The organism is Sporosarcina jeotgali (assembly GCF_033304595.1).
In the GTDB taxonomy this organism is placed as follows: domain Bacteria; phylum Bacillota; class Bacilli; order Bacillales_A; family Planococcaceae; genus Sporosarcina; species Sporosarcina jeotgali.
On record NZ_CP116341.1, the window covers coordinates 162672 to 220342 of the forward strand.

Here is a 57671-nt window from a genome sequence, read left to right on the forward strand (position 1 = left end):
ACGCTCGCAATTCAAGCGATGACCCGCGACAGCCCGTTTGCGAAAGAAATTTGTCAGTTGTGTGCTTACATTTGTGATCATTGCGCTGAAGAGTGCGGCAAACATGACCACGAGCACTGTCAGCGTTGTGCAGAAGCGTGTAAGAAATGTGCGGAAGCTTGCCGTAAGATGCTTGTTTGATTTTTGGTAACGGTTTGACGATTCGTAGAGGTTATTAGATTTGAAAGTATATCGTAGGTTCAATCCTTTGAAATTTAAAAACACAATCCTTCGTCCATATTCAGGGCGAGGGATTGTGTTTATTTTATTAGCGATTTGCGTCCTTCTGATCCATTCCTTGCCCTGCTGCTTTCTTCTTTTTCTTCGCTGCATCATTCTGTCCAATGACATCAAAATCATCTGGACTCAAATCCATGCCGTATCCGAATTCTTCACGGCCCAGCTGCTTAGCTTTCTGCTTTCGTTTTTCCTCTTTATTCAATGAAATCACCTCCATTGAAAAGTATGTGCATCCTCAAAAGAATCATTCCCCCGCACATCTTAAGAATTTCTTCATACTTTCCCTTCTCAAATGTTAAGAAGTCCCTGTTACAATAAAACTATCGAGCAAGAAAGAGGTGCGGTTATGGCAGCGATGACGATTTTGGTCGCGGATGATGACAAAGAAATCCGTGATGGCATAGAGATCTATTTGAAAAACGAAGGATACCGTGTGTTAAAAGCGGCAGATGGCCGGGAAGCGCTGGATCTGCTTAGCAAAGAAGAAGTTCACTTGCTGATCCTCGACATCATGATGCCGAACATGGACGGCATCACCGCGACATTCAAAATTCGCGAAGCGCAAAATGTTCCCATTATTATGCTGAGTGCGAAAGTAGAAGAATCGGATAAAATTCATGGTCTTTCCGTCGGTGCAGATGATTATGTATCGAAGCCGTTCCAGCCGATGGAATTGATGGCGCGTGTGAAATCACAATTGCGGCGCTACGTCCAGCTCGGTACGTTTGACGGCGGAACGACGCTTGAAATCGATGGATTGGTGCTGGACGAAGAAGCGAAAACGGTTACTCTTGACGGCACACCGGTTAAATTGACGCCAACTGAATTCAAAATAACAGAGTTGCTTATGAAACATCCTGGACGCGTGTTTTCCATCAATGAAATCTATGAGCGTGTATGGAACGAAGAGGCTTACAATGCGGAAAACATTGTGGCGGTTCATATCCGTAAAATTCGTGAAAAAATTGAAGCTGATCCGAAAAATCCGCGATATGTAAAGGTGGTGTGGGGTGTTGGGTACAAAATCGAGAAATAATACTGCACTTTTCTGGTCTATTACTTCCATCGTCATTGCGCTCGGAAGTATCGTTTATTGCTTCCCGCATATTACGGATCTTGCGAGTAACGGCATCGCCCGAACCACTCGAACGGTAACGTACTTCATCCAAATTATAAAAGGAGGCACAGTGTGATGAAACGTTACACACCGATAATGATATGGGCAGTCCTAGTGACGATTGCGATTAGCGGGCTCGTGACAGTCACGAGCCGCGGACCAGAATTAGTATTAAAAAGCTTTCCACAATCCGAACAATTTCAAAATTACCTGGAAGATATCTATAAAGACCTTGGACGGACAGTCTTAAACCCGATTGACTTGGAGGAGGCAGAGAAAAAACTGACTGTTTCACCCTCTGAAATCCAAGTGTACCGCACGTATTACGGCAGTTTGGCAGAGCAGATAGACGATGTTCAAATGCAGTATGAAGACCAAATTCGGGAAGCCGAAGCCAAGCCCGACGTTAAACAGGCTTTAGTTGATGAACGGGACGGGAAAATTGAGGACATCCGGAAGAACTTTGAAGACGATACTTATGTTGAAAACAAAATCTTGAACGGAAAGAAACATCAATTGGCACAACTGATAAAAGACTACAAATCTAGAAGTATGGGTTCCGCTATACCTGTTGCGTATGATTTGGCTCAGGTCGCGGGAGGAGAAACTCACAAGAAATGGGAAGTTAGCGGACCTTTTGGATACGAGCATAAGTTCAATGGAAACACCGGTTATTTGAAGGTAGAAGGCCTGGACACAGACTTTTACGACAGTGCCAGCGGGATCTCTACGTACACAGATGAGTTGCATAACGCGGTTGGCATCAACTTATCGACCGAAGACATGAATGCAATTTCTCCAGCGTCTGTTCTTTATAAGGGCAAGGTTGCTGTTCCTTCCTCAGTATTCCAAAAAGGCGGTGTGCTCTACGGGGAAGCAAAGCAATACCAATCCATCAAGATTATGCTTATCCTGTCAGGGATTGCAGGAATCGCTGCACTGATTGCACTCTTTACGGTGTGGAAATTCAAATGGGCATGGTTTAAAGATCTTCCATTAACGAAAAGGTATGATGAGCTTCGTATTGATGTGAAAGCAGGAGTATTTCTAATCCTTTTGTTAATTGTGATGAACTTTGTACAGAATGCATCTTTTAGAATGAATAACATGGTACTCGAAGGCTATTCATTTAGCATTCCCAGGGTCGTATGTATGTTCGTGATAAATGCCATTTGTATTGCGTTTCTGACATTCCAAGCTGGAAATGCAATGACGCGTTATCAACAGCCTGGGGTCTTCGAAAAGGATGTGAAGAATAGCTACATGTGGCAACTTGCAAATAGCATGAAAGATGTATTCTTGAATCGTTCGATTGCTATCCAGACATTTATCTTACTGATTGGGTTTTTCCTTGCAGGAGTAGGTTTTGTCGGCTCGGCAGTTGCCGGAGGATTGTTTGTGATTTATATGTTTTGCGTATTATTCATCGGGTTGCCAATCTTGTTCATCTACATGCGCCGCATGGGTTACTTAAATAGAATTTTCAAAGCGACAGAAGATATGGCAGCTGGAAGATTGAACAGTGATATCAAGGTGATTGGACGGTCGCCGTTCGCTAAACATGCGGTCAATTTGAACAATCTGCGTGAAGGCGTGGAGCAATCAGTTAGCAGCCAGGCGAAAAGTGAGCGATTGAAAACGGAATTGATCACAAATGTAAGCCATGATTTACGGACGCCCCTCACGTCAATCATCACATATACGGATTTGTTGAAAAACCAAAATTTATCTAATGAAGAGCGGGCAGAATATGTAGACGTGCTGGACCGGAAATCGCAGCGTTTGAAGACGCTGATTGAAGACTTGTTCGAAGTCTCTAAAATGTCGAGCGGGACGATGGAGTTGTACAAACAGCGAGTCGATCTCACCCAGCTGGTTCAACAAGCCATTGGGGAACATACAGATAAGATGGCGGAAATCCCGCTTGATTTTAGGGTGTCGGTTCCCGAAGAACCTATGCCTGCAGTGCTGGATGGACAACGATGGTGGCGGATGCTTGATAATTTAATTGGCAATGCATTGAAGTATTCACTTCCAGGCACACGGGTATTTGTAACACTGCGTGAAACCGGCGGTATGGCGGAGTTCATCATCAAAAATATTACTGCGTATGAGTTGAATGAAAACGTGGATGAGCTGTATGAGAGGTTCAAACGAGGAGATGCCTCACGTCATACGGATGGATCTGGTCTTGGCCTTGCGATTGCACAATCAATTGTTGACATGCATGGGGGCACGATGGCAATTGACGTAGATGGCGATTTGTTTAAAGTGACAGTTCGTGTACCGCTGGATTAACTTCAAATGAAGGCTGTATTTTAAGCACTGCTTTTAGCAGTGCTTTTTTTGCGTAGAATTTTTACGCGTCCGCTACAAAAATGATACATAAACGAATATGAAGAAGCATAATATGGATTCGGCAGTAACTATGAACATCTTTCTATCATGGAAATTTTGAACAGGACCTATTTACATTATAGAACCAGCAGTTCTATATGTTTCGTGTCGTTCATATAAGTAGTGTTTATCTAATCCCGCAGGTTTTAGCTGGTTAGAGACTTCCAATTGTCGGCAGGAATAAGGAAGTGCAACTAACGTTCGATTAAAGGTTCATTAGTTGCTATTTTTAATGACGGGAAAGAGGCGAAGGCGATGAAAGTGCTGGTGACAGGCGGGGCAGGATTTATCGGATCGTACGTTACTGAGGAGTTAATTGCACAAAATCATGAGGTTGCAGTAATAGATAACCTTTCAACAGGGAAAATGAGTCAAGTTCCTAAATCAGCTGTTTTCTATAAAGGAGATATACGAAAAAAAGAAATAGAAAAGTTTTTTGCTGACTTTCAACCGGACTGTGTCATTCATTTAGCTGCCCAAGTGTCTGTAGCAAAATCTTTACAAGCACCATTAAACGATAGTGAAGTAAATATTATTGGCACGATTAATGTACTGGAGGCATGTGTGAAATATCATGTGAAAAAAATAGTTTTTGCTTCAACGGCTGCATTATACGGAAATCCGGGGTATTTGCCGCTTGATGAGGACCATCAAATGAAGCCTATTTCATTTTATGGATTGTCTAAAAAGCATGCGGAAGCATATATAAGAATGTTTTCCAGACTGCACGGGATCACTTACACCATTTTGCGTTATGCCAATGTATATGGAATGAGACAAGACTCGAATGGAGAGGCAGGAGTCGTGTCGATTTTCATTGATAACTTTTTGAACAATCAACCTCTTACTATTCTGGGAGATGGGAATCAAACGAGAGATTTTATTTTTGTGAAAGATGTAGCCAGAGCCAATGTGATTGCGTTAACGAATGGAGACAATGAAATCATTAACATTGGTACACAAAAGGAAACTTCAGTGCAAAACATCTTAAACGAATTGAATGAGATAACCGGAAGGGACATAGTGCCTGTTTTTCTTGAGGAGCGCCCTGATGATATTAAGAACAGTTGCTTAGCGAACGAAAAAGCGAAAACTGTACTTGGATGGGAACCATCGTATTCATTTGCTGATGGGCTGAATATGACGATTAGATACTGTGAGCAAGAAATGTTAATACAGAGCTGATGGAAGGAGGCGCTGTTATGCAAAGAGAGATGACTCTAAAAGATTTCTTTTTTTTAATTAAGAAAAGAATTCTTCTGATCAGTGTGACAGCGGCTGTCTTAGTTGCCATTACCGCACTGGCTGCATTCTATATTTTTAAACCGGTATATGAAGCCAGTGAATATATCCTGGTAGGTAATTTACAAAACAAAAACCAAGAAAATTCCTATGAAGAAACTCAAAAGATTCCACGTATGATGGCGTCTTCTGTAGATTTTATTAAAAGTCCCATTGTATTAAATGCAGTGAAAGAAGAATTAGGGTTAAAAGGACACTCATTTGATGGGAAATTAGTAATTAGAAACAACAAAGACTCTCAGCTCATTATCATTACTGTAAAGGATCAAGACGAAAAACTGGCCAGAGATATCGCCAATACGACAGCAGTTATCGCCATCGATAAAATGAATGGCCTCCTTCAATTTGATCAAGTGAAACTTCTTGGGAAAAATGATGATGTTATTAAAACCAATAATGAACTAGCTGCACTAGCTATCGCTTTAATCGCAGGACTATTAGCTGGTATTGGACTAGCAGTCGTCCGCGAGCAGTTAGATAGCTCGTTTAAAAGAGAAGGGATTGTAGAAGAGTTGCTCGGTGTACCGCTTTTAGGAAGTTTTAGCGAGAAAATAGAACTTCAAAAGATTGGCAGGGGAGCATACCCCTATAGTGGCCCAGACGATGAAAGGAGGTCATTGGTTGTTCAGGAAAAGAAAAGACAAGTGGATAAAGCAACTGAAGTCTCCTAGAAGATGGGCAGGAACAGAGCAAATCCGGATGATCAGAATGAATACACAACATATATTGAAGAACGAAAGGTGTATTTTAATGGTAACCTCCCCGGAAGATAATTCCGGTCAATCACTGATCTCTTTGAAACTGGCAAGTTCATTTGCTGAAGCAGGAAAAAGAGTGCTGCTAGTAGATATGAATTTCAGAGGACCTATTATTCATCGTCTGTTTGATATGCCAAATACTAAAGGATTAAGCAATATATTAAGAGGAGAACAAGGTGAAATTTCTAAAGTATCCGTTGATAATCTGCATTTTCTTCCCGCAGGTTCCTTGCCGATTTACCTAGAGAGCTTAAGTAAAATTGAACAGCTTCTAGTTGCATGGCATCGAATCTACGATGTCATCCTATTGGATACTCCAGCATTTTTGACAGCTGCAGACTCACAACTGGTTTCTTCAGTTTGCAGTGGTGTCATCCTGGTGATTCAGGAAGACCAGACAAAAGAAAAGGATGCTTTGCAGGTGAAAAAAGTTTTGAATAGAGCTAACACCCAGCTATTAGGAGCAGTATACCAAACAAGTTGAAGATGTGTGGGTGAGCATTCGTGAAACGTGAGAAAAAGAACTCCATTGGTAAAAATGCAGTTTATTTATTTTACAGCACAATCTTTTCTAGTGGACTTAACGCGGTAACACTTATAATTTTGGCAAAGTATTTGGACTCTCAAAGTTATGGAATGTTTAGTATTGCCTTAGCGTACGCCTTGATTATGGGCTACTGCACGGATGCCGGAATAAGTGTCGCGGTACTCCGTGAAGGTTCTAAGAACGAAGTGAGTCTGCCTGAATTAATCTCATCCTTTGTCAAAGTCAGGCTTGTGTTATTAGGGGTCACATTTATAGCGGGGTATTTCTTAATCCAATTACTTTATCAGAATCAGCCAGAGCTGATGAAAACTATGTATTATTTAATGCTGCCTATGGTGACAGGATTGGCATTGCAGAGTATTAGTATTACTTACTTTCAACTAATAGAAGAAATGCAGTACTTAGGCCTGATTCGTATTTGTTCAGCTGTGCTGCTTGTCGTTTCTGTTTTAGGCGGGATGATGCTGGCATTGCATCCGTTCTTGATTTGCCTGTTATATGGAACTTCGTATTTACTTGCAGGAATCGTGGGGATTCACTTGGTAGGAAAGAGGACCACCATCCACTTTAAGCATGCGTTCCATAGAGGATTGCTAAAGAATGTGACGTCTTTCATTATTAGTGGTTTGCTGGTCGTCCTGCTTCCGCAGCTGGGACCTATTGTGCTGGAAAGGACATTAACTCTGAAACAGGTTGGTTTTTTTGCTGTTGCCTATCGTATTCCTTCTGCGCTATATCAAATCCCGGGAGTACTCGCAGGTGCATTCTACCCGGCACTGTTTAAGAGCTATCACAGCAAAGGTGAGGCGGCGCATTTACAGCTAAATCTGCTTCAAGTAAAAATGATGGCATTAACAGGCATGGCGATGACAGTATCCTTCTTTTATATACCCGAACTCTTAATTAGAACGTTGTTTGGAGAACAGTGGGTATCCGCTTCTAAAGCTTTGCAAATTTTGTCTTTCATGCTAGTACTGCAAAGTATTAATGTAGCGCTGGCTGATGGGCTGACAACAAAAGCTCTGCATTATCGGAGAACAGCGATTCAGGCAGCAGCCCTCATATTTGGAATTGGTTTCTATGTTGGGTTTAGTCATCAGTTTGGTATCGAAGGTGCGGCGTGTGCCGCAGTGGGAATCGAGCTGATTTCTTTAGCGGGATATTGGGTATTAAACCCGGCTAAGAAAGCGCTGGCAGTGAACATGTTAATTCCTTATCTATCCTTCTTTAGTGTTCTATTTGTAATCATGAATTATTTCCTCTCCGAATCTCCTGTGCTCGCTGCATGTCTTCACTTATTGTCTTTAACAGTGATTCTGGCAGCTGATCGAGGATTGCTGCATAAACTGAGGGCGTTAATAGTTAAGGATAAAAGAGCGGAAGCAGAGACGATAGAGCGGGGGATAGGGGATGGACTTTCTTAAATCTGTCACTCAAAAAGAGCGGCATACCGGCCTGTTTTTGATACTTTTTACCTTCATGCTAAGTAATTATAACGTGTATATTGGTTTTTATTTAAAACCGTATATGATCCTTCTAGTTATTTTCTTACTCTTTCATCTCTCTTCATTTTCGTTTCAAAAGATGTACTCATTTGAAATAATGCTTCTTTTATTTTATTTGTTTTACGTTTTGACGGGCGCTTTTTCTGCATATCCATTTGCAAGCATCCGCATGATGGCGGGGATAGCTCTGCTGATTGGCTTTTATTTCATATTAAAGTTTGTCTTGAGAACGTATTCGGATTTCGCAATTCAAGAGGCGATTGCGAAATCTGGATTACTTTTTAATGGCGCCAGTCTTCTGATGTATATAGCTGGCATCAAAAAAATGGGGCTGCAGGCGGCTGAGGAAATGTCGGTCAGTTATGGCGTTCTCTTCGACAGGGATTATCCAAGGCTAGTCGGTTTGCTGCTAGATCCCAATTTGTTCGTGTTCTATAACTCTATATTCTTTGCATACTTCCTAACGAATATGACCAGTTTGAGAAATAAAATCGGATTTGCACTATGCACGCTCACAACGGTCCTGACTTTTTCAAGAGGCGGTATTCTGGCAATGTTCCTCATAATTTTAATCTATATCGTTATCAGCAATTCTTCTAAAAGATGGAAAACACTGTCGGCGATGGGGATGATCTTCATACCAGCTGCATATTTTGCAGTATTCATTATGAAAATTAATGTAGGTGCACTTCTTGGGGGAAGGATTGAGGACTTTTCGAGCGATGGAGGAAGCGGGCGTTTTGAGCTATGGGGACGGGCATGGGAATACTTTTTAGCACATCCAGTTATAGGAATTGGAGCAGATAACTTTATCGAATACAACAATATTCAATATGGTGAAAATCTGTACACACATAATACACTGTTACAAATTTTAACGGAGTCTGGCTTGTTAGGATTTACTTTATATGTCTTATTCCTGCTCCTGGTTTTTGTTCAGCTGCTGAAAAGACGCTTAATGAAAGAGCACATGTATTTACTTTTAATTTTTATAGCATTTCTATTGCAAATCATGTCGCTTTCTTTAATTATTCATGAAGTATTTATTCTTTACCTCGCTATTCTTTCTGTAACTCTTCAAAGGGTGGAGAAGGTATATGGTGAAAATGATCATAAGACCTCGAACGTTCAACTGACTCTTTAGGAGGATACTGGAAATGAACGTGTTAATAATGACAGATAAACTCATAACAGGCGGAGCTGAAAACTACTTTTGTAAATTGGAAAATCAGCTAAAGCATCCTGAGTATGTTTTTTACACAGCAGCCGGACCAGGAGAGCTTTTCGAGCAAATTCACAATAAAGTACACTTCAGTCTCTTGTCGCGCAGTAATCATCTTGCGAACTTGCTGACAATTAAAAAGAGGATAGTGGAGTCAGAGATTGGTCTAATTCATGCAAATAGTTTAAGAATGGTCTTGTATGCTGTAGTCCTGAAAAAACTCCTCCCTAATAAGCCATCGATTATCTATACAAAACATAATGTCACGATGATGGAAAACCGTTTTCGTAACATCTTTGTTTCGTTAGTAAATCGACATCTTACTAGAGTTATAACCGTCAGTGACGATGAACGATTAAACCTCTTGCAACTGGGCGTTCAGACAGAAAAGGCAGCAACCATCTATAACGGAGTGGACTTGCGAAAGTTCAGGTATTATCCAAAAAAGCAAACAGACACCTTTAAGGTGGGAATCCTCGCAAGACTCTCGTCAGAAAAAAACCATGAATTATTTCTGGAAATTGCTAAAAGACTCAAAAGTGACCGTCATATTCAGTTTTATATAGGCGGAGAAGGACCGGAATACACAAAAATCCATCAAATGATTGAAAATGCCGAGCTGACACAACACGTGCATATGATGGGGGATATAAGGAATCCAGAGAAATTCATTGGTGAGATGGATGTGCTTCTTTTAACTTCTCATCGTGAAGTATTTCCAATGGTGATTCTTGAAGCGATGGCTGTTGGCACCCCAATCATTTCCGCGAATACAGGCGGCATTAAAGAAGCAATTAATAGCGACAACGTAGGGTTTCTTGTATCAGACTACTCGATTGATGACTTTTGTAAGTACATTAATGTGATGAAAAACAATCCATCGCTGAGACTGAAAATGGCGGAAGATGCTAATCTGCGGGTCCAGAAAAACTTTTCTTTAGAAAAAATGATTAACGCAACGATGGAGCAGTATTTGCAGAAAAGATAAGGAACAAATGCTGTAATTATAATCTTATAAAGAAGAAGCTGTTCAAATGGAGGAGGGGTTGCAATGTTAAGGAATAGCGAAAGGCGCACTGGAAAAATGTTACTTGTATTAGTCGATATTGCGTTAATTCATTTAGGTTACATTACTGCTTCCTTACTTTTGGATAGTGCTGCCTCTCCTTTAGGTAATGCTCAATCAGTAACGTATATAGCAGCGTTAACATGCAGTGTTTTGTATCTCTTCGGCTTTTATTCGGGTTTGAAGCGAAAAGGGTTTACCCATTTAATCTATATCATCCTTTTTTCTATAACCATTACTGCATTTTTATCGATTTTGGGCGGCAGTTATTATCTTATGCACGATCTTTCACTCGAAATCGTTTTAACCGCGAGCTTGATTCATATCCCTCTTTTAATAGCAAGCCGCTTAGTTTTTTGGCAAACGATAAAGGGACTTCATGGGAAGAAAAAAGTGCTGATTATCGCGAATGATGAAACCGGCGGAATTGCGCTAGCTGACAAGCTTCGTTCGCATTATAAAGGCTGGTATATCGCCAATGGCTTGTTTCTGGCAAGCGGGGAAAATCGGCTGGGAGATTATTTGAATGATATCGATGTTGTACTGATCAGTCCTTTGATCGATGAAAAACAAAGAACGCGACTTGTTAGTCTGTGTGTGAAGTATGAAAAGGAAATACTGATTGTCCCTCAATTCTTTGACCTGTTTCTACAAGGATCAGTTCAACAGCAAGTGGATGACATGCTTGTTCTTTCAATCCCAGCGGTAAAGTCTACGATCGTCAATCGATGGGTCAAACGTGCTTTTGACTTAGTTGGTTCCTTTATATTGGTGCTGGCCGCTAGTCCGGTAATGATTCTTTTATGGGTGTTAATACGATTAACGTCTAAAGGTCCGGCATTGTTCAAGCAAGAGCGTCTTGGAATAAATGGAAAGCCTTATTTAATTTATAAATTCAGAAGCATGGTTCAAGATGCGGAAAAAGAGACAGGACCTGTATTGGCGACAGAGCGCGATTCAAGGATAACAACTATTGGCAGATGGATGCGGGCTGCACGGCTTGACGAATTGCCGCAATTGTACAATGTCGTGAAAGGGGAGATGAGCCTTGTTGGACCGCGGCCGGAGAGAAAGTTTTTTTGCGATCAATTCCAGCGGGAGATGGAGGAATATTCTTACAGGATGACTGTGAAACCTGGACTGACAGGACTTGCACAAGTAATGGCAAAATATACAACTACAGCTGAAGATAAGCTGAGATTTGACTTGATCTATATTCGCCATTACTCACTTGGAAGTGATATTAAAATTGTCCTGCAGACAATTCGGATACTTTTTCAGCGCGGGCAGGCAGCAGGGACGGGAGAAATCAATAATCAGAAGGAAACGGAAGTTATTCCAGTTACCCGAATATAATTGCGCTTCAATTTGAATAGAGGGGATAGCACATGAATATCTTATTTATTACTCATCGAAAGCCGGAAATTCCCGGTAAAGGGGATCAAGTGAGAGCGTATCAGCAAATAAGAAGTTTAGTGAATAAAGGACATACCGTTCACTGCCTGTATCAAGAAAATGAGGAAGCATCCTGGTGCTGCGGTTCTTCTTTATTGAACGGTGTGAATGATGAAAAGTACAAAATGAATGCAAAAAACAATCGTTTTTCAATTTTAAGGAGCTTTCTTTTTAAAGGATATCCATTAAGTGTATCGCTCGCTTCATTTCCTATTTTAAACGTGCTTCTTGAACGGATTTTAAGTGAAACGCAATATGACGTTATACACGTGCAATCAAAAATGCTCCATAATTTCCAGTCATTAAATACCTCAGGTTCAAAAGTGATTGTGGACTATATTGATGCAATCAGCCTGAACCTGGAAAGAAGATACCAGTGGTCAAATAATCCATTCGAAAAGCTGATCGTCCGGGGAGAATTGGGGAGGATGAAAAGGTATGAACTGTTCATAAAAACACAAAGTTCCAAAGCCATTATTACCTCTCCGGCGGATAAGGAATTTCTTCATTCCAGACGGGTCAAAGAAGTAGATATAGTTCCTAATTATATTGACTTGTCCTACTTTCACCGGAATCTTTCGGAAAACAGAATGAAGGCATTAGTATTCACTGGAACCATGGACTATGCCCCTAATGTAGACGCAGCCAAAAGGCTTGTGAAAGAGATTTACCTTCCGCTTAAAGCAAAAAACCCTGATTTGGAATGCTGGCTGGTAGGAGCAAATCCTGCAGCTGACATAAAAAAATTGAACAATATCCCTGGCGTTGTTGTAACGGGATTTGTAGAAGATATTAGGCCGTGGCAATGGAAGGCGGCTGTCTATGTTTGCCCTTTGCGTTTTGGTGCCGGTCAGCAAAACAAAATATTGGAAGCAGCGGGTCTTGGTTGTCCGATAGTCATGAGTACGATAACCAATTCAGGAATTGGTTTTACCCATCAGGAAGAAGCGTTTGTTTGCGAACATAATGAAGAATTTATTAAGGAGATTGAACGACTTTTGAACGACCATGAATTAGCAGGAATGGTAACTGCGAAGGCAAGCGATTTTGTGTCGGAACATTTCTCGCAGAAAAAAGTAGGTGACCAATTAGTTTCAGCATACACAGCATCATAAACGCCCAAAAGAAAAGTGAATAGGAGAATCAGAATTGGAATTAATTTTACTATCTGGTGGATCTGGAAAACGCTTGTGGCCATTATCAAATGAATCACGATCAAAACAATTTCTGCAAGTGCTTGCTGATGATGAGGGTCTGATGGAATCGATGTTACAAAGAGTGTGGAGACAGCTGGATAAGGCTGGTCTGCAGCAATCTGCAATGATTGCCACAAGCAAGTCTCAGGTAGATGCAATTCAAAACCAAATTGGTTCTGGTATTCCTCTTAGTATTGAACCCGAAAGAAGAGATACTTTTTCTGCAATCGCCCTTGCCGCTGTCTACTTATATTCTGTCAAAGGGGTTGGTTCACAGGAAGTTGTTGCAGTACTTCCTGTTGATCCGTATGTTGAAGAAAGCTTTTTTAAACGAGTAGCTGAGTTAGAAGACACACTTAATAACTCCCATGCAGACCTTGCATTAATAGGGAAGAAGCCGACATTCCCATCAGAGAAATATGGCTATCTGACTCCAAAAAGTGATAGTCAGCAGCTGGAGTATTTAGAGGTCAGTCATTTTAAGGAAAAGCCTGCTTATCAGCAAGCAGCAGATTTAGTAGAACAGCACGCATTGTGGAATACAGGCGTGTTTGCGTTTAAGTTGGAGTATATACTGTCAATCCTGGAGGAACGGGGATTGCCAATCGTATATGATGAACTTTACAAAAAGTATTCGCTTCTGCCTAATCGTTCATTTGATTATGAAGTTGTCGAAAAAGCGGAAAAGGTAGTCGCTCTTCCTTATGAAGGAGAGTGGAAAGACCTTGGCACATGGAACACGCTAACAGAAGAAATGGCTGAAAATGAAATCGGGAACTGTGTAATGACTGAGAATTCCTCCAACACCCACTTAATAAACGAGCTGACTATTCCTATTGCGGCAATCGGTGTGAAAGATCTAATTATTGCAGCAAGCCCCGATGGCATTCTGGTTTCGAAAAAAAGTGAAAGTCCGCGAGTTAAAGAACTAATAGACGGCGTGAACAAACGGCCCATGTACGAAGAACGGCGATGGGGCTGGTATCGCGTACTCGATCATATGAAGGTAAGAGACGGAGCCGAGGTAATTACAAAACGCATATGTATAAAAGCCTCAAAAAATATTAGTTATCAGACACATAGCTATCGCCATGAAGTTTGGACAATCATTAAAGGTACTGGGGAATTCGCTCTTAATGGCGAACTGTACTCCGTGAAAGCGGGAGATGTACTGCAAATTCCGATAGAAGCAGCGCATGGTATAAAGGCAATTACAGATTTAGAATTTATTGAAGTTCAATCGGGTTCTAAGCTTATAGAAGAAGATATCATTCGCATATACATGAAGTGGGATGAGGTGGTGACGCATTGTAGTGCAGTTGTGAGCTAGGAAAGCGGATGATTCAAATGAAAGTAAAAAATGTTCTAATTCGATATATAGCGATTATTGTCATCAACATTGCCGTTGTTCTCTATTTAATGTGGAACACCGATATATGGGGGAGTGCGCATGTGGAACAAAAAAGCCTGAACCAACAGGGAGATACGGTAGAGGTAGAAGATTTCATTACAAGTGAGAACGGCCAGACAGAAGATTATTCAAAGGCAATTCAGCAGGCTATTGATTTTTGTGCCGTGCAAAAGAAAGAAAAAGTAAAGTTAAGAGCCAATAAAGTATATACAATCAAATCCGGTTTTACCGTTAAAAAAGGTGTAGAACTAGAGTTTGGGACTAATTCTGTCCTATCCGTCAAAGGGAACTATCGCGTGCTGACGGTTGAAAAGGATTCAGTTATTAGGAACGGGACGATTCAAATAATGGATCCAGTCTTTCAATCAGAAGTTATTTTCCTAAAAGGCAATGATCAGTATGATGCTTCGAATAAGACTCGGATTGAAGACATGACAATTATCAACAAAAGTAAAAGCAACAAGGGGACGGGTCTTTCCCTTTATGCCAAAGGAAAGTGGCACAATATTAGCTTTGTCTTGTTTGAAAATATCTCAATCGCAGGATTTAAAACAGCCATCCAACTAAAAACTGAGAATCCTGGGGCTGGAACTTACAGTTGGATTAATGCGAATCACTTTGGAAATATGACGATAGATGATTGTGTGACAGGGATACAAATCATAGGTTCTATTACGATTCCAAATGAAAGCTCTGGTAATCTTTTCACAGGATTACAAGTACAGTTGACGGAGCGATCTAAACAATTACTAATAGCAGATAGTTCATATAATAAGTTTGATGGAATGGTTTGGGACGTTCAACGTGTTACAGGTTCAGGTCCGATTGTGTTATTTTCAGCAAAAACAGAGAATAATAAATTGGATATGAATGTAGCAGCTAAATTAATAAGTGATAAAGGGCAAAATAATAGTTACTAAAGAAAATGTCTCATTGCACTCCTATGGATGGAAAAGTACCGCTGCCCTTCAAGTCAGTACAATGAGCACTGTTTAGGTGACATTAGCTTTGTCTTTACCAAATGAGACTTGTGGGGAGAATCGTTCCCGCAGTCTTATTTTTGTTTGAATCACAATAATTCAGGGAATGGTATAAGGATAACGAAGGCTATTAGTTGAAATGGAATACGGGAGGAGTGATTGGAATGACCATTAAAGACGGTAAATATCCAAACAAGGAAGACTTAGAACCCAAAGTGCCTAAACAAGGGAAGCCAGCGGGACCTGCGGATGAGCTGCCATTGTCTGATCCTGCCGATTCGAATTACACCCATGAGTTTCTTGAGAACGAACGAGACGAAACCGGGGAACATGCTCCTTCTGTATTTACGGAAAATGAGGAAAAGACCTCTCAGCGCACACATAATGAAAAAGCCCACTCCGAGTGGAATGCATCTAAACGCAACACATAAGCCAGTTGACTGATTCAGTCGGCTGGTTTTTCTCTGGGCGAATTGATTGGCGAACTGCACGGAGTACGGACGAACAGGCCTCCGCTTTTTCAAGATTTCAAAGTTAGCAGGTTTACGGATTGCCGTTTATAGGAATAGGTTACTAGACTATTTACTAGAATGGAGGATCTTAATGTTCAGAGACCCGTATTATTCAAACCTTTTCAGCTGGCTGCCTGATCTGCTGCTCGGCATTATTGTACTTATCATCGGTTTTATCATTGCTAAAGTTGCCGAAGGTGCAGTAGTCAAAGCTATGAAAAAAGGACGCATGAATGAACGATTAAACATGCAGCACCAAAAATGGAGTGCCGACAAAATCGCAGGCAAAATCGTATTCTTCGGTATTTTACTGCTGACCGTTCTCATCTTCTTTAATATGATGAACCTCAACACAATTTCTTCACCATTCCTGAATGTTTTTGCAGGACTAAGCGGTGCGGTGCTTGGAATCCTGAAAGCAGGTCTGATCCTGCTGCTGGCTTGGGTGCTTGCGACTCTTGTAAAAAAACTCATTCTATCCGCAGGACACAAAGTGAATGTACACAAATACGTCACTAAAGTGGGCGGATCTGCACAGTCAGTTGATAAAGCACAATGGATTTCGACGGCTGCTAATGTTGCATTCTATTTAATTTTACTTCTGTTTATCCCAGCCGTGCTGAATGCGCTAGGTTTAAGTGGAGTAAGCGGTCCGTTTGAAAACATGTTAACCGGATTTGTCGCATTTATCCCTAAGCTTGTTGGAGCGGCACTGATCTTTGCAGTAGGGATTATTATCGCAAAAATTGTTCGCATGATCGTGACAAATCTGCTTGAGTCAATTGGTTTAGATAAGGTCGCGGACAAATTGAAAGTTTCATCCGCTGTAAAAGGGACAAGTATTTCTAAAGTGATCGGAACCATCGTGTTCGTTCTGATTTTGATACCTGTTACGATTTCAGCACTTGAAGTACTAGATTTAGAGGGGATTTCTCAGCCTGCGATTGCCATGTTGAATGACATTATGGTGATGCTTCCGAAGATCATCGTGGCGATTGCATTGATTCTCGCAGGTGTGTACGTGGCGAAATGGATTAAAGGAATTGTGGAAACGCTGCTCGCAAATCTCGGCGTGGACTCTTTATCGAATAAGATGGGTGTGAAGTCAACAAACCGTTCTGGCAGCTTTACAGTTTCATCTGTAATCGGAACGATTGTACAAATCGTAGTGATTCTATTATTTGTTGTAGAAGCGCTTCAAATTGTCCAGCTCGCATTTATGGTGACTCTGGCAACTGCGATTTTCGCGTACTTGCCAATGGTGCTTGCGGCTGTATTGATACTTGCCGTTGGGTTCTGGCTTGCGAATCTGGCAGAGAAGTTCATCGGAAGTGTCATGCAAACGAAGTCAGGAAACCCGCACGTGCTCCGCTATGTTGCGAAATACGCAATCTTGGCATTTGCATTCTTTATGGCACTGAGTCAGCTTGGAATTGCCCCAGCAATTATCAATGCTGCATTCATTCTCATCCTTGGCGGCGTTGCGCTGGCATTTGGATTGGCATTCGGACTGGGCGGACGCGATCATGCATCCCGTTACTTGTCTAAGATGGAGTCCAGTTTGCAGGATGCAGACGTCTCAAAAGAAAGTTGGGAGCAGCAAAAAGAGGAAATGAAAAAAAATGCAGAGCAAGCAAAGCAACAAGCAAAACAAGGTATGGATGCTTCGAAAGCTCAAGTTGATCGTGAAAAGGAACAGTTGAAACGAGCAACTGAACAAGCTCCGCCTACACCCGCTGCAGATAACTTCCCGGAAGACCCGGAAGCAGGATTGCGGGGACCTGTATATTCTGATGTGAATGATGTCCCGCCAGCTGAGAACTTTGGAGGGAATGATCCAATTTCGTTCACGGAAGATGGTGTGGATACAGGCTATAACGAAGTGGAACCCGGTGAAGAATATCCATATGGCGACCACAATCAGCGGAGCCGATTTAACAAAGAAGCTCATGAGCAATGGAACAATCAGAAGCCTAAAGATGATCATAATCACGAATGACGAAAAAACGCGCAGTCAGGATTTCCCTGACCGCGCGTTTTTCATTGGACTAATTTATGATGAAATGCATAAATGACCGCTTGCGTGCGGTCTTGGACATCGAGTTTTGACAGTACATTGCTGACGTGCGTCTTAACGGTTTTCAAGGAAATGAACAGTTCATCCGCGATTTCCTGATTGGATTTACCTTGTGCGAGGAGTAACAGCGTCTCAAGTTCACGCTGCGTCAAATCATCGTGAAGGGGCTGGTCTGATCCGCCGCTCCGCATTTTTTCCATCATTTTGACTGTCACTTCCGGTTCCAGAACCGTTTGGCCCTGGACGGTTTCGCGGATGGCTTGAGCAATACGTTTGGCGTTCGACGTTTTCAGAATGTAACTGGCAGCGCCTGCTTCAAGCGCTGGATAGACTTTATCGTCATCCAGGAAGCTTGTGACAACGATGATTTTGGCTTCAGGCCATTGCTGAATGATTGCCTTTGTTGCTTCTGCCCCAGTCATGACAGGCATAACCATGTCCATTAAAATGATGTCAGGCCGTAATTCCAGTGCTTTTTCAACGGCATCCCCGCCATCAACCGCTTCTCCGACAACTTCCATATCGGGTTGAGTTCCTAAATAAGCGGATACGCCAATGCGCACCATTTCATGATCATCTGCGAGTAGTACGCGTATCATGCGTTTCCTCCTCCTCTGTCCGAATTGGTAATTTCACTTCGACAATCGTACCTTGCGAAGGAACGGATACAATTTTACACACACCGCCAATCTCCACGGCACGCTCTTTGACGTTTTGAAGGCCATACGAGCCGCCTTTGCTGCCGGATTCACTGAACCCCACGCCATTATCTTGGACGCGGAAAATTGACAACCCATCGCGTTCGATGAATACAACATCGACTTCTGTTGCTTGTGCATGCCGGAGTGTATTTGACAGTGTTTCCTGTGCGATGCGGAATAAATGATCTTCCGCCCCTTTGGACAGTGGGACTTCTTCCAGCCGGAATCGAATGGTGAACGTCACTTTTTCCCTCAGTTCTGTCAGCAACTCTTCAAGTCCTTCTTTGAGAGTTTTGCTATTCAAGACGGCTGGACGTAAATGAAGCAATAATGCGCGCATTTCAAGTTGTGCCTGCTGCACCATTCGTTCGACCTGGAGCAATGGTTTTTGGAGCGTCGTTTCCTCAGGCTGCTCTGTTAATGATGACAACAGCATCGAGGCTGCGAACAATTGTTGGGAGACGGAATCATGAAGCTCGCGAGCGAGCCGCTGACGCTCTTCAATCAGACGTTCTTGAATGATTTGGTCTTGGTCCTCAGCCCGTTGATCGGTAATCCGCTGCAAACTTCGTTTTTGCGTCTCTAATACCTCTGATACAGAAGCGATGGTGCGATTCATCTTGCGGGAAATGTTTCTATTCGAACGTGCGGTTCCTTCTTCTGCGAGCTGGTTGAGCGTCCGTTCAATGGTTTTTTCCTTTGAGCGTGCAATGCTGTAAATCCAATACGAAAACATCCAGCCGAGAGTAATTGGTATAACGAGCAGCCAGACTCCGATGGGAACATCGAGAAAGTCTTCATTGTACAGGTACTGCCATTCGAAAGAAGGAGAGTATTCGACGATATAATAAACCCCGCCCGCACAAACAGTGATGAATAGTGCAGATAGCAGAATACCGCGCCAAAAAAGTCCGGTCATTTTCGAATCACCTCGACATCTCCGAATCGGACAGATAATGAGATGATGATTTCAGCTTCTGAGCCGATCTCCCGGTCGTATCCATCTTTCATATGAATGGATTCGTTCAACAAACGTTTAGGCGTCAGGTCGAACAGGCGGCATTCACCAAACAAGGCGGAACAATGGATGCGGACAGGCAAATCGTACGGCAATTCAATTTTAACACGACCAAAACCTTGCCGGATGGAGATGAAAGAAGTTTGCTTTGGTAATACGGTGTCTGTCACGTCGATATAGAAATCACCGACAACTCCTTGGATATGGACATCTTGCCATTCATAGGAGGTGAATGGCGTTGACTGACTGGAGAACAGCCGGTCTTTCCAAATCCCGTTCTGCGACTCCCGCTTTGTTTCTTTCAAAGGGCGCATAATTTCTTCCGCAGGCGTACCTTTCCACAACCGATAAACCAAATAAATCAGCATGCCAAAAATCAGCAAGCGTAAACTCCATAACGAGAGCAAAGCAATTACGATAAATATGCCGCCTGTGATAACGAGCCATTTCGAGCGGCGCTGAAGACCAAAGTATATGGCAATGGCACCGAGAAAGAAGAAGATGACGTTCCCGTTCCCGAACAAAGCCGCCTCTACGAATACTAGAAGTGCAAACGCCATGACCCATAATGTAGTCCGTTCTGTTTTGCTTCTCACCATCCTGCTTCCACTCCTTTCTCGATGTCAGTACTTTATTGGGGGATTACGGAGGGGCAACCCGCTCGTTCCGCCGAGCAACCCGCTCGTTTCGCGAGGGAACCCGCTCGTTCCGCGAGGGAACCCGCTCGTTCCGCGAGGGAACCCGCTCGTTGCGCGAGGAAACCCGCTCGTTGCGCGAGGAAACCCGCTCGTTGCGCGAGGGAACCCGCTCGTTCCGCGAGGGAACCCGCTCGTTGCGCGAGAGAACCCGCTCGTTGCGCGAGGGAACCCGCTCGTTCCGCCGAGCCCCCTTAGCCCCAATCCGTCTATTCAGAAAAAAAGAACTGCCGGGCGGTCAAGGAGCCCCTGATCACCCGGACAGCTCGTTGCTGTCTTTCCAGTTTACACGATTTTCTCGATGGTTGCTTCTTCTGTCATCAACTCATCCAGACGGCGGCGCATGGACACGATGTCTCCGTCGTTGGCGGGAGAATGACTCACAGGTTCTTCAGCTGCGGGATTAAGATCCGCGGAGAAGATACGGTCCATCCGGCTGTTTGCACGTTTTGCGTTTTCTTCACCCATCAACTTCAAACGGCGGACCTGCATGTCTTTCACTTTATGTTTCATACTTTCAAAGCGACGTTCCAATGCGATCATAGACTCCGTCGTTTCCTCTTCAAGGGAACGCAGCTCATCTCGGCGGCGGCTATACGCTTCGGCCTCGTCTTTTGCATAGCTGATTAGCGCTTCGTCTTCTGTTGCTTCGGCTAATGAAAGTTGGTCTGTCCGTTTTTCCGTCAGCTGTTCGGCTTCGAGCAGTTCCTTTGTAACTTCATCGCGCAAAATCCGCTGACGCTCCAAAAGTTTCCCTACTGCTTTCGTTTGCTGTTCGGCTTCCTTGATGGTTTCGTTTAATACATCTGCAGCATTCTGTGTGCTGCGTTTTGCTGAGAATTGTTCCAAGTCTTCTTGTACGGCGAATTTGAATTTATACCATAGTTCGTTCATCAAAAGCCCTCCTTATTTAGTAAATTCGTTCCATTGTTTTTCAAACTTTGCGAACGGATCTGCATCGATTACATTGCTGTTAGTAAGTTGGTTCAGTTTCCATTTGCGCCATGCATAGTAAGCTCCAGCTGCCGCAAGAAGTCCGATGAAAGCAGGGATGTTTGAAATTCCTGTTAGAACTCCGACAAGCATGATGATTCCCCACAGAATACGGCCGATTGTGGAGTTGCTTTTACGGAAGTGGTGCCACCCGAATAATGCTGCGGCTGCTGAAAGTGTAAGCGCTACAATAGACCCGATATTGGCAACGGCTACAATTGCGGCAATGATTCCGAGGACAACAAGTAGAAATTTTTTCATGGTTTGTGGTGCCTCCCTTCGTTTGTACCCTAATAATAAGACGGAATGGGATTTATCCAAACAGGCTTGGTGTGGAGTTTCGTCTCATACTTTAGGATGAGATCTAATTAAGACTCTGAAACAAATATTGAAACCGCTTTCAATGATTGGTATAGTTATTAGAAAACTAGGACTATTCTAATGTGAAGGAAGTGTCGTCATGAGAGAGACTGTAATCGTTGCGGGCGTGCGGACGCCGGTAGGAAGAAGGAAGGGAAGCCTTGCCAGCACGCGTCCTGATGAACTTGCAGCGCTTGTATTGGATGAACTGATGGAACGCGCGGGAGTTGCGAAGGAAGAAACGAACGATGTCATCCTTGGGTGTGTCACACAGTCAGGTGAACAGGGTGGCAATATCGCTCGGACAGCTGCGCTAATCGGCGGATTTCCTGTGACGGTTCCAGGAGTGACGATTGATCGCCAATGCGGGTCAAGTCAACAAGCGGTTCACTTCGCTTCACAGGCGGTTGCAAGCGGAGATATGGACGTTGTCATTGCAGGCGGAGTTGAAAGCATGACCCGTGAGCCCATGTTCTCCAACATGCATGGTGCTAAACTGAGCGGGAAATTGACATCGCAGTATGAAATTATCAATCAAGGCTTATCCGCCGAACGAATCGCTTCGAAATGGAAGCTTTCGCGTGAAATCCTTGATCAGTTTGCGTATGACAGTCATCAGAAAGCGATGCAGGCGATTGATGGGGGACGGTTTGATGAAGAAATTGTACCCGTTTCCGTAATGGACCAAGAAGGAAATACGAAATTGTTTTCTATAGATGAAGGGCCGCGACCAGAATCGACGCTGGATGCGCTGGCTGGATTAAAAACGGTATTCGATGAAACCGGAGTCATTACGGCAGGAAACGCGAGTCAAATGAGTGACGGAGCATCTGCGGTATTGCTTATGAGCAAAGAGAAAGCGGATGCACTTGGTGTTAAGCCGCTAGCTAAGATTGTAGCGCGAACAGTAGTAGGCTCAGATCCGACACTGATGCTGACAGGTCCGATTGAAGCGACCCATCAAGTATTGAAGAAAGCCGGGTTGACGATTAACGACATGGATCTCTATGAAGTGAATGAAGCGTTTGCACCTGTGCCGCTTGCATGGCTTGCTGAAACGGGAGCGGATCCTGAAAAGTTGAATGTGAATGGCGGTGCGATTGCCCTCGGTCATCCATTAGGTGCAACTGGGACCAAGTTGCTTGTATCACTCATGCACGAATTAAAACATTCTGGCGGACGCTACGGATTACTCGCAATTTGTGAAGGAATGGGCATGGCGAACGCGACAATTATTGAAATGATTTGATCCCAACAAGGGAGGCGCACCGGATGAAACGCTATCGTTTTGAAACAGATGAACATGTTTTATTCAGAAAAACACTTCGCAAGTTTTTAGAAAAGGAAGCTGTACCGCATTACGACGAATGGGAACAGCAGCGTCTTGTGCCGAAAGCGTTTTGGAGAAAGCTTGGCGGGATGGGTTTTCTTTGTCCCCAAGTTGACGAGCAATACGGTGGATTAGGACTGGATTTCAGCTACGGAGTCATTATTGGAGAGGAGATGGAACGGGTAGGTGCAGGTTTGACAGGAATTGGTTTGCATAATGACATCGTCGTTCCATATATTGAATCGTACGGTACAGACGAGCAGAAGGAGAGATATTTGCCCGGATGTTTAACATCGGAGTTCATTACTGGCGTAGCGATGACGGAACCGGGAACAGGATCTGATTTGGCGAATGTCCAGACAACTGCGCGTAAGGAAGGCGACTTCTACATTGTAAATGGTCAAAAGACGTTCATTACAAATGGAGTCAACGGTAATCTGTTTTTGACTGTTGTTAAAACAGACGTTGAAGTTGAGCCGAGATATCGAGGAATCAGTTTGCTTTTGATTGAAGAAGGGACAGAAGGTTTTACAAAAGGACGCAAGCTGGACAAAGTCGGGATGCATTCGCAAGATACAGGAGAGCTCTATTTTGAAGACTGTAAAGTGCCTGCTGCAAATCTGATCGGTGAGGAGAACAAAGGATTTCACTACTTAATGCAAAAGTTGCAGCAAGAACGTCTCATTGTCGCACTATCCGCACAAACAGCTTCAGAAGACATGTTAGAGATGACGCTTGCGTATGTGAAGGAACGGCAAGCGTTTGGCAAGCCAATTGGATCGTTTCAAAACACACAATTCAAGTTGGCGGAAGTCGCAACTAAAGTCGAACTTGGAAAGACCTTCTTGGAATCGTTAATCGAAGAGCATATGAGCGGTGCGGATGTCGTCACAAAAGTCTCGATGGCGAAGTACTGGATTACAGAAAGCGCGCGTGAAATTGCCACGGAATGCATGAAATTGTACGGCGGCTACGGATATATGGAAGAGTACAAAATTGCCAGGCGCTATCGCGATATCCCTGTGACATCGATTTACGCCGGAACAAACGAAATCATGAAAGTGATCATCGCAAAAAATCTCGGACTTTAATTTATAGGTATGACAGACGCATGACCAATTTAAAGGACAAAGGGAGATGGCCATTATGATGCAAACACCACTCAATTTAACGTCGTTCATCCGCCGTGCTGAACAGTTTTTTCCGGAGAAGCTCATCATTTCACGGACTGCAGCGGATACGATTCACCGCATTCCATATCGCGAGTTTGCAAAACGGACGCGGAAGCTTGCGGATGCGCTGACGAAATTAGGAATGCAGCATGGCACAAAAGTGGCGTCGTTTGGCTGGAATCATCATCGACATTTGGAAGCCTATTTCGGCGTGCCTTGTACAGGCGCGATTTTGCATATGGTCAATATTCGTTTGTCACCTGAACATATTGCGTATGTGATTAACCATGCGGAAGACGAAATTCTCTTAGTGGATGACAATTTGTTCCCTCATCTTGAGAAGTTGGCACCGCTTTTGAAGACGGTGAAACACTATATTATTATGGGCGACAGTAAAGAGATCCCGGAAACGGGCTTGCCAAATGTCCATGCATACGAAGCTCTTCTCGACGATGCTTCCGACACGTTCGAATTCCCTGAGGATTTGGATGAAAACACGCCCGCCGGCATGTGCTATACGTCTGCAACTACAGGGAATCCGAAAGGCGTTGTCTATACGCACCGTGGAATTGTACTTCACAGTTATGCACTTGGGCTGGCAGATGCAATGGGATTGAATGAGCGGGATGTCATTATGCCAGTCGTGCCAATGTTCCACGTAAATGCATGGGGACTGCCATTTGCGGCAGTGTTCTTCGGTTCGACACAAGTGCTTCCGGGACCAGGGATTATTCCGGATCTCTTACTTGATTTGATCGAACAAGAGAACGTGACGCTGACGGCAGGGGTGCCGACAATTTGGCTGGCAGTTTTGAAAGCGCAAGACACGAAACCGCGTGATTTGTCTTCGCTGCGTGCGATTGTCTGCGGCGGATCGGCTTCACCTAAGGGATTGATTCGAGCGTTTGAAGAACGCTATCAAGTTCCATTCATTATTGGATATGGCATGACGGAAACGTCGCCACTCGTCAGTCTGTCGGTGTTGACGTCTGGGATGGATGACGTCACGATGGATGAAAAAATCGACATCCGGGCGCTGCAGGGTCTTGTGATGCCGGGATTAGATGTAAAGATTGTCAATGAAAACGGTGAAGTGCCATGGGATGGCAAAACGATGGGAGAGCTTGCGGTTCGCGGGCCTTGGATTGCGGATGAATACTATAAAGATGAACGGACGTCTGAAGCGTTCCGGGACGGCTGGCTGTATACTGGTGATATTGCAGTCATGACAGAGTTCGGCTACTTGAAGCTGACGGATCGGACGAAGGATCTGATCAAAAGCGGCGGCGAGTGGATTTCATCCGTAGACTTGGAGAATGCGCTCATGTCGCACGATGCTGTGTTTGAAGCAGCAGTAATCGCGGTTCCTCATGAGAAGTGGCAAGAGCGTCCGCTGGGCTGTGTCGTATTGGCAGATGGGCAGGAAGCGAATGAGGCAATGAAGGCCGAACTTCTTGAGTACATGGAAGGGCAATTTGCGAAATGGTGGGTTCCGGACGATATTATCTTTATGGAAGAGATTCCGAAAACCTCCGTGGGCAAGTTCTTAAAAGCGGAGTTGCGCAAACAATTGATTGAATCGAAGTAAGTATGATAAATGAAGCCCGTCTGGCGGTGAGTGCTGGACGGGTTTTGCTATGCGGAAGTCATAGAATGGAAGCTTGTTTCGTAAACTAGTAGAGGTTAGACGAAACTTGCGGCGAGGGATGTCGTCTTTATGACGTGTTGGGTGGAAAATACATGATTCTATTCGGGAGTTATGATCAGAATTGGAGAGTTATGAGCGGGACGCGAGGGTTATGATCAGAATTGGAGAGTTATGAGCGGAACACGAGGGTTATGATCAGAATTGGGGATTTATGAGCGGGACTCGTGGTTTATGAGCAGAAATGGAGATTTATGAGCGGAACGCATGGGTTATGATCAGAATTGGGGATTTATGAGCGGAACTCGAGGGTTATGATCAGAATTGGAGAGTTATGAGCGGAACGCGAGGGTTATGATCAGAATTGGGGATTTATGAGCGGGACGCGAGGGTTATGATCAGAATTGGAGAGTTATGAGCGGAAAACCAAGTTTATGATCAACCCCCATGTTTGATGAGCATTTATTTAATTTATCAGCAAAACTTGTGACGGGAGGGCGTGGATGGACGGATGGATCATGGAGTTGTTGGCGGAATATGGTTATTATGGCGTGCTTGCACTTATTTTAGTGGAAAATCTTTTTCCGCCGATTCCGTCTGAACTGATTTTGACGTTCAGTGGATTTTTAGTGGCATCCCACGGTTTATCTATGGGATGGATGATTGCAGCGGCGACAACTGGATCGGTCATAGGGGCCATGTTTCTGTACGGCATCGGCATGTTTCTCGATGTTCCCCGGCTGGAGCGGCTTACCGTTCGCTATGGACGCTGGTTTAGGCTGAAGCCAAAGGATATTCATCGTGCGGATGCGTGGTTTGACAAGTATGGACCATGGACAGTGCTCGTGTGCCGGGTAATCCCGCTTGTCCGAAGTTTAATTTCCATACCAGCAGGAATGTCTGGAATGAACTTTCCGCTTTTCGTTCTATTAACTGCTCTGGGAAGTTTGGTTTGGAACAGTGTCCTTATATTTACGGGTGTAAAACTGGGGGCGCACTTTGAATCGGTCCTCCGATATATGGACATCTATTCAAACGTTGTGTATATTTTAATAGGAATTGGCGGAGTGATTATATGCAGTCGGTATATCACTTTTCGCAGAAAGCGGGTATAACAATCTATGGATTTATTTGAATTTCTAAAAGCGCTTATATTGGGTTTTGTTGAAGGAATGACAGAGTTTGCGCCTGTTTCGTCAACAGGACATTTAATTATCGTCGATGACATGTGGTTGAAAAGTGAAGAGTTTCTTGGGAAATATCCTTCCATTACATTCAAAATTGTCATCCAGCTTGGTTCGATACTTGCAGTGGTGGTCGTGTTCTGGAAGCGGCTATTCAGTTTAGTTGGCCTTTATAAAGTAGAAGGTCAAAAGGCGAGTCAAAGTTTCAACTTGCTTCACGTAATCGTAGGGATGCTGCCTGCAGTTATCCTCGGATTTGCTTTGAAAGATTTGATCGATGACTATTTGTTCGGTGTTGAAACGGTCATCGTTGCGCTTGTCGCAGGTGCAATTCTTATGATCGCAGCCGATCGTTTTGGACCGAAGACTCCGCGCGTCACGACTCTTGACCAAATTACATACCGTCAAGCATTCACCGTAGGTCTCGTTCAGTGTCTGTCGCTGTGGCCAGGATTTTCACGTTCGGGTGCCACTATTTCAGGCGGTGTATTGTTTGGAATGAACCACAGAACCGCAGCGGACTTCACGTTCATCATGGCAGTTCCAATCATGATGGGTGCCAGTCTTGTCTCCGTATTGAAAAACTGGGAGTATCTATCGATGGATCATATTTCGTTCTATATCGTAGGATTCCTCAGCGCATTTGTGTTTTCATTGCTGTCAATTCGATTCTTCTTAAAACTGATCTCAAAGGTCAAACTCGTGCCATTCGCAATTTATCGTATTGTATTAGCGGTTATTTTAGCGATTATCGTATTCATGTAAGAAGCATTCCCGCTCATGAGGCGGGGTGCTTCTTTTTGGGTTCTTGCATTTAATTTCTCCTGCCAGCTGGAAAACTGATAGAATTAAAGAAAACTTTCGTGTAGGGGCATTTCACTTCTGGAACCGGCCTCTATTCAGTCTGACGACTAAGCGATGGAAAAGGTGAACTGACAATGGCTGATAAACTGCTAATTATAGAAGATGAAGAAAGTATTGCTCGGGTTTTGCAATTGGAACTTGAGTTTGAAGGATATGAAGTGTCGACGTGCCATACAGGTACCGATGGCCTCATCATGTATCGTGAACAAGAGTGGGATCTCGTGCTGCTCGATCTTATGTTACCGGGTCTGAATGGTCTGGATGTATTGAGACGCATTCGGGCGGATGAAACAATGACCCCCGTTATTTTGCTGACAGCGAAAAATGATATGGAAGACAAAGTGACAGGGCTCGATTTAGGTGCCAACGACTACGTGACAAAGCCTTTTGAAATCGAAGAACTGCTGGCGCGAATCCGTGCGGCTCTTCGGTTTTCATCCAAAGGGACACAAGAAGAAGCGGACGTTCACTTGCATGTGTTTAACGGAATTTCAATTCATGATCAGACGCGGGAAGTTCGCTGTAGCGGGGAATTAGTTGATCTGACTCCGCGAGAGTATGACTTATTATTCCATTTACTGAAGCACCCGAACCAAGTGTTGACAAGAGAGCAGTTACTTGATGCTGTTTGGGGATTCGATTATTACGGCGATACGAATGTAGTCGATGTGTATATCAGATACGTTAGAAAGAAAATTGATCCGGAATGCGGCCCTTCGTTCATTCAGACGGTTCGAGGGGTAGGGTATGCATTAAAGGATACTCGTCATGAAGCTTAAAAATAAAATCCATTCCCTTTCCACTTTGATGATGCTGATTTTGCTCATATTAAGCAATTTAGGGATTTACTTCACGTTTGACCGAACGCAGCACAAAACAGAGTACAGTCAGTTGCTCGGGAGCGCGAAAGAGTTAACGGTTGCGCTGAGTAAAATGACGGACGAAGAGGAAGCAGAGATTATTTTACGTGCGTACGTGCCGCCGAACGGAGCCCTTCGAGTAGTAGGGGAGGATGGAAAAGATGTCCTGACTGTTCAATCCATGGAAGGATTGGACCAGAAGTTCCCGACTCCGAAAAGAGATGAGGACTATACGCTGGTACCGTACGATGGCTTTGAAGCACTTTCAATTGTGATTCCAACAATTTGGCCGACTGGGGAAGTAGTCCAGCTGGAAGTGACCCAAGTATTGACAGATTTGAAAGCGAACTTGCGACTGCTGAAAGTCGTAATGGTCGGCATAACGCTGTTTGCGATGATCCCGATTATCATCTCGAGTATTACGCTGGGACGCATTGTGACGCAGCCTATTGAGAAACTGATCCAAGCGATGACGGATAGTCGCCGATCAGGTACGTTCCAGCAAATTGCGGTACCGGAACAAGGAAAAGATGAACTGGCACAAATGGGGCAGACGTTCAACGAATTGATGATTCAGTTGGAGCAGAACTATCGGAAACAGGAAAAGTTTGTGTCGGATGCATCCCACGAACTAAAAACCCCGCTTACAGTCATAGACAGTTATGCGAGACTGCTTGAACGGCGGGGAATGGACAAGCCGGAACTTACGGAAGAAGCACTGACTGCCATTCGCGGTGAAACGAAACGTATGAAGGAAATGATTGAGCAAATGCTGGATCTTGCCCGAAATAACGAACCTGCTTCCTACGTATTTGAAGAGACAGATGTGCGTGTCCTGATCGATGATGCGGCGCGAATGATTACGAGTGCATATGGAAGGGCGGTTCACATCAAGGGACCCGTTCAGCTGGCGCTATCAACAGATGGGACCCATTTAAAGCAGCTGCTGATTATCTTGCTCGATAACGCACGTAAATACAGTGAACGTGAAATCGATGTTGAGATGGAAGAGCGTAAGGAATACGTACGCATTTGTATTCGGGATTATGGAAAAGGAATCCCTGCAAAAGATATTCCGTTTTTATTTGACCGGTTTTATCGGGTGGATGAAGATCGCAGCCGTAAAACAGGCGGCACAGGGCTAGGACTGGCCATTGCAAATGAAATCGCGATTGGGTTAGGAACGAAACTTGAAATTGAGAGTGAAGAAGGCAAGGGAACGGCAGTAACAATTTGGTTAATAAAAGCGGAGGGCTCTCAGTAAATTTTAATGTCTGTCTGGTACTCTAAAGGAGAGGTGAGTCGATATGAAAAAGAGCAAAAAGTTCTTGCTGCCATTCAGTCTCGTGCTGCTCCTAGTCATTGCAGGTATGTTTTATATGAAGAGTATCGTGTCTCATGCAGATACGATTCCGTCTGATTCGATTAAGAGTCAACTGGAAACAATGTACAATGGAAAAGTAAGCGATTTGTTATTGAACGATGATATATATGGAGCGACACTTACGCGAGCAGGATCCGTCTATTCGGTTCGGGTAGATGGAGAAACAGGGAAAGTAATCTCAATGATTTTGAAGGAGCCTTCGAAAGAATTAGTTTCAAAGCAAAAGGAAGATGCTGAAAAAGCAGATAAGAATAAGGACGAGCCATCGGTTGGAAAAACGGAAGAAGTGCCCGCGCAGCCAGTGCCAGAAGAGCCGAAACCACAGCCAGAGGCTCCGAAACCAGCACCGGCCCAGCCAAAACCGCAGCCAAAGCCAGCACCAAAACCGGCTCCTAAGTCACAGCAACAAGAACAGCAAAAGAATCATCAGCAAAATCAGTACAATAATCACAACCATCAAAATAACCGGCATGAAAATAAGCCGGCCCAGCAAAATACGGTGATCATCAGTAAACAACAAGCCATTAAAATTGCGTTGGCGCAATTGAATGGTGAAGTTGATGACGTGGACTTTGTCCAAACGTCAGAAGGCGGTTATTATCTCATCGAAATTGAAATTGATGTAGAGGATGGGCCTGATGAAGCAACCTATCAAATTCATGCGATTTCTGGAAAAATCATGTCCGTCACGCGGGATGATTAATAAAGATGTAGAGAATGAAAATCTGCCAATCAGCTAGCGCTGGTTGGTTTTTTTGTTAGGATGATGGGTTATGATCACTTTGTGGCATTTATGAGCGCGGTTCGGGGGGGATGATCATATTTGGGGATTTATGAGCGGAGTGCGAGGGTTATGATCATATTTGGGGATTTATGAGCGGAGTGCGGGGGTTATGATCACTTTTGGAGATTTATGAGCGGAACGCGAGGGTTATGATCACATTTCGAGATTTATGAGCGGAACGCGGGGGTTATGATCATATTTGGAGATTTATGAGCGGAGTGCGGGGGTTATGATCACATTCCAAAATTTATGAGCAAATCCCCGAATCTACGTGAGAATCACCCAGTTTACCTGACACAAGTCTGCCAACAGATTCACATAATTTGAGAAAAAGAGGGAAGAGCCCTCAATCATGTAGTATATTGTGCCGAAATAGACTAATAGAGCCGCTTCGCGCAGAACGGCGGAGCTTGGATGGAACGAAAAAATTGCGACTACACGAAAAGGACTGAATGCAATGGCTTATGAAAGCGGAATACTATTAGAGAGTGGAACAAATGAACTGGAAATCGTAGAGTTCGAAGTAGCGGGCAGCCGGTATGGCATTAATGTCATTAAAGTAAAAGAAATTATCGTGCCGATGCCGATTACACCAATTCCTCATGCGGATCCTGCGGTGGAAGGAATCATTCAATTGCGCGGTGAAATTCTGCCTGTCATTAATATGGAGCGAGTATTAGGGATGGGACCGTCTGCAAACCCGCAAAATGATAAATACATTGTTTCTTCATTCAACAAACAGCAAGTTGTATTCCACGTGCATAACGTGACGATGATTCACCGGATTTCATGGGATGCGATTGAGAAGCCATCTGGTGCCTACTCGGCAGAAACTTCGCCGGTCATTGGCGTCATCAAGCTTGGCGGAGAGATGATGCTGCTGCTGGACTTTGAAAAAATCGTTATGGAGATTAGTCCTGAAACAGGAATCCGCATGGAACAAATTAAGAAACTGGGTAAACGGGAACGTTCGGATAAACGATTGCTCGTTGCAGAAGACTCACCGCTTTTACGAAAATTGCTGCAATCCACATTATCTGAAGCAGGTTATGATAAAGTGGAGTTCTTTGAAAATGGGAAAGATGCACTTGCGTATCTGGAGAATTTAGCAGAAACTGAAGACGTTTCGGATACCATTCAACTCGTCATCACAGATATCGAAATGCCGCAAATGGATGGTCATCATTTCACTAGAAGAATCAGAGAGCATAAAGGACTTGCGAAGTTACCTGTCATCATCTTCTCTTCGTTAATCACAGATGAATTAAAGCATAAAGGAACGAGTGTAGGTGCAGATGAGCAGATTAGCAAACCGGAAATTGCGGAGCTGGTTTTGAAAATCGATCAATACGTACTATAAAAATATTCGGTGAATAGTAATTTCTATTGCAATTCACATAGTGTCGGTGGTTTACTAAACCATCGGCATTTTTTTGTCTATACGATAAAAAAAGAGGGTACAGAAGAAACAAGTTGAATATAGGTTTAACTAGAATCCAAAAATGGAGGTGCAGCTGGATGCTAACAGATTTTATGAATTGGGTAACAGGTTCATTCAATAATTATTTATGGTCATACGTACTTATCGGCCTGTTGCTGGTGCTCGGACTTTACTTCACCATCGGAACGAAGTTTGTTCAATTCCGTCTCTTCGGCGAGATGTTCCGTTTAATTACTGAAAAGAAAGATAGCGAAGATGGCGTTTCAGCATTTCAAGCGTTTACAATCAGTGCTGCTTCTCGTGTAGGTACCGGAAACGTCACAGGTGTTGCTCTGGCCATTGGCATCGGCGGTCCGGGAGCAATATTTTGGATGTGGATTATTGCAATTATAGGAATGGCAACTGCTTTCATTGAAAGTACATTAGCTCAAGTTTATAAAGTACGTGACGGGGATACATTCCGTGGCGGGCCTGCTTATTATATGCAAAAGGCTTTGGGACTGAGAGGGTTAGGAATTGTTTTTGCTATATTACTAACACTATGTTTCGGCTTCATTTTTAACGCGGTACAGTCAAACACGATCAGTCAGTCGTTTTCAGATGTGTTTAATGTTCCCGATTGGGCTGTAGGTATTATCCTTGTTGTGTTAACAGCAATCATTATATTTGGCGGTGTTAAACGAATCGTTAAAGTGACCCAAGCGATCGTGCCTGTGATGGCCACACTTTACATTATAGTAGCGTTGTATATTGTTATTATGAATATTACTGAAATCCCTGCGATGATTACGTTAATTGTTGAGCATGCATTCGGCGTGAAAGAAATGGTAGGCGGCGGTGTGGGAGCTGCAATTATGCAAGGTGTCCGTCGTGGATTATTCTCGAACGAAGCAGGTATGGGGAGTGTTCCAAATGCTGCCGCGACAGCGAACGTAACGCACCCTGCAAAACAAGGACTCGTTCAAAGTCTTGGAGTCTTTTTCGATACAATCATTATTTGTTCGGCGACAGCATTCATTATTCTGCTCGCTGGACTTTATGATAAAGGTGAAACAGATGGAATCTTGTTAACGCAAGCTTCCATGGCAGAACATGTTGGCTCGTGGGCTCCTTATTTCGTAGCGATTGCAATTTTGTTCTTTGCATTCAGCTCAATTATCGGAAACTATTATTATGGTGAAACAAATATTGAATTCATTAATGCGCACAAGATATGGATGACGGTCTATCGGATCGCCGTACTTGGCATGGTCATGTTCGGTGCGATGGCGAAAGTACAGACAGTATGGGATCTTGCAGATGTCTTCATGGGTCTGATGGCTGTATTGAACCTCATTGTCATTGCAGTCTTAAGTCGCACCGCATTCAAGGTGTTGGATGACTTTACGATTCAGCGCAGAAAAGGGTTAAATCCGAGATTTGAAGCAAAATCCATTCCCGGTTTAAAGGGAACTGAGTGCTGGGGCGAAGAACAACCTAAGTAAATTTATGCAGTTGAAAATAAAAATGGTCACTGGATGAGTCAATCGTCCAGTGACTATTTTGTGTCTAAAGGTCTAAATTGTTTTCATTGTATGGGTAATTGGGTATAATCACTAAGCTACCAGAATCAGAAGGGAAGTCCACAATGAAAAAATCGAAAAGTATCGTATTTAAACTGTCCACGCTTATTATAGGAGTCTTTCTCTTACTATTTGCACTCTATGCATTTGGAACTATGATCTACACCCACAGCATTACTGTCAATGATGCTGAGGAACTGGCAACAAAAGATACAGAACGAGTTGCATTAAAGCTAAGTGAACAGTTTAAGCAAACAGATGAATCGCTTAGTACAACAAAACGAGTATTGGAAACGATGAATTCGAATTCGAAATTAGCTGCGACGGATGTATTATCAGTTCTTCAAGCAAATCTCGAAGGAAATCCGAATGCGGTCAGCATGAGTGCTGTGTTTGAAAAAGGGGTTCTTTCTACAGACGGTCTATCAGATTCTGATCAGAAACTTATAGATTCTGAAGGACGATTTATTCCTTTTTTATTGAAAACCGAAGATGGCATTCAAATAAATTTTGCAAGTGGCTATGAAGAATCAGGCGGGGGTGATTGGTACTTAAAACCGAAGTCTGATAAAAAATCTTATTTCCAAGAACCGATTTCGTATGAGGTAGATGGAAAGAACATGAGCTTCACTTCATTAACAGTGCCGTTACTATCTAAAAGCGGTGACTTCACAGGGGTTATTAGTGCGAATATGTCACTGGAATTTCTAGCTGGATTAACAAAAGAAATTGCCCCTGAAGGCGGATATGCTTCCGTGATATCTGATGATGGCGTTCTGATCCAAAACAGTCTGAAAGAGCAAATGAATAATTCGAATATGAAGGACGCCATCGATTGGCAGCCCGTGAAAGACAAGTTAAAGGCAGGAAAAGCAGATTCACTGTATGTGGATTCGAAAACCTATAACGAAAAAGCATTTAACGCCTTTGCACCGATTACGTTGAATGGTTTTGAAGAGACTTGGTCCGTACAAACGGTATTGCCGCGCGGGGTCATCATCGGACCGTTTGAACGCATTGTCATTTTTACGCTAATTGCGGCAGCTGTTATCGTTGTATTAATGGGTCTTGTTACGGCGTTCTTTGTTTACCGCCATATAAATCCGTTGACACGCGTACAGCAATCGATGGAAATGGCAGCTTCGGGAGATTTAACGGAACAAGTTGATGTGAGTAAGCTGAAACAAGACGAAATTGGCTCTGTTGCTGTTTCATATAATCACATGCTCAGCCAAACAAATGAAGCACTTGCAGAAGTGCTGTCTGCTTCATCACGGCTTACAGATTCGTCCGCACAGGTAAATCACGCATTTGAAGAAATCGTTGCGTCTAGCCAAGAGGTATCAGTTGCGACCGAAGAGATTGCTCAAGGAGCATCTAAACAATCGGAAGATACGGAAGAGACGAGCCACCGCATGGGAGATCTGGCAGAGCAGATTACTGCGATTTCTGCACTCTCTGAAAATATGGATGGCTTATCCCGTCAAACGGTAGAGTCTACGCAAAACGGACTTACAGAAGTCGATCGTCTGCGCGAACAAAATGAGCTGGCGAACCGTATGAACGAACAAGTGGAGCAGCAAATGACAGCCTTAACGGATAAGATCTCAGGGATTAACAGCGTTATCACATCCATACAGGACATCACAGCCCAAACAAACTTGCTGGCGCTTAACGCGAGCATTGAAGCAGCACGGGCAGGTGAGCATGGCAAAGGATTTGCTGTAGTTGCTGACGAAGTGCGGAAGCTTGCAGAGCAGTCAAGTCGTGAGACAGGAACGATTCAGCAGACTGTTCAAGAAATTTTAGACCAATCCAAAGCCACCGTTGAAGTAATTGCTCAAAATACAAAATCGATGAAGAGTCAGAGTGAGTCTGTAGCAAGTACAGAAGAATCATTCGCGCTTAATGCACAGCTGACTGATGAAATGAATAAAGCGATTGCAGAACTCTCTGCGAATCTCTCTGAAATGATTGTGAACAAAGATCAGGCAATCCTGGCAATTCAAAGCGTTTCAGCAGTTTCAGAAGAGACCGCTGCATCTGCGGAGCAAGTAAGTGCATCTTCAGTCGCCCAGCAGCAAGAGTTGGAGCGTGTTGCAGACTCGGTCCAGCAAATGACAAGAATCGCTAGTGAACTTCAACAAGTCGTTGAACGGTTTGAACTCGCAAAACAGGAATAGAACCATAAGATGTGAACTTATAAAACAGAGGGTGAGATTTCAAAATTTCTCCTCTGTTTTATATTTGCCATGCATGAAAATGCATCTATCTGATAAGCCGAATAGGAAGAAAAGAGCAAGGATTTTGTTTCTAATAATTTGGAGCGGTACAAGTAACGTTCCAGCATGAATGTGTGATAAACTAATATTTCGAGGAAAAATCCCGGGTGTAAATCACTTGCAGGTGAAGAAGAAAAATTTACGTCCCTTTTTGCCTATTTACTGTTTTGACACAAGATGTTAGGGTAGATAAAGAATATAAACACTATATATAGTGCTGATGCCGAAATGCCGTCATAAAGGCTTTCGCAGGGAACGCCTCTGAAACGCGTTTTCTCAGCTCTTTTTTAATTGCTAAAATATGAGAGAAAATGGAAGGAGACGGTCGGTATGACACTAACCCGCGAAACGAATGATACAACACGCGTGCTGGAAGCTTTACAGGAGGAATTTGGTGCGGAACGAATTGCACCACTCACACAAGCGAGTGATAAATGGCTTTTAAAACATGCTGAGGGCGGACTTGCAGAATGGTCAAAAGCGATGATTCTTGAATCGTTAAGTCTAATTGATGAAGCATCCAGTTATTGGACGTTTGTCGCAGCACGTCTTTATTTGCAAAAATTGTATGCCGATCAGCAACAGCTTCGCGGAGCGGCGGTTTATTCGAACTTTGCGGGTCACGTCGCGTCTCTTGTCGAACAAGGTCTTTACACGGAAGACTTGATGAAAAACTATTCAACAGACGAATTGACAGCAATCGGAGCTCTCATTAAACCCGAGCGGGACAAGCTGTTTACATATATCGGCTTGAAAACGCTGATGGATCGCTATGCAGCGGTAAACTACTCGAAAGTTCCTGTAGAGCTGCCCCAAGAGCGCTGGCTTGTCATTGCAATGACTCTCATGCAGCGCGAAACAGGCGATCGCATTGGTAAAATCGCTGAAGCCTATTGGGCGATGAGCAACCTGTACATGACAGTTGCAACGCCTACGCTATCAAATGCAGGAAAACCGCATGGCCAGCTATCCAGCTGTTTCATTGACACAGTCGATGATTCATTAACTGGAATTTATAATAGCAACACCGATATCGCAAACTTATCGAAATATGGCGGCGGAATTGGCGTCTATATGGGGAAAGTACGCTCACGCGGGTCATCAATCCGCGGATTCAAAGGCGCTTCAAGCGGAGTTCTTCCTTGGATCAAACAATTGAATAACACAGCAGTAAGCGTAGATCAGCTTGGACAGCGTCAAGGGGCGGTAGCTGTTTATCTGGATGTTTGGCATAAAGATATTTTCACATTCCTGGATCTTAAATTGAATAACGGAGATGAGCGTCTTCGCGCACATGATATTTTCACAGGTGTCTGCTTGCCTGACTTATTCATGGAAGCTGTCGATGCCCGTGCTGACTGGCATTTGTTTGACCCGCATGAAGTTCGTACGGTAATGGGATATTCACTAGAAGACTCTTATGATGAAGCGAAGGGTGCCGGTACATTCCGCGAACGCTACGAAGCGTGTGTGAATCATCCGGAAATTTCGAAAGAGACTGTGCCGGCGATTGAAATTATGAAACGTATTATGCGCAGCCAGCTTGAAACAGGTACGCCATATATGTTCTACCGGGATGAAGTGAATCGTGCAAACCCGAATAAGCACGCAGGTATCGTGTATTCAAGTAACTTATGTTCAGAAATCATGCAAAACATGAGTGCTACGGAATTTGAGTCTGTCACATTGGAAGACGATATCGTAGTGACACGTTCAAAACCAGGTGACTTCGTAGTTTGTAACTTATCCTCCGTCAACTTAGGGAAAGCTGTTCCTGCAGGCGTGCTGGAGCGTTTAATTCCCATTCAAGTCCGCATGCTCGATAACGTAATTGATTTGAACAAGATTCCTGTCGTTCAAGCACAGCGTACCAATAGCCGTTACCGCGGAATTGGACTTGGCACTTTCGGATGGCACCACCTGCTTGCACTTGAAGGCATTCAATGGGAGTCGGATGATGCAGTTGAATTTGCGGATCGTCTGTACGAGCAAATTGCATACTTAACGATTCGATCATCTATGGAAATTGCCGGTGAAAAGGGAGCATATCCATTATTCGAAGGTTCAGACTGGGAAACAGGTGCATACTTCGACAAACGCGAATACGTATCAGAAGAATGGAATGAACTGCGTAAAAGTGTTGCTGAAACGGGCATACGCAACGGATATCTAATGGCCGTTGCACCGAACAGTTCAACGTCTGTTATCGCAGGCTCTACAGCTTCGATTGACCCTGTATTCAAGCCGTTCTATCATGAAGAAAAGAAAGATTATAAATTACCGGTCATTGCACCGGATTTGAACCACAATACGTACGATGTTTACCGTCGTTCTGCATATATTGTCGATCAGCGCTGGTCGATTAAGCAAAACGCTGCGCGTCAGCGTCACATTGACCAATCAATTTCGTTCAACTTCTATGTACCGAATAATATCCGTGCTTCCGTGTTGCTTAATCTCCACTTGCAAGCTTGGAAATCGGGCATGAAAACAACGTACTATACGCGTTCAACTGCTTCAGAAATTGAGGAGTGCGAATGGTGTCATTCTTAATTGCCTATGCTTCATGGAGCGGCAATACTGCAGAAACTGCGGAACTGATTGAACAGACATTAGCTGCCGGCGGAGCATCTGTTAAGATGCATCGCATTGGCACGGGTCCTGTGCCGGATTATCGAGAGTTCGATGCGATGATCGTCGGTTCCTTCACATGGGACCAAGGTTCTACACCTGACGAAGTGAAGGATTTCGTACTGGATGTTGGAGCAAAACCAGATCATGTGTATGTATTTGGAACGGGTGATACACAATTCGGCGGTGATGAGTTGTTTTGCAGCGCTGCTGTGAAGTTGGCCCGTTTTTATAACTCAGCGCTTGAGCCGCTGAAAATTGAACAAAGCCCGCGTGGTGCGCAAGAAATTCGCGTGACAGCCTGGGCAGAAGGAGTGCTAGACCATTGGAGACACTTACACGAGTTAACGTACTGAATCCAGCAAATCCAAACAAAGCAACTGCGATTTTTGGCGGGGAAGCGAGTGGTATCCTGAACTGGAACAACTTAGCGCACCCTCATTTCTATACATTGCGCCAGCGAATCCGTGCATTGTTCTGGACAGCGAACGAAGTGGATATGACACAAGATGTGAAGCAATTCGCCAATCTCTCTAAAGCGGAGCAAGATGCTTTTTTAAAGATTATCGGTTTGTTAGCAACGCTTGACGGTCCGCAGACAGTTATCGCGATGAAGATTGCAGACTTTGCGACGGATCCATCCGTTAAGTCAATCATGGCAACAATCGCTGACCAAGAGAGCGAGCATAACCACAGCTACGCATACGTACTGTCCTCGGTGACTACTTACGACAAGCAAGTGGAATCGTTTGAGATGGGACGATCAGACGAAGTACTAATGAAGCGAAACGAACGCATTGTTGAGATTTACAATGAATTCGCAACAAATCCAACGATTGAAACCGTACTGAAAGCAATGGTTTACACAACGCTGCTTGAAGGGCTGTTTTTCTACAGTGGATTTGCGTTCTTCTACAATTTAGCCCGTCATCAGAAGATGGTCGGTACGTCAACAATGATTTCGTACATTAACCGTGACGAGCTGCAGCACGGAAAAGCAATCAGTGACATCTTCCGCGCGGCGCTTGCGGAAAACCCAGAGTACAATACAGAAGAGTTCACGGAATGGATTTACGATCAGTTCCGTTACTCCGTAGAGCAAGAAACAATCTGGAGCCGCTATGTGCTCGCTGATATCGACGGTATTGACTTGGATGAAATGGACGGCTATGTAAAATACCGCGCCAACAAAATGCTTCGCATGCTCGGGCTCAGTGAGATCTATCCGGAATTCATCGACAATCCTATGAAGTGGATCCGTGCGTATACGGACAACTTTGATGGCACGAAAACGGACTTCTTTGAGCAGACTTCCCGTCAATACGTGAAAACTAGTGACTTAAACGGTTTCGACGATCTATAAACAATTAAAAAGCCAAGCATTCAGCGTCTTGCTGAATGCTTGGCTTTTTCTATGGGAGAACATTAGACTGCAAGTACGGTTTTTCCAATTATACCTATGTAACTTTTCTGGAGATAGGGAAACCTCCTATCTTTTTATCAACCCTGTACTAATTATTGAAAAGGGCGATTCGTCAAAGAACAGTACCGAAAACTTAAAAGTATCTACATGGACTCAATCAGTCCGTTTCAACGGAACTTTTTGAGTAAACTTCCGTATATAGATTAAGAAAGAGTTAATTGAGATATTATAATTATTAGGCGGGATGCAAATGATTATTATGCTATCGGTTATTGTATTGTTTCTAGGATTAGGAGTTGTATTAATAAACGGCAAAGGATCTTTTTTAATTGCAGGATTTAACACACTGCCTTCAGAAGAGAAAGAAAAGGTTAATGTGATTGCGCTCTGTAAATTTATGGGTAAAATGATGTTTGCTTTGTCATTTAGTATGCTTTTTTGGTTACTTGGTGAAGCTTACGATAGTAATTGGTTGTTCTGCATGGGTCTAATTCTATTTTTAGCTTTAGTGGTCTTTATGCTTATATTTATAAATACCGGAAATAGATTTAAAAAGTAGAAAACGTTTCTATTCAAATACCAACCCGTTATAAGTTTTAATTTCACAAATGAGAGCATTAATCCAACGTGGTTTGCGCTTTAAACAGCACACTTTGTCGGGAGGATAACCACATTAGGAATGATAGTTGTGCAGGTATAATCATATTGGTAGCTATCTGCACATTTTTTTAAAAATGAGCGCAATCCGGTTATGAGGATTGCGTTTTAATTTTTCTTGTCGGGTTTTCTTAGACCTTCCATTACTTGATAAAATACTTTTTTGAACATCGTTCTGTTTACATATGTGAAAGTTGAAAAAGGTTCAAAAGACGAAGTAAGCGATTTTATAAAAAGTATTTTGTTTCTAATATTAAAACCGATACTTTTTGTTAAATCATACGTCTATGTTTGTTAAGGGGTTTGAAAATCTTGGTAGATGATTTTGAAGAAGTCTATTTGGAGTATAGCGACAAGATTTATGGCTTTATTTTTCTGCTTGTACGACATAAAGAAACTGCTGAAGATTTGACGCAGGAAACGTTTTATAAGGCCATAAAGAGGCTAGATCATTTTAAAAACCAAGCTTCACTTTTAACATGGCTCTTGAAAATAGCTCGAAATGTGACCTATGACCACTTTAGAAGGAAAAGAATTATCCGATTTATTAGTTTGGGAAATGAAAACGAGATTGACTCTGAAAGTCCATCTCCTGAGAGCACAGCAATGAATAAAGAGGAAATCACTCAATTATATTCAGCCTTATACAGACTGAAAAATGACTATAGAGATGTACTGATTCTTAGAAAAGTAAATGAATGTTCTATTAAAGAAACGGCCTATATATTGGGGTGGACGGAAGCGAAAGTGAAAGCGAAAATGACCAGGGGATTCGTGGCATTAAGAAAGGAATTTGACGGAAAGGAAGGTTTTATAAATGGATCCATCAAAAGAATTTGATGAACTTTTCCAGAGAATGAAGAATATTGAACGTGCCAACGAAGCACGGAGAGATAGTCTGCACAAACTGCAAGATAAAGTAAGAAGAAAAAAAAGAAATGGAACACCAATATTCATTTTTATCGCAATGGTAGCAATAGCCTCTTTCCTCGTTTTAAGTTTAGGTAAAACCGAAGAGCCTCCTACTCCTTTAGCTGCGGGCGTTGTGGAGAAGGATCCCAACATAGGTGCTATTCAAGCTGTTCTTGAACACGAATTTACGGGTCCTGACGAAGAATACCTGCAAATTGCTGAAGACATATATAAGCAACAGACAGATCCATCCTATGAAGGATATGTTGGAACGGACAGATCACCAGATGAGGCAGAGAGGATCACGTATCTCGAAGATGCCTACTTATCTTATTTTACTAAAGCTGGATTCGACTCTTTTGTTAAAAATACCCCTGCAATGGCAGCACACATTTTTGGATTGGATTATCGATTGACTATCTCTGATATTACAGCATCACAAGTTGAGAATCAGAATTCACCTACAGCGTATGGTTTCACTGGACAAGTGAAATATGAAGACAAAACAGATGTGACGACATCATTCAAAATCAGCGGGGTTGCAATTATTTCAGAGGAAGGCAAGATTGATATGATTTCTATTTCTCATGGCGGATTACTAGATTGGATAGATGAAAAGCTTAAGTAGATAGCCTTAGTGCAGCAAAAGGGTGCATTTACGAGAGGATTAGACTTTTTTGGATTGGCATTATCTTTCTGATTCTGCTGTTACCGATTCATTAACGTGGTAGAATATATGTAAGCAGCTACATAAAGCGGATGGGCGGTTGGCACTCCCTTGAGAAAGGGGGTGCTTACATGGTGACATACGAGGCAATGAACATGTTATTCCAATTTGGGATGTTCCTCGCAGCAATGGCGACAGCCGTTGTAGCGACGATTGCTCTATTCATCAACAGAAAAAAGTAACCACCCTCCGCTAACGGCAAAGTAAGCAGGGTAGTTACCTTTTTGTAAAGACTCTTTGATTACTGGCCAACCGCACTTCATGCGGATGTCAGCTGCGCGACCGGGTGTTTGCGCACCTGGTCTTTTTTTAGTATATGCTTAGTTTACCACAATTATAATAAGAATACACATGTTTACAGACTTCTTTGAGAATGAACGGAATTGAAGATAACGTATTCCGTGTTCAGAGGCTTAAACAGTATAAGGCTTGTGTTTCAAACGTGCCAATTTACAGGAAAACACTAAGGGGGAATATACTTTGCAATTAGGACTAAAAAACGATGAAGTCAGATTAGAAAGCTACACACCCGAATGGAAAGATGAATTTATTAAAGTCAAAAAAGAATTAATGGAGTACACAAAGCTTGAGGATTATCGCATTGAGCATATTGGAAGTACAGCGATCACAGGTATGTCTGCAAAACCATTAATAGATATCGTAGTAGGCGTTGATGATCTACAAGAGGTGGATAAACCGTTATTGAAAAGCTTTAGTAAGGCAGGTTTCTTAAGGTTGAGAGTCGAGAGACCTGGGGAGATTGTGCTAGCATAGTTTTCCGATGACACCTACAAAGAAAAGACTCATTTTGTCCACTTAGTCGAATATCAAAAAGAACTTTGGAACAATCTTATCTATTTTAGAGACCATCTAAATTCAAATGAAGACGCAAGCAAGCAAGCAAGCAAGCAAGCAAGCAGTATTTGGAAATAAAACTAGATTATCTAAAAGCATCTCTATGATGTGCTTTTTTGCAACCAATGAAATGTATATAAGATTGTATATGAGTATTGCCATACAAGATTATAAAATTGCTTTTTCCTAGGTTTTTAAACTTGCTGAGATTAAGAAAATCAGAGTCCTCGCAAAAAAACAATAGGTAATGATTCTAGATATAACGTTTGGATGGCACTTTCTAAATACGGAACTAATTTTAAATTCAAACTCACGCGTCCGTCTTAAACGCAGATCAACAGGTTCACATATAACTCTATATAAGTGCCAATGTGAAACTCATGGATTGATCATAATATTAAGCGATATCATTTCATTCACATGTATAAAAATCACATTCCATGTTTAGTGATCATACTAGCCGACACACCGGCTGCCATTGAAGATATCTTAGTCGATTCGCTTTTTTTGTAAGTATTACTCTCTGAGCGTTTAACTTCTTGTATGCAACTCCTCGTTTTCCAACAACTCCTGCCTCCCACCTACTTAAAGCTTTCATACTCATTCAAAAGCAAGGCAATCTGCTGAATTTGATGCTTATTTGCTGTAGAGAGTTCAGTGCCTCCATGAGGAATGATGCTATAGCCTGCAAATAACACCTTATCTGATAGTCCTAATAACGATGCCCGTGGAATATTTGTGATCTCTGCGAACTGTGTTAAACGCTTAGATGTCATACGACGGTCCCCTTTTAAGAGCCCTTGTAAAAGCACTTCGCTTACATCCATCAATTGAGCCATTTTTGTATTCGTCATTTGATTTTCTTCCATCCATTGATTCAGTAATAATGCCGTGTGTTTAACGTCCATCGCAATCACCTCATTACTAGTATAGTGTAATTCGCGGGGATTGTACGTGATTCAAAATCCGGATGTACGAATTAATCTGTACTTCCTAAATAGACGGTTTCAGAAACCGCTTCTCCAATTCTACACTTCGCAAAAGTAGAAATTTCTACTTTTGATTTTAATTGAACACAGGTTGCGCATACTCCATTGCAATGGATTTCCCGATTTGCCTGTTGAATTTCCGAAGTAACCTCCAGCGTCTACCTCTATGTTTCCACATGAGCTTTGTGAGAGTGGCTAGTTCATCAAACAGTGCATCCATATGCTCATTGTACAGGCTCTCTGTTTGCACCCCCTCCAAATCCCTTACTTAACCGGAAATCAGACCTGATACTGGGAGAGCGAAATAGGACTTCCCCTCATATCTGTTGAAAGGATTCAAAGCTATACTCAAGCAAAGGCACAATTCATGACAGTGAAATTGTGTGAATTTAAGGGTTTTATTCTGAAAATTCTTACCGGTGATAGATGCCTGAAAATAGCGGGGTTTCTATATTCCCGGGGATTAGAGTTATTAAACTGATACTTTATATCAAGATTTTTTGTGAGAAAAAAGAACTGATTTTGGTAATAGGGAAAACCCTAATATGAAATATTCAGAATAGGGTATAGGATGAAACCATAGAAGGATTTTTAGATTGCAGTTTTTTTGCATATCCTGTTGGTTATTAGGAAGGGAGCATGAAATTCAATGAAGAAAACGAAATTCAATTTGAATTACTTCAAGCCAGTTGAAAAGTATTCGGGTAATTGGTCTGTGCTTGAAGAGAAAAATCGTGATTGGGAAAACATGTACCGCCAGCGTTGGTCGCATGACAAAGTAGTCCGGACAACACACGGGGTCAACTGTACAGGTTCATGCAGTTGGAAAGTGTTCGTCAAGAACGGAATCATTACTTGGGAAAACCAACAAATCGACTACCCTTCCTGTGGCCCGGATATGCCGGAGTTCGAACCGCGCGGCTGCCCTCGGGGAGCATCATTCTCTTGGTACGAATATAGCCCGCTCCGTATTAAATACCCGTACATCAGAGGGAAGTTGTGGCGCATGTGGGGCCAGGCGCTGACAGAGCATAAAGATCCTGTCAAAGCGTGGGCAAGCATTGTAGAAGATCCAGAGAAGTCAACAGAATATAAACAAGCCCGAGGAAAAGGCGGTCATGTTCGTATTCATTGGCGTGATGCAACGATGCTCATCTCCGCTCAGCTCATTTATACGATTCAAAAATACGGTCCTGACCGTATTGCAGGCTTTACTCCGATTCCTGCGATGTCGATGGTCAGTTATGCATCTGGAGCGCGTTTCATTTCCCTGATTGGTGGAGAAATGCTCAGTTTCTACGATTGGTATGCGGATCTGCCGCCATCTTCACCGCAAATATGGGGTGAGCAGACAGATGTACCTGAGTCGAGTGACTGGTTCAATGCAGGATACATCATCATGTGGGGTTCAAACGTGCCGCTAACTCGGACACCGGATGCGCACTTCATGACGGAAGTCCGATATAAGGGAACGAAGGTAGTATCGGTTGCACCGGACTATGCAGAAAGCGTTACGCATGCGGATGACTGGATCGCAGCAAACCCAGGAACCGACGCGGCTGTCGCTCAAGCGATGACGCATGTCATTCTTGACGAATTCTACGAACAGCGCAAAGAGCCGATGTTCATGAATTATGCTAAACAATATACAGACATGCCGTTCCTCGTCTTTTTGGATGAGCACGAAGGGGCATATAAAGCTGGACGATTCCTGCGCGCGAGTGATATCGGTCAAGAATCACAGCACGCAGAGTGGAAGCCGGTCATTCTCGACGAAAGCGTCAATGAAATCATCGTTCCAAATGGAACAATGGGACAGCGCTGGGAGGATGACGTTAAATGGAACTTATTGCTCGATAAAGAAGATGGTACATGCGTTGAACCTGCACTCTCAATTGCAGATGCAGACGCGGAATGGAAAGAAATCCATTTCCCATTCTTCGATAATTTATCGAATGGGGTATTCACCCGTCCGATTCCAACGAAAGTACTTACAATGGCAGACGGTACAACCAGACGCGTCGCAACTGTTTACGACATCATGCTCAGCCAATATGGTGTGAAACGGATTGGCAGTGACTTGGAAGCGAAAGATTACTTCGATAAATCTTCCATCTATACGCCTGCTTGGCAAGAGAAGATTACAAGCGTGAAACCGGAACTTGTGATCCAGATTGCTCGGGAATTTGCACAGAATGCACTTGATACAGGCGGACGCTCCATGATCATTATGGGCGCAGGAATTAACCACTGGTTTAACAGTGACACGATTTACCGTGCAATCTTGAACTTGGTAACGCTGACAGCTTCACAAGGTGTGAATGGCGGAGGCTGGGCGCATTACGTTGGACAAGAGAAATGCCGTCCGATCGAAGGCTGGAGCACGATTGCCTTTGCGCGTGACTGGCAGGCACCGCCGCGTTTGCAGAACGCAACGTCCTTCTTCTACTTCGCGACGAATCAGTGGAAATATGAAGAAGCTGGAACTCAATCCTTGATGTCGCCGCTCGGCGGTCAAGCTAGATATGAACACCCGGCGGACTACAATGTCCTGGCAGCACGTCTTGGCTGGCTTCCTTCCTATCCGCAGTTCAATAAGAATAGTCTTCAGTTAACAGAAGAAGCTGCGAAAGAAGGGAAAACAACAACACCTGAAATTGTAGAGTATGTGAAAGAGCAGCTGACTTCAGGAAAAATGGACTTTGCAGTAGAAGATCCGGATGCACCGGAAAACTTCCCGAGAAGCCTATTCGTCTGGCGTTCAAACTTGGTGTCCAGTTCAGCGAAAGGTCAAGAATACTTCATGAAGCACCTATTCGGAGCTTCTGATGGATTGCTGGCTAAACCTAACGAACGCATGAAACCGGAAGAAGTCGTCTGGCGCGATGAAGTAGAAGGCAAACTCGACTTGCTCGTAGCGCTCGATTTCCGAATGACCACAACACCGTTATACGCGGATATCGTACTGCCTGCAGCAACGTGGTATGAAAAAGTAGACTTGTCTTCAACGGACATGCACCCATTCGTTCACCCGTTCAATCCGGCGGTTGACCCGCTTTGGGAATCCCGTTCTGACTGGGATATTTATCGATCCATTGCAGAAACGTTCTCAGAAATGGCGAAAACCCATTTGCCTGGTGTTTACAAAGACCTGGTCACATCACCGCTTGCTCACGACTCCATTCAAGAGATTGCTCAGCCGCACGGCGATGTGAAAGATTGGAAGAAAGGCGAAGTTGAAGCTATCCCAGGGAAGACGATGCCAGGAATGACAATCGTGGAGCGTGATTATACAAAAGTCTATGACAAATACGTCACACTCGGTCCGCTTTTATCAACAGGGAAAGTCGGAGCACACGGTGTAAGCTTCTCAGTAGCTGAGGAGTACGAGATGATGAAAGGCATCAACGGTGTCTACGAAGACGACACCATCAAGGATGGATTGCCTAAACTGCACACTGCGAAACATGCAGCCGAAGCGATGTTGACTCTATCTTCTGCGACAAATGGCCGCGTCTCTCAAAAAGCATTCGTATCAGCGGAACACGACACTGGCGTAGAGTTGAAAGATATTTCGGCAGACCGTGCAGCAGAACGCTTCACATTCGCGAGCATCACAGCCCAGCCGCGTGAGGTCATCCCGACGCCAGTCTTCAGCGGATCTAACAAACTAGGCCGCAGATATTCACCATTTACAACGAATATTGAACGCAAGGTGCCGTTCAGAACACTGACAGGGCGTCAGCATTTCTATTTAGACCATGAATTGTTCTTAGACTTTGGAGAAGCGCTGCCGGTCTATAAACCGACGTTGCCGCCGCTAGTACTCGGACCGCATGACCGTCCGGTTGCAGGAACAGAAGATTCACTAGTCTTGCGCTATTTGACACCGCACGGAAAGTGGAACATTCACTCGACGTATCAGGACAACCAGCACATGCTGACGCTGTTCCGCGGAGGACCGACTGTATGGATCTCCGATGTAGATGCGATAGCACATGATATTGATGATAATGCTTGGCTTGAAGTGTATAACCGGAATGGTGTCGTAACTGCACGTGCTGTAGTCAGTCACCGGATTCCTAAAGGCACGATGTACATGTACCATGCACAAGACAAACACATTCAAGTTCCTGGTTCAGAAATTACGGAAGAACGCGGAGGCAGTCACAACGCACCAACTCGTATTCATATGAAACCTACTCAAATGGTAGGCGGCTATGCACAGCTCAGTTATGGATTTAACTATTATGGACCGATTGGAAATCAGCGTGACGAATACGTAGCTGTCCGTAAAATGAAGGAGGTCAACTGGCTTGAAGATTAAAGCGCAAATTGCAATGGTGATGAACTTGGACAAATGCATCGGCTGCCATACATGCAGTGTGACATGCAAAACGACATGGACGAACCGCGAAGGTGCTGAATACATGTGGTTCAACAACGTGGAAACAAAACCTGGAATCGGCTATCCAAAACGCTGGGAAGACCAAGAGATTTATAAAGGCGGATGGAACTTGCGAAATGGAAAGTTGGAGCTCAAGTCGGGCTCCAAGCTCTCCAAAATCGCACTTGGTAAGATTTTCTATAACCCGGATATGCCTGAGATGAAAGACTACTACGAGCCGTGGACGTACGATTATGAAAAGCTGACGACTGCACCGGAAAGTAAACATACCCCGGTTGCACGTGCTAAGTCAGTAGTAACAGGCGATTACATGGACCTTGAGTGGGGACCGAACTGGGAAGACCAATTGGCAGGCGGCCACATCACTGGACCGACTGACCCGAATATCGTAAAGATCGAAGAAGAGATTAAGTTCAACTTTGAGCAGGCTTTCATGATGTACTTGCCTAGATTGTGTGAGCACTGCTTGAATCCAAGCTGTGTCGCATCTTGTCCATCAGGTGCGATGTACAAACGCGATGAAGACGGAATTGTACTCGTGGACCAGGAAGCATGCCGGGGATGGCGCTATTGCATGACTGGCTGTCCGTATAAGAAAGTGTACTTTAACTGGAAAACGAACAAAGCTGAGAAATGTACATTCTGTTTCCCTAGAATCGAATCCGGATTGCCGACTGTCTGTTCTGAGACTTGTACAGGAAGAATCCGTTATCTAGGTGTCTTGCTGTATGATGCAGACCGTGTACTTGAAGCTGCAGCAACGCCGGATCCGAAAGACTTATACAAAGCTCAATGTGATTTGTTCCTTGATCCGAATGATCCTGAAGTGATGGAGCAGGCACGAAAAGATGGGATTTCGGAAGACTGGATTACGGCAGCACAAAATTCACCAGTGTATAAGCTTGCGATTGAATACAAACTCGCATTCCCATTACACCCTGAATATCGTACATTGCCAATGGTTTGGTACGTTCCGCCGCTAAGCCCGATCATGAACTATTTTGAAGGGAAAGATTCCATCCAGAACCCGGATATGATTTTCCCTGCGATTGAAGAAATGCGTATTCCGATTCAATATTTAGCGAATATGCTCACTGCTGGAGATACGGAAACCGTTAAAGGATCCTTGCAGCGGATGGCGATGATGCGCTCCTTCATGAGAGCACAAACGTCCGGAAAAGACTTTGATGAGTCAAAACTGGAACGCGTCGGATTAACAGCATCATCTACCAAGAAGATGTATCGATTACTCGCGATTGCGAAGTACGAAGATCGATTTGTCATCCCTACTTCTCACAAAGAAGGCCAGATGAACGTTTACCGTTCACAAGGTTCTGCAGGATATACCGATATGGGAACATACGGCGAGGCGATTCAATCCGATAACTATTCAGTAATGGGATCAAACGGGAGTTGTGATGGATGCGGACCTGCATCACCAGGTGCTCCTGTAAAGACAGGTAAGGAAATTTACGAAGAGAACTTCTATGGGGGGATCTGGCGTGATTGACTTAGACCTTCTCTACGAAAAGAAACAGATCTTTGGGTTTTTTGCCAAACAGTTTTCATATCCTGACAAAATGACGTTTCATCCAAGTGTATTGGAAGGGTCTTTGAACCCTTCCGATCCATCTTATAAAGATGTCAAAGAGTATTGGGATCTGATGCAGACATACAGTCTCGATGAAATCCAAGAGATGTATACGTACACGCTGGACTTTCAAAAAGATGCAACGCTGTTCATGACGTATGTGAAATACGGTGATTCCAAAGAACGCGGTCAAACACTGGCTCGTCTAAAAGTGCTGTATGAAATGTTTGGTCTCGTTATGCCGGATAGTGAACTTTCAGATTCACTCCCGCTTATGTGTGAATTCATCTATGCAGCTGAGTGGAAAGGAGATCCACGCGCACAGCAAAGTTTTTCGATGCTGTTAGCGGTTCTCGAAGACGGCTCTTATCATTTGATGAAAGCGTTAGAAAAATACGAAAGCCCGTATCATCCGCTTGTGAAAGGGATGAGAGAGGAATTTAAAGCATGTATCCGCCGGGAGGTTCCAGCCAATGACTAGTCAATTCTTATGGGTGATTTTCCCCTATCTCTGTATAGCAGTATTCATAGTCGGACATATCTTTCGCTACAGACACGATCAGTTTGGCTGGACGGCGAAGTCCAGTGAATTCATCGAGAAAAAGCAACTGATGATTGGGAGTCTGCTGTTCCATATCGGAATCTTCCCCGTGATACTTGGTCACGTAGCGGGGCTCGGTATCCCGAAAGAGTGGACGCGCGCAATGGGCGTCAGTGATCATATGTACCACATCGGTGCAGTGTGGGGCGGCGGTTTTTTCGGTGTCGTAACACTTGCAGGTATGATTATTTTAACAAGCAGACGGTTTACGAATAGTAACGTCCGGCACTTATCATCTGCTTCAGACTTGATTGTCAATACATTCTTGCTGGTAATCGTTATTCTAGGGGTATACAGTTCACTGATTACGAACACGATGACGCCGGGATTCGACTACCGCTCAACGATTTCAATCTGGTTCCGGTCCCTGCTCATTTTACAGCCTCAGGCCGAGTTCATGGCATCTGTTCCAATTGCATTTAAACTGCATATTCTCACAGGGTTCCTTATTTTTGCAATGTGGCCATTCACACGACTCGTTCACGTATGGAGTGTGCCGTTGAATTATGTAGGCAGAAGTTATATCCTTTACAGAAAGGATAAGAGAAACTGATGAAGAGAGAGGCGAAGTGAGCCCTTTCTCTAATTAGAGGGAGGAAGTCTCATGGCAAGCCAAGCAGCATTTGATTACCAGCAGCAAGTCGAAGAGATTCGGCAGGCTATGCAATGTGATTTCGTCGCACTGGCACTTGTGCAATCTGAGGAACGTCACTTCCAGATTCGCTGGGAGTATGCCTCAGGCAACTTGAGCCAGCGGTTCCGAAGAATAATTTTGCAGTCCGGAAAAGGCGTTGCTGGAATTGTCTTCAAAACAGGGAAGCCGATTTTTGCGCCTGAAGCTGAAAAGTATTGTACGAAAGAAGACTTATACAGCTACCCTATTATTGCAGCAGAACAGTTGGAAAGTTTCGCGGCGATTCCGTTGTTTAAATACAATCGTGTAAAGGGGATCTTGCTGGCAGGGTGCCGCAAGAATAACTGTATGTCCTTCGAAAAATTTGAATTGCTGCAATCCTTGATTGCACCCACTTTCGGACCTTATTACAGTGAGGAGTTGACCGGGAATTGAATGGAATTAGTCAAAGTGGTATGAGTAATCTTTTAGAGCAGTTATATGAAAACTCAACGGAAGCGATCTTCTTCTTCAGCTTGGATGGAAGAGTACTTTCGATGAATAAAGCCGCTGAACAAATTCTCGATCCCCAGGTCGCTCAGCTTATGAAAGCCGGAAGTGCAGATGCAATCTGTATGGCGTGCAAAGGGTTTACCAGTGCGGAAGAAGAGCAGACATGCATTTCTTGCTATATGTCAGATCCAAATCGGAATATCCCATCATTTCAAGTGTTCTTGGAAACTGTCGGACGGGGGATAGTTCCTTATACAGGAAGTATTCAGATGATCGATCCAGACACAGGGATACGAGTGTTTATGCTTCGGGACTTGACAGAGCAGTACAGAACGCAAGAAACGCTGCATCAGAAAACGCTGGTTAAACGAGTGATCAAAGCTCAAGAAGATGAGCGGAAGCGAATCTCCCGGGAGCTCCATGATAGTGTCGCACAGGAAATGCTGAGTTCTTTAGTGGATTTGCGTGTCTTGAAGTACATGAACGTGGAAGACGATGTATTGAAGAAAGTTCGGCAAACGGAAGGATCACTTATGCGTCTGCTCGATGACATCCGTCATTTATCGGTTCAGCTAAGACCCGCCACATTGGATGATTTAGGATTAGAAGCAGCCTTTCGCACACACTTTAAATGGACGGAAAAAAATTATGGACTTCTGGTCCGCTTTACGAGTAACATGCAGTCCCGGCGTTTCGAGGGCGAAATTGAAACCGTTGTCTACCGAGTATGTCAAGAGGCAGTATTCAATGCGTTAAAGTATGCGGAAGTGGAGGAAGTCGATGTCGAGCTTTTACTGGCTTCAGATAAGTTAACACTTACAATACGAGACAACGGAGTGGGCTTTAACTTGAATGCTCCAACGTACAAAGGTACAGGGCTTGGATTATTCGGGATGCAGGAACGGGCGGAGCTGGTAGATGCTGCGTTAACTGTTCAAACAGGCATTGGAAACGGAACGACAATTTTACTCACCGTGCCTCTAATGAAGGAGGAGACGGAAGTTGAAAATAATCATCGCGGATGATCATGCAGTGGTAAGAAGCGGATTCATGCACATATTGAATTTCCAGCGGGACATGGAAGTTGTAGCAACAGCGGCAGATGGTTTAGAGGCATATGATTTAGTCGCTAAACATAAACCGGATGTCTTGCTGATGGATCTAAGCATGCCCCCTGGAGAAAGCGGTTTAATCGCCACTGGGAAGATTAACGAAGACTTCCCGGATACAAAAATTGTGATTTTAACAATGTATGATGATGAAGAATACTTGTTTCATGTATTGAAAAACGGTGCTTCCGGATACGTCTTGAAAAACTCGCCTGATGAGGAACTATTTGCAGCGATTCGTACGGTGTATGACGGAGGCACGTACATTCAACCGTCTATGGCAACTTCGCTAGTTCGAGAGTTTGTGAAAAAAGATGGCGAACAAGTAGAAACGGATCCATTTAAAATTCTATCTAAGCGTGAAATTGAAGTGCTGCCGCTGGTTGCGAAAGGGTACGGCAATAAAGAAATTGCTGAAAAGCTCTATATCTCTGTTAAAACAGTAGAAGCGCACAAAGCGAAGTTGATGGAGAAGTTGAACTTGAAAAGTAAACCAGAGCTGGTCGAATACGCGCTAAAGAAAAAGTTCTTGAATTTTTAAATCTGGTGTCGTTGAAACGGAGGCTTCGTCATGGAAACTAAGCGATTCAAATTCGATTTGCCTGCGTTGCAGGTATTGGAGAACGAGCATCAGTACTTGACGTATTTAATGGATAATTGGCATCCCATTGTACTTGGATTCGAGCGGAACATTTACTCACTGGAAGAAGCGCGCGAAGCAATCGGTTCATTGCGAAAAGCCCTTATTGAGTTTATCGAGCCGTTCAAAAATCATACGGAGAAAGAAGAAGACATTTTGTTTCCTGAGCTTGCACAATACATCGGGGGCGATCAGGGCCCGGTCAAGGCAGTCGAAGAAGAGCACGAAGAACTCGATGCCTATATCGGACATTTCCTTCATCACACGCGGGGCAGCCTGGAGGACTTGTCACTGAAAGACCTGGAGGCTGTTGCGAGAGACGCGGGAGAAGCGTATGAAGCAATTACAGTGCATTTCATCAAGGAAGAGTCAATTGTTTTTCCGATGGTGGAGTCGATGCTGCGAATTGAGCAGCAAGATGCGTTATTCGAAAAGTTATATACACCCATTTTGTAAGTGAAAGAAGAAATATCTGATTTACACTAGCCTTTCATTCCCTATAGAAATGGACTGATTTGGATGATTAAAAAAGTGCAACTGCCGCTGCAAACGGCAAACTTAGTCGTAGGTTTCATGGTGTGGGTGCTCATTTCGTCACTGCTTCCATTCATTCGTGAAGACGTTGCGATTCCGGCGTCACGTGTTGCGATCGTCACTGCAGTTCCAGTCGTTCTCGGATCCATCTTGCGTATACCGCTTGGCTATTATGCAAACGTTTTTGGAGCGAGGATCATCTTTGCAGTGAGTTTCATTTTATTACTATTTCCAGTATTTTACATAAGCTCCGCATCATCTTTTGCGGATTTGATAATTGGCGGAACGTTTCTCGGTATCGGTGGAGCTGTGTTCTCTGTCGGAGTAACTTCATTGCCGAAGTACTATCCAAAAGAAAAACATGGGTTAATCAACGGAATCTATGGAATGGGGAACGTCGGTACAGCCGTTACAACGTTCGCAGCACCTGTCTTGGCGGTTCAATTCGGATGGAGTGCCACGGTTAAATTCTATCTGATTCTCCTGCTTGCGTTCGCGGCATTGAACTTTGTACTTGGCGATCGCAAAGAACCTAAAGTGAAAACATCGATGATCGGACAAATCAAAGGCGTTTATAAAAATGAAAAACTGTGGTTCTTCTCACTGTTTTACTTCATCACTTTTGGCTCATTTGTTGCCTTCACGATCTTTTTGCCGAACTTCCTAGTCGATTATTTCGAATTGGAAAAAGTCGATGCAGGAATGCGAACTGCCGGCTTCATCATTGTAGCAACGCTATTCCGACCAGTGGGCGGGTGGCTCGCGGACCGGTTCCAACCGTTATTCTTATTGATGGGTGTCTTTGCAGGGCTGACATTTGCAGCAGTATTACTGGCATTCTCACCCTCCATCTTGCTTTATACAATCGGAATCATGCTTATTGCTTTAACAGCTGGTATCGGAAACGGTGTTATTTTCAAACTCGTTCCGTTTTACTTCAGTAAACAAGCAGGAACAGCAAACGGGATTGTCTCCATGATGGGCGGTCTCGGCGGATTCTTCCCGCCTTTGCTCTTATCTGCGGTACACTCGTTGACAGGGTCTTACTCAATTGGATTCATGGCGTTTGCTCAATTTGCACTCGTCAGCCTGGTTCTTGTTATCTGGCTCTATTACATGGATCGTCTGTCTACCGCAAAAGAAGTATTTGACTCGACAGGTTCTGGAATTATGGTCACAGACGCATCCGGAAAAATCTTATCGGTCAATCCCGCCTTTACCCGATTGACAGGTTACCCGGCCGACGACGTCATTGGAGAAAATCCAAATGTACTCAGCTCCGGCAGGCAGTCTAAAGAATTCTATACAACTATGTGGAGTGTCATTGGGAACGAAGGATTTTGGCAAGGGGAAATATGGAACAAGCGTAGAGATGGTTCTGAATACTTGGAACTGCTGACCATCAATGCTATTAAAAATAATGACGGCGACGTAACCCGTTACGTAGGAACATTCAACGATATAACTAGAGCTTAAACACGGGGACGGCCAGTCAATTTGACTGGCGGTCCTCTGCTTACTTTACGCGAAATGAAGGTGCCTAATTTGGAACAGCGATACTCTAGACAAGTTTTGTTCAATCCAATTGGAGAAAAAGGACAGCGGAAATTGGAATCTTCTCATGCGTTTGTCCTCGGATGCGGGGCGCTTGGATCTGCGATTGCTGAGACTCTTGTGCGTGCAGGTATTCAGAAACTGACGATAGCGGACCGGGATTATGTAGAGCCTTCGAATCTGCAAAGGCAGCAACTGTTCACAGAGCAGGACGCGGTTCAAGGAATGCCGAAAGTGATTGCTGCAGAAGCAAGATTGCGAGCAATCCGCAGTGATGTAATCATCGTACCGCTGCTTGACCATGTTGATGGACAGCTTTTGGAGCACTATGCGCAGGACGCGGATATGTTACTTGATGCCACAGATAACTTTGAAGCCAGATTATTATTAAATGATTTCGCATGGAAACAGGGGATTCCATGGGTGTATGGAGCGTGTGTCGGAAGTTCCAGCAGCGTATTTCCGTTCATCCCGGGAAAAACACCTTGTTTCAGATGCTTGCTGCCCGCACTTCCTTCTGTCAATGAAACCTGTGATACTGCTGGCATCATTGCACCAGCTGTTCAACTTACAGCTGCGCACCAAAGTACAGAAGCGTTAAAATGGTTAACAGGGAATGAAGACGCGATGCGTACAAAATTGCTGCACACAGACATTTGGCATAATACGCAAGTGGAAGCTGGTATTACACGTTTGAAGAAGGAAACGTGTGAAACGTGCGGAAGCAGTCCTGCATACCCTTCCTTGAATTCCGAGTCAGGCACGAACTACGCCGTATTATGCGGCCGGGAAACGGTTCAAATCATCCCGGCTGCAGAGCGCAAGTTGACTGGAGAAGATGTCTTTCGGGTTGCGGAACGTCTCGGGACAGTGGAAAAGCATACTCCGTTTTTTGTGGAGTTTTACGCAGAAGGGTATCGGTGTGTGGGGTTCTCAAATGGAAGAATGCTCATTCATGGACTGAAAGATATTAAGAAAGGGCGCAAAATTTATCACCAGCTGTTCGGATAAGGGGGGGACGTACTGTGCATAAAGGAAACTCAGAAATGAAAAGGAAGTTGAATGTGTGTGTATTAACAGTAAGCGATACACGTACGGAAGAAGACGACAATAGCGGAAGATTGATCAGAGAAAAAGTGGAAGAGGCTGGACATGAAGTCATTGCCCGGATCATTTGTCCGGATGATAAAAACGCAATTTTAAAAGCGGTGGAATCATGGATTGGCAAGAAGGATGCGAATGCGATTATCATCACTGGCGGAACAGGGATCAGCTATCGGGATGTGACAATTGAAACAATCCGTCCGTTTTTTACAAAAGAATTAACGGGTTTCGGAGAGTTGTTCCGTTATATCAGCTACGCAGAGGATGTCGGATCGAAAGCACTGTTAAGCCGTGCAGCTGCCGGAGCTGTCGGAGAGAAAGTTCTTTTTGCGCTGCCAGGATCCGTAAAGGCAGTTGCACTTGCGATGGATCGCCTTGTAATGCCGGAATTGCTGCACATTCACTATGAGCTGACGAAGCATTTGTGAGGGATATACAAAAAACGGACGCGGGTTACGCCTCCGTCCTTGTATAGTCCCCGTTTTTTCCGCCCGTTTTAGATTGCAGCATCGTAGGGCCGATGACCATCTCTTTACCAGCTGCTTTACACATATCATACACGGTTAAGGCAGTCGCTGATGCGGCTGTGAGTGCTTCCATTTCAACGCCGGTGAGTCCTGTTGTTTTCACTTCTGCGCGAATGAGTACTTCATAATGCTTTACAGATTCATCGATATTCCATTCAAATCGGATGTCGACACCCGTTAAAGG

General features: G+C 43.8%; 55 protein-coding genes (2 of these 55 cut by a window edge). 46 read left to right on the plus strand and 9 right to left on the minus strand.

The genetic code is table 11. From position 1 onward, the window contains the following. Window positions 1-180, plus strand: partial view of a four-helix bundle copper-binding protein gene (locus tag PGH26_RS00865; protein WP_323692152.1) — the 3' portion only. Its footprint begins 150 nt before the window's first position; the window shows 180 of its 330 coding nt (coding positions 151-330); the start codon falls outside the window, past its left edge; its stop codon occupies window positions 178-180. Between the two features lie 127 nt (window positions 181-307). Here PGH26_RS00865 and PGH26_RS00870 read toward each other — a convergent pair whose 3' ends face one another. Further along, on the minus strand, window positions 308-490 hold the full coding sequence (locus PGH26_RS00870) for a hypothetical protein (protein WP_323693440.1): 183 nt from the start codon (window positions 488-490) through the stop codon (window positions 308-310). 135 nt (window positions 491-625) lie between these two features. Here PGH26_RS00870 and PGH26_RS00875 point away from each other — a divergent pair, with 135 nt between their 5' ends. The 15 genes from PGH26_RS00875 to PGH26_RS00945 all read left to right on the plus strand — a co-directional run bounded on the left by PGH26_RS00875 (window position 626) and on the right by PGH26_RS00945 (window position 17746). Then, window positions 626-1315, plus strand: a complete 690-nt coding sequence (locus PGH26_RS00875) for a response regulator transcription factor (RefSeq protein WP_323692153.1) — start codon at window positions 626-628, stop codon at window positions 1313-1315. Further along, complete coding sequence (locus tag PGH26_RS00880) at window positions 1293-1472, plus strand: hypothetical protein (RefSeq protein ID WP_323692154.1); 180 nt, start codon at window positions 1293-1295, stop codon at window positions 1470-1472. The genes PGH26_RS00875 and PGH26_RS00880 overlap by 23 nt, the downstream gene beginning before the upstream one ends. Further along, a complete protein-coding gene (locus tag PGH26_RS00885) occupies window positions 1472-3694 on the plus strand; it encodes a sensor histidine kinase (RefSeq protein WP_323692155.1) in 2223 nt (740 codons plus the stop codon). The genes PGH26_RS00880 and PGH26_RS00885 overlap by 1 nt, the downstream gene beginning before the upstream one ends. Before the next feature lie 354 nt (window positions 3695-4048). Further along, a complete protein-coding gene (locus PGH26_RS00890; protein ID WP_323692156.1) occupies window positions 4049-4978 on the plus strand; it encodes an NAD-dependent epimerase/dehydratase family protein in 930 nt (309 codons plus the stop codon). 17 nt (window positions 4979-4995) lie between these two features. After that, the gene (locus PGH26_RS00895) at window positions 4996-5766 is read left to right on the plus strand and encodes a YveK family protein (RefSeq protein ID WP_323692157.1); all 771 of its coding nucleotides are present in this window, start codon (window positions 4996-4998) and stop codon (window positions 5764-5766) included. 28 nt (window positions 5767-5794) lie between these two features. Continuing rightward, a complete protein-coding gene (locus tag PGH26_RS00900; protein ID WP_323692158.1) occupies window positions 5795-6337 on the plus strand; it encodes a CpsD/CapB family tyrosine-protein kinase in 543 nt (180 codons plus the stop codon). Between the two features lie 20 nt (window positions 6338-6357). Continuing rightward, complete coding sequence (locus PGH26_RS00905; protein ID WP_323692159.1) at window positions 6358-7824, plus strand: oligosaccharide flippase family protein; 1467 nt, start codon at window positions 6358-6360, stop codon at window positions 7822-7824. Further along, window positions 7811-9049 carry an O-antigen ligase family protein gene (locus tag PGH26_RS00910; protein ID WP_323692160.1) on the plus strand — a complete coding sequence of 413 codons (1239 nt, stop codon included), beginning with the start codon at window positions 7811-7813 and terminating at the stop codon, window positions 9047-9049. The genes PGH26_RS00905 and PGH26_RS00910 overlap by 14 nt, the downstream gene beginning before the upstream one ends. A 13-nt stretch (window positions 9050-9062) precedes the next feature. Continuing rightward, a complete protein-coding gene (locus PGH26_RS00915) occupies window positions 9063-10115 on the plus strand; it encodes a glycosyltransferase family 4 protein (protein ID WP_323692161.1) in 1053 nt (350 codons plus the stop codon). A 63-nt stretch (window positions 10116-10178) separates the two neighbouring features. After that, window positions 10179-11549 carry a sugar transferase gene (locus PGH26_RS00920; protein ID WP_323692162.1) on the plus strand — a complete coding sequence of 457 codons (1371 nt, stop codon included), beginning with the start codon at window positions 10179-10181 and terminating at the stop codon, window positions 11547-11549. Between the two features lie 32 nt (window positions 11550-11581). Further along, on the plus strand, window positions 11582-12763 hold the full coding sequence (locus tag PGH26_RS00925) for a glycosyltransferase (protein ID WP_323692163.1): 1182 nt from the start codon (window positions 11582-11584) through the stop codon (window positions 12761-12763). A gap of 34 nt (window positions 12764-12797) precedes the next feature. After that, window positions 12798-14174: a sugar phosphate nucleotidyltransferase gene (locus PGH26_RS00930; RefSeq protein WP_323692164.1), complete on the plus strand. Its 1377-nt coding sequence runs from the start codon at window positions 12798-12800 to the stop codon at window positions 14172-14174. Window positions 14175-14191: 17 nt separating this feature from the next. Further along, window positions 14192-15175 carry a hypothetical protein gene (locus PGH26_RS00935; protein ID WP_323692165.1) on the plus strand — a complete coding sequence of 328 codons (984 nt, stop codon included), beginning with the start codon at window positions 14192-14194 and terminating at the stop codon, window positions 15173-15175. A 224-nt stretch (window positions 15176-15399) separates the two neighbouring features. Continuing rightward, window positions 15400-15666 (plus strand): hypothetical protein, encoded by a 267-nt coding sequence (locus tag PGH26_RS00940; protein ID WP_323692166.1) that lies wholly within the window; start codon window positions 15400-15402, stop codon window positions 15664-15666. 172 nt (window positions 15667-15838) lie between these two features. Beyond that, a complete protein-coding gene (locus PGH26_RS00945; protein ID WP_323692167.1) occupies window positions 15839-17746 on the plus strand; it encodes a mechanosensitive ion channel in 1908 nt (635 codons plus the stop codon). Window positions 17747-17787: 41 nt separating this feature from the next. Here PGH26_RS00945 and PGH26_RS00950 read toward each other — a convergent pair whose 3' ends face one another. The 6 genes from PGH26_RS00950 to PGH26_RS00975 all read right to left on the minus strand — a co-directional run bounded on the left by PGH26_RS00950 (window position 17788) and on the right by PGH26_RS00975 (window position 21492). Further along, window positions 17788-18423 (minus strand): response regulator transcription factor, encoded by a 636-nt coding sequence (locus PGH26_RS00950; protein WP_323692168.1) that lies wholly within the window; start codon window positions 18421-18423, stop codon window positions 17788-17790. Then, window positions 18398-19444 (minus strand): sensor histidine kinase, encoded by a 1047-nt coding sequence (locus PGH26_RS00955; RefSeq protein WP_323692169.1) that lies wholly within the window; start codon window positions 19442-19444, stop codon window positions 18398-18400. The genes PGH26_RS00950 and PGH26_RS00955 overlap by 26 nt, the downstream gene beginning before the upstream one ends. Continuing rightward, a complete protein-coding gene (liaF, locus tag PGH26_RS00960) occupies window positions 19441-20142 on the minus strand; it encodes a cell wall-active antibiotics response protein LiaF (RefSeq protein ID WP_323692170.1) in 702 nt (233 codons plus the stop codon). The genes PGH26_RS00955 and liaF overlap by 4 nt, the downstream gene beginning before the upstream one ends. 24 nt (window positions 20143-20166) lie before the next feature. Continuing rightward, a complete protein-coding gene (locus PGH26_RS00965) occupies window positions 20167-20442 on the minus strand; it encodes a hypothetical protein (protein WP_323692171.1) in 276 nt (91 codons plus the stop codon). A gap of 81 nt (window positions 20443-20523) precedes the next feature. After that, window positions 20524-21132 carry a PspA/IM30 family protein gene (locus tag PGH26_RS00970; RefSeq protein ID WP_323692172.1) on the minus strand — a complete coding sequence of 203 codons (609 nt, stop codon included), beginning with the start codon at window positions 21130-21132 and terminating at the stop codon, window positions 20524-20526. A 12-nt stretch (window positions 21133-21144) separates the two neighbouring features. Then, a complete protein-coding gene (locus PGH26_RS00975; RefSeq protein WP_323692173.1) occupies window positions 21145-21492 on the minus strand; it encodes a lmo0954 family membrane protein in 348 nt (115 codons plus the stop codon). A 199-nt stretch (window positions 21493-21691) separates the two neighbouring features. On the opposite strand from PGH26_RS00975, the gene PGH26_RS00980 reads away from it, so the two are divergent. The 19 genes from PGH26_RS00980 to PGH26_RS01070 all read left to right on the plus strand — a co-directional run bounded on the left by PGH26_RS00980 (window position 21692) and on the right by PGH26_RS01070 (window position 43223). Then, window positions 21692-22840, plus strand: a complete 1149-nt coding sequence (locus PGH26_RS00980) for a thiolase family protein (protein WP_323692174.1) — start codon at window positions 21692-21694, stop codon at window positions 22838-22840. Between the two features lie 23 nt (window positions 22841-22863). Then, on the plus strand, window positions 22864-24012 hold the full coding sequence (locus PGH26_RS00985) for an acyl-CoA dehydrogenase family protein (protein ID WP_323692175.1): 1149 nt from the start codon (window positions 22864-22866) through the stop codon (window positions 24010-24012). Between the two features lie 55 nt (window positions 24013-24067). Next, window positions 24068-25681 carry a long-chain fatty acid--CoA ligase gene (locus tag PGH26_RS00990; protein WP_323692176.1) on the plus strand — a complete coding sequence of 538 codons (1614 nt, stop codon included), beginning with the start codon at window positions 24068-24070 and terminating at the stop codon, window positions 25679-25681. Between the two features lie 560 nt (window positions 25682-26241). Beyond that, a complete protein-coding gene (locus tag PGH26_RS00995; RefSeq protein WP_323692177.1) occupies window positions 26242-26853 on the plus strand; it encodes a DedA family protein in 612 nt (203 codons plus the stop codon). 6 nt (window positions 26854-26859) lie between these two features. Further along, window positions 26860-27687 carry an undecaprenyl-diphosphate phosphatase gene (locus PGH26_RS01000; protein ID WP_323692178.1) on the plus strand — a complete coding sequence of 276 codons (828 nt, stop codon included), beginning with the start codon at window positions 26860-26862 and terminating at the stop codon, window positions 27685-27687. 173 nt (window positions 27688-27860) lie between these two features. After that, on the plus strand, window positions 27861-28565 hold the full coding sequence (locus tag PGH26_RS01005) for a response regulator transcription factor (protein WP_323692179.1): 705 nt from the start codon (window positions 27861-27863) through the stop codon (window positions 28563-28565). Beyond that, window positions 28555-29910 (plus strand): HAMP domain-containing sensor histidine kinase, encoded by a 1356-nt coding sequence (locus PGH26_RS01010; protein ID WP_323692180.1) that lies wholly within the window; start codon window positions 28555-28557, stop codon window positions 29908-29910. Before PGH26_RS01005 ends, PGH26_RS01010 begins: the two co-directional genes overlap by 11 nt. Before the next feature lie 43 nt (window positions 29911-29953). After that, window positions 29954-30733, plus strand: coding sequence for a PepSY domain-containing protein (locus tag PGH26_RS01015; RefSeq protein ID WP_323692181.1), 780 nt, complete (start codon window positions 29954-29956; stop codon window positions 30731-30733). 538 nt (window positions 30734-31271) lie between these two features. After that, window positions 31272-32174, plus strand: a complete 903-nt coding sequence (locus PGH26_RS01020) for a chemotaxis protein (RefSeq protein ID WP_323692182.1) — start codon at window positions 31272-31274, stop codon at window positions 32172-32174. 158 nt (window positions 32175-32332) lie between these two features. Beyond that, window positions 32333-33739 carry an alanine/glycine:cation symporter family protein gene (locus tag PGH26_RS01025; protein WP_431312509.1) on the plus strand — a complete coding sequence of 469 codons (1407 nt, stop codon included), beginning with the start codon at window positions 32333-32335 and terminating at the stop codon, window positions 33737-33739. A 143-nt stretch (window positions 33740-33882) separates the two neighbouring features. Continuing rightward, window positions 33883-36000 carry a methyl-accepting chemotaxis protein gene (locus PGH26_RS01030; protein ID WP_323692183.1) on the plus strand — a complete coding sequence of 706 codons (2118 nt, stop codon included), beginning with the start codon at window positions 33883-33885 and terminating at the stop codon, window positions 35998-36000. Between the two features lie 429 nt (window positions 36001-36429). Continuing rightward, window positions 36430-38652, plus strand: a complete 2223-nt coding sequence (locus PGH26_RS01035; RefSeq protein WP_323692184.1) for a ribonucleoside-diphosphate reductase subunit alpha — start codon at window positions 36430-36432, stop codon at window positions 38650-38652. After that, window positions 38637-39086: a flavodoxin gene (locus PGH26_RS01040; RefSeq protein ID WP_323692185.1), complete on the plus strand. Its 450-nt coding sequence runs from the start codon at window positions 38637-38639 to the stop codon at window positions 39084-39086. Before PGH26_RS01035 ends, PGH26_RS01040 begins: the two co-directional genes overlap by 16 nt. Then, window positions 39056-40093, plus strand: coding sequence for a ribonucleotide-diphosphate reductase subunit beta (locus PGH26_RS01045; protein ID WP_323692186.1), 1038 nt, complete (start codon window positions 39056-39058; stop codon window positions 40091-40093). The genes PGH26_RS01040 and PGH26_RS01045 overlap by 31 nt, the downstream gene beginning before the upstream one ends. Before the next feature lie 310 nt (window positions 40094-40403). Next, window positions 40404-40712 carry a DUF3784 domain-containing protein gene (locus tag PGH26_RS01050; protein ID WP_323692187.1) on the plus strand — a complete coding sequence of 103 codons (309 nt, stop codon included), beginning with the start codon at window positions 40404-40406 and terminating at the stop codon, window positions 40710-40712. A gap of 410 nt (window positions 40713-41122) precedes the next feature. After that, complete coding sequence (locus PGH26_RS01055; RefSeq protein WP_323692188.1) at window positions 41123-41650, plus strand: RNA polymerase sigma factor; 528 nt, start codon at window positions 41123-41125, stop codon at window positions 41648-41650. Beyond that, a complete protein-coding gene (locus PGH26_RS01060) occupies window positions 41628-42350 on the plus strand; it encodes a hypothetical protein (RefSeq protein ID WP_323692189.1) in 723 nt (240 codons plus the stop codon). Before PGH26_RS01055 ends, PGH26_RS01060 begins: the two co-directional genes overlap by 23 nt. A 170-nt stretch (window positions 42351-42520) precedes the next feature. Continuing rightward, on the plus strand, window positions 42521-42631 hold the full coding sequence (locus PGH26_RS01065) for a putative holin-like toxin (protein ID WP_323692190.1): 111 nt from the start codon (window positions 42521-42523) through the stop codon (window positions 42629-42631). 298 nt (window positions 42632-42929) lie between these two features. After that, window positions 42930-43223 (plus strand): GrpB family protein, encoded by a 294-nt coding sequence (locus PGH26_RS01070; protein ID WP_323692191.1) that lies wholly within the window; start codon window positions 42930-42932, stop codon window positions 43221-43223. A 662-nt stretch (window positions 43224-43885) separates the two neighbouring features. On the opposite strand, the gene PGH26_RS01075 is transcribed toward PGH26_RS01070, so the two are convergent. Further along, entirely contained in the window at window positions 43886-44212 is a 327-nt protein-coding gene (locus PGH26_RS01075) for a hypothetical protein (protein ID WP_323692192.1), read from the minus strand. A 730-nt stretch (window positions 44213-44942) separates the two neighbouring features. Here PGH26_RS01075 and PGH26_RS01080 point away from each other — a divergent pair. The 11 genes from PGH26_RS01080 (at window position 44943) to PGH26_RS01130 (ending at window position 57388) form a co-directional block, all read left to right on the plus strand. Next, window positions 44943-48620: a nitrate reductase subunit alpha gene (locus PGH26_RS01080; protein WP_323692193.1), complete on the plus strand. Its 3678-nt coding sequence runs from the start codon at window positions 44943-44945 to the stop codon at window positions 48618-48620. After that, entirely contained in the window at window positions 48610-50211 is a 1602-nt protein-coding gene (gene narH, locus PGH26_RS01085) for a nitrate reductase subunit beta (protein ID WP_323692194.1), read from the plus strand. The genes PGH26_RS01080 and narH overlap by 11 nt, the downstream gene beginning before the upstream one ends. Further along, complete coding sequence (gene narJ, locus PGH26_RS01090) at window positions 50204-50773, plus strand: nitrate reductase molybdenum cofactor assembly chaperone (RefSeq protein ID WP_323692195.1); 570 nt, start codon at window positions 50204-50206, stop codon at window positions 50771-50773. The genes narH and narJ overlap by 8 nt, the downstream gene beginning before the upstream one ends. Beyond that, the gene (gene narI, locus PGH26_RS01095) at window positions 50766-51446 is read left to right on the plus strand and encodes a respiratory nitrate reductase subunit gamma (protein WP_323692196.1); all 681 of its coding nucleotides are present in this window, start codon (window positions 50766-50768) and stop codon (window positions 51444-51446) included. Before narJ ends, narI begins: the two co-directional genes overlap by 8 nt. A 51-nt stretch (window positions 51447-51497) precedes the next feature. Then, window positions 51498-51962: a GAF domain-containing protein gene (locus PGH26_RS01100; protein ID WP_323692197.1), complete on the plus strand. Its 465-nt coding sequence runs from the start codon at window positions 51498-51500 to the stop codon at window positions 51960-51962. 20 nt (window positions 51963-51982) lie between these two features. Further along, window positions 51983-53044: a sensor histidine kinase gene (locus PGH26_RS01105; protein ID WP_323693442.1), complete on the plus strand. Its 1062-nt coding sequence runs from the start codon at window positions 51983-51985 to the stop codon at window positions 53042-53044. Then, a complete protein-coding gene (locus PGH26_RS01110; RefSeq protein ID WP_323692198.1) occupies window positions 53022-53669 on the plus strand; it encodes a response regulator transcription factor in 648 nt (215 codons plus the stop codon). The genes PGH26_RS01105 and PGH26_RS01110 overlap by 23 nt, the downstream gene beginning before the upstream one ends. Window positions 53670-53699: 30 nt before the next feature. Next, entirely contained in the window at window positions 53700-54224 is a 525-nt protein-coding gene (locus PGH26_RS01115; protein ID WP_323692199.1) for a hemerythrin domain-containing protein, read from the plus strand. Window positions 54225-54287: 63 nt separating this feature from the next. After that, entirely contained in the window at window positions 54288-55778 is a 1491-nt protein-coding gene (locus tag PGH26_RS01120; RefSeq protein ID WP_323692200.1) for a nitrate/nitrite transporter, read from the plus strand. A gap of 69 nt (window positions 55779-55847) precedes the next feature. Further along, window positions 55848-56867 (plus strand): ThiF family adenylyltransferase, encoded by a 1020-nt coding sequence (locus PGH26_RS01125; protein ID WP_323692201.1) that lies wholly within the window; start codon window positions 55848-55850, stop codon window positions 56865-56867. Window positions 56868-56881: 14 nt separating this feature from the next. Then, complete coding sequence (locus PGH26_RS01130) at window positions 56882-57388, plus strand: MogA/MoaB family molybdenum cofactor biosynthesis protein (protein WP_323692202.1); 507 nt, start codon at window positions 56882-56884, stop codon at window positions 57386-57388. A 25-nt stretch (window positions 57389-57413) separates the two neighbouring features. Here PGH26_RS01130 and moaC read toward each other — a convergent pair whose 3' ends face one another. Continuing rightward, window positions 57414-57671, minus strand: partial view of a cyclic pyranopterin monophosphate synthase MoaC gene (gene moaC / locus PGH26_RS01135; RefSeq protein WP_323692203.1) — the 3' portion only. It continues 237 nt past the right edge of the window; the window shows 258 of its 495 coding nt (coding positions 238-495); the start codon falls outside the window, past its right edge — the gene reads right to left on this strand; it ends in the stop codon at window positions 57414-57416.

Coding starts and splice junctions, on each gene's coding strand:
- PGH26_RS01035 (WP_323692184.1), top strand. CDS start 36,430: ATGACACTAACCCGCGAAACGAATGATACAACACGCGTGCTGGAAGCT.
- PGH26_RS00925 (WP_323692163.1), top strand. CDS start 11,582: ATGAATATCTTATTTATTACTCATCGAAAGCCGGAAATTCCCGGTAAA.
- PGH26_RS00945 (WP_323692167.1), top strand. CDS start 15,839: ATGTTCAGAGACCCGTATTATTCAAACCTTTTCAGCTGGCTGCCTGAT.
- PGH26_RS01065 (WP_323692190.1), top strand. CDS start 42,521: ATGGTGACATACGAGGCAATGAACATGTTATTCCAATTTGGGATGTTC.
- liaF (WP_323692170.1), bottom strand. CDS start 20,142: ATGGTGAGAAGCAAAACAGAACGGACTACATTATGGGTCATGGCGTTT.
- PGH26_RS00990 (WP_323692176.1), top strand. CDS start 24,068: ATGATGCAAACACCACTCAATTTAACGTCGTTCATCCGCCGTGCTGAA.
- PGH26_RS01025 (WP_431312509.1), top strand. CDS start 32,333: ATGCTAACAGATTTTATGAATTGGGTAACAGGTTCATTCAATAATTAT.
- PGH26_RS00935 (WP_323692165.1), top strand. CDS start 14,192: ATGAAAGTAAAAAATGTTCTAATTCGATATATAGCGATTATTGTCATC.
- PGH26_RS01115 (WP_323692199.1), top strand. CDS start 53,700: ATGGAAACTAAGCGATTCAAATTCGATTTGCCTGCGTTGCAGGTATTG.
- PGH26_RS00895 (WP_323692157.1), top strand. CDS start 4,996: ATGCAAAGAGAGATGACTCTAAAAGATTTCTTTTTTTTAATTAAGAAA.
- PGH26_RS01050 (WP_323692187.1), top strand. CDS start 40,404: ATGATTATTATGCTATCGGTTATTGTATTGTTTCTAGGATTAGGAGTT.
- PGH26_RS00885 (WP_323692155.1), top strand. CDS start 1,472: ATGAAACGTTACACACCGATAATGATATGGGCAGTCCTAGTGACGATT.
- PGH26_RS01060 (WP_323692189.1), top strand. CDS start 41,628: ATGGATCCATCAAAAGAATTTGATGAACTTTTCCAGAGAATGAAGAAT.
- PGH26_RS00980 (WP_323692174.1), top strand. CDS start 21,692: ATGAGAGAGACTGTAATCGTTGCGGGCGTGCGGACGCCGGTAGGAAGA.
- PGH26_RS01080 (WP_323692193.1), top strand. CDS start 44,943: ATGAAGAAAACGAAATTCAATTTGAATTACTTCAAGCCAGTTGAAAAG.
- PGH26_RS00955 (WP_323692169.1), bottom strand. CDS start 19,444: ATGACCGGACTTTTTTGGCGCGGTATTCTGCTATCTGCACTATTCATC.
- PGH26_RS00915 (WP_323692161.1), top strand. CDS start 9,063: ATGAACGTGTTAATAATGACAGATAAACTCATAACAGGCGGAGCTGAA.
- narI (WP_323692196.1), top strand. CDS start 50,766: ATGACTAGTCAATTCTTATGGGTGATTTTCCCCTATCTCTGTATAGCA.
- PGH26_RS00950 (WP_323692168.1), bottom strand. CDS start 18,423: ATGATACGCGTACTACTCGCAGATGATCATGAAATGGTGCGCATTGGC.
- PGH26_RS01075 (WP_323692192.1), bottom strand. CDS start 44,212: ATGGACGTTAAACACACGGCATTATTACTGAATCAATGGATGGAAGAA.
- PGH26_RS01030 (WP_323692183.1), top strand. CDS start 33,883: ATGAAAAAATCGAAAAGTATCGTATTTAAACTGTCCACGCTTATTATA.
- PGH26_RS01010 (WP_323692180.1), top strand. CDS start 28,555: ATGAAGCTTAAAAATAAAATCCATTCCCTTTCCACTTTGATGATGCTG.
- PGH26_RS01105 (WP_323693442.1), top strand. CDS start 51,983: ATGAGTAATCTTTTAGAGCAGTTATATGAAAACTCAACGGAAGCGATC.
- PGH26_RS01040 (WP_323692185.1), top strand. CDS start 38,637: ATGGTGTCATTCTTAATTGCCTATGCTTCATGGAGCGGCAATACTGCA.
- PGH26_RS00910 (WP_323692160.1), top strand. CDS start 7,811: ATGGACTTTCTTAAATCTGTCACTCAAAAAGAGCGGCATACCGGCCTG.
- PGH26_RS00890 (WP_323692156.1), top strand. CDS start 4,049: ATGAAAGTGCTGGTGACAGGCGGGGCAGGATTTATCGGATCGTACGTT.
- PGH26_RS00970 (WP_323692172.1), bottom strand. CDS start 21,132: ATGAACGAACTATGGTATAAATTCAAATTCGCCGTACAAGAAGACTTG.
- PGH26_RS00985 (WP_323692175.1), top strand. CDS start 22,864: ATGAAACGCTATCGTTTTGAAACAGATGAACATGTTTTATTCAGAAAA.
- PGH26_RS01100 (WP_323692197.1), top strand. CDS start 51,498: ATGGCAAGCCAAGCAGCATTTGATTACCAGCAGCAAGTCGAAGAGATT.
- PGH26_RS01015 (WP_323692181.1), top strand. CDS start 29,954: ATGAAAAAGAGCAAAAAGTTCTTGCTGCCATTCAGTCTCGTGCTGCTC.
- PGH26_RS00995 (WP_323692177.1), top strand. CDS start 26,242: ATGGACGGATGGATCATGGAGTTGTTGGCGGAATATGGTTATTATGGC.
- PGH26_RS01120 (WP_323692200.1), top strand. CDS start 54,288: ATGATTAAAAAAGTGCAACTGCCGCTGCAAACGGCAAACTTAGTCGTA.
- PGH26_RS00900 (WP_323692158.1), top strand. CDS start 5,795: ATGATCAGAATGAATACACAACATATATTGAAGAACGAAAGGTGTATT.
- PGH26_RS00875 (WP_323692153.1), top strand. CDS start 626: ATGGCAGCGATGACGATTTTGGTCGCGGATGATGACAAAGAAATCCGT.
- PGH26_RS00975 (WP_323692173.1), bottom strand. CDS start 21,492: ATGAAAAAATTTCTACTTGTTGTCCTCGGAATCATTGCCGCAATTGTA.
- PGH26_RS01020 (WP_323692182.1), top strand. CDS start 31,272: ATGGCTTATGAAAGCGGAATACTATTAGAGAGTGGAACAAATGAACTG.
- PGH26_RS01005 (WP_323692179.1), top strand. CDS start 27,861: ATGGCTGATAAACTGCTAATTATAGAAGATGAAGAAAGTATTGCTCGG.
- PGH26_RS00940 (WP_323692166.1), top strand. CDS start 15,400: ATGACCATTAAAGACGGTAAATATCCAAACAAGGAAGACTTAGAACCC.
- PGH26_RS00920 (WP_323692162.1), top strand. CDS start 10,179: ATGTTAAGGAATAGCGAAAGGCGCACTGGAAAAATGTTACTTGTATTA.
- PGH26_RS01000 (WP_323692178.1), top strand. CDS start 26,860: ATGGATTTATTTGAATTTCTAAAAGCGCTTATATTGGGTTTTGTTGAA.